The sequence below is a fragment of the Bacillus sp. cl96 genome (assembly GCF_900100505.1).
Classification (GTDB): Bacteria; Bacillota; Bacilli; order Bacillales; family Bacillaceae_G; genus Bacillus_A; species Bacillus_A cereus.
The window spans coordinates 115,344-156,491 of the sequence record NZ_FNDM01000001.1; the positions used below are offsets into that span (position 1 = coordinate 115,344).

Genomic DNA, 41,148 nt, shown 5'->3' on the forward strand with positions numbered 1-41,148 from the left:
TGGCGGTAAAATAGTTAACGCTAAATTAACAGTTGAGTCTACTCCGCCCATTCCTTTAGCAGTTTCAGAAAACGCACCTGCAAGCACAAAAATTAATACCATAATCATAATATCCGGATTTCCTGCACCTTTAGCGAACCGCTCTACTTTCACATTAAAACTTTCTTTACGATTCATCACTAAAGCGACTCCTACAGCAATTGAAATCGCTACAAGTATCGGCAATTTATAGAAATCACCTGTAATAATTCCAGAACCAATAAATAGCGCCAAAAATATTCCAAGTGGTAATAAAGCTAAACCATTTCCTCTCGTTTCTTTCAAAGTACCATCTCTCCCTAGTTTCAACCTTTTTCTAATGAATAACAAAAGACCTCTTCCGATGAGAAGAGGTCTTATACATCTATAAGAAACACTCTTCTCATCTTTCAAGCACACGCTTGCTGGATTTGGCACAGCACTCTGAAATCGAGTCCGCTGCCGAGGCATCGTAGGGCCAGTCCCTCCGCCTCTCTTTATAAGAAGGTTTCATATTTATTTTTTAATAATAATTTCTTCCCTAACTTTACTCGCTTACAAAACAAAAGTCAATTATTTTTTGTATAGATTTTTTTGGTAATTATACAAAAATTTGAATACAACAATCATTTTAACTTTTCGATTTCTTCTTCCAATATTGAAATCCAATAAAATTCACTATTTTTTATTGTTGCTAATATCCATTTCGTAGTGTGCCAAGCTAGCTCATACTCTTCCTTCGTGACATCACCACTTTTATAAGCATCCTCTAGCTCCTCTTCATCTAATACATACACCTTACCGCTAGATAATAATACTACATCTAAATATAAATCATCAAAATACGGTAAACCACGATCGTCTATTTTATATTCTTTCGCCACATCGATATAATATTGCACTAATTTTTTCTGATCATCTAACATAGCGGTAATCGCAAAGTTTTTCCCGTCTATGAAATATTGAATCCACGTATACTGATCTGCTGCAATACAAAGTTCTTCACCATCATATTCTTTACAACTAGGCTCTCTCACCTTTTTTATATCCAGTATTCCGAGCATTCCCTCTTCCACTTGCTTAACCGTATAACTCTTTTCTATTAGTCTCTTCCACGAAGAACCGTCACCATATTTTCGTTTCATTATGTCTGCTCCTCTTCTATATACAGAAAAGCTCCCACATATTATGTGAGAGCTTGTTCATATTATAATTAAGCCGCTTGACCCTTTTCAGAAATCTCTTTTAAATAAGCTTGTCCTTTTTCAGCGTCATATTGACCTTCCCACTTAGACATAACTACAGCTGCTAAAGAGTTTCCTACAACGTTAACTGCTGTACGAGCCATATCTAAAATACGGTCAATACCAGCAATGAACGCTAAGCCTTCAGGTGGAATACCTACTGTACCAAGTGTCGCTAATAATACAACGAATGATACGCCCGGTACACCTGCGATCCCTTTTGATGTAACCATTAATACAAGCAACAATGTAATTTGTTGTGTAATAGATAAATCAATACCGTACATTTGCGCTAAGAAAATAGCCGCAATTGCTTGATATAAAGTTGATCCATCTAAGTTAAATGAATAACCTGTCGGAATAACGAAAGATGTAATTGCTTTCGGACAACCGAATTTCTCCATTTTCTCCATGATTTTTGGTAAAACTGTTTCTGAGCTTGCTGTAGAATACGCTAAGATCAGCTCGTCTTTTAAAATCTTAAAGAATTGGAAAATGTTAATTCCAAATATTTTCGCTGTAAGTCCTAAGACAACTACGACGAAGAAGATCATTGCTCCATATACGACAATTAGTAATTTCCCTAATGGAATTAATGAAGCAAGACCAAATGTAGAAACTGTAACACCAATTAGTGCAAATACACCAAATGGTGCAAATTTCATAACTTGGTTTGTTACGTAAAACATTGCGTCAGCCACACCTTGGAAAAATTGAAGAACTGGTCTTCCTCTTTCACCAATTGCTGCTACACCTAAACCAAATAGTACAGAGAAGAAGATAATAGCTAGCATATCTCCGTCAGCTAACGACTTCATAATGTTCGTTGGAACAATATTTACAAATGTATCTGCAAATGAATGACTTTGTACTTGCTCTGTCGTATGTGTATATTTCGAAATATCTGTCTTTGTTAACTGCTCCATATTTACGCCTTTTCCTGGTTGGAAAATATTCGCTATTAATAGACCGACAATAATTGCAATTGTTGTAATGATTTCAAAGTAAATAATTGTTTTTCCGCCTAGTCGACCTAATTTTTTAACATCGCCAACACCAGCAACCCCAACAACAATACTTGCTACAACAATTGGCACAACGATCATTTTAATTAATCGGATGAAAATATCACCAATTGGTTGTAAATAACTCACCACTGCTGGATTGCCAAAGAAAATCGCCCCAACCGCAATACCAAGCGCAAGTCCTATTAATATTTGCCATGCTAGTCCTATTCTTTTCATATTTGTTGTAACCCCCTCTTCGATGTGTCACTCTATCTCTCATTCTATCTCTATAAAACTAAGAAATTAAGAGTATTACATATTATTCGACAATTCACTACATTTTGTCCCTGTTAAAAATCATAAATCAAAAATTTAAATCTGACAACAAAATAACTTTGCCCGAACGCAAATAATTTTCTTGACAAAAAGTAGACCCATGTCAGAAAACCTCACATGAGAACGATTCCTCACTAGTGTTTTATTAGCTTTCCAAGTAATATTTCACCTCATAAAAACGATTACTTTCCTCCTTCATTTTACAGGAAAATTCCAAAATATACCTTTGTTACACATATGAATAAAATGTAAGCACTATGACAAATACAGTTGAAAAATGATAAATTCCGACAAAACTTAGCAATTTTATAAAATTTTCTTTACATTATGATTACAACGATAGACACCCTTCTTCTTATGATATATAACATTCATAGGGAAAGGAGTCAGACAACAATGAAAAAGAAATTTGCAGCGTTTAGTGTTTTAGCAGCAGGAACGATTTTTGCTTCCCCGTTACTTTCACCCGTATACGCTGAAACGAATCAAGATAAATTATCTAACATTCAATCTGAATTAGAAGGCAAACAAAGTGACTTACAAAATAAATCAGTCGAGAAAGAACAAATAGAAAAAGAAATTCAAGAATTACAGAAGAAAATCGATGAATTAACTACTTCCATTAATAAAAATGAGACTGAATTAAACGATACAAAAAAAGAAATTAGCAAAACACAACAAGTAATTACTGACAAAAAGAAACATATAGAACAATTACAAACAAACATAGATACACGTCAGGAAGTTATTAAACAACGATTACAATCTATGCAAGAAAAACCGCGTACAAATATCATTACAGAAGTATTAACAAACTCTACAAACATTGCTGATCTTGTTGATAATATGTACTCCGTAAGTTTAATATTAAACAACGATACAGATATTGTAAAAAAACAAACATCTGATCAAAATGCTGTAACGACAGAAAAAGAGGCTGTTGAGAAAAAAGAACAACAACTGAAAGACTCTGAACAAAAACTAGAACAAAAACAACAAGAATTACAAAATAACCAACAGCAGCAACAAACTCTTATTAACGATCTACATACGAAAGTAGCAAAAGTAGATTCAGAGATTGAAGGATTAGAAGAATCCAAGGGCATTTTAGAAAATCAACGTCAAGCTGTTCAAAAAGCAATTGAAGAAGAAAAACGGGCGGAAGAAGCTCGTAAAGCGGAAGAAGCCCGCCAGGCAGAAGAGGCTCGCAAACAACAAGCTACTAAATCTGCTCAAGCGGCCCCAACACCACATGATACAAATATCGGTGGTTTTATCAAACCAGCAGCTGGATCAAAAACTTCCGGATTTGGTGTACGTTCTTTAGATAACCATAAAGGAATTGACATCGCTGCTTCGGGAACGGTTCCAATTATCGCTGCTGCAGATGGCGTTGTTATTCGCTCAGAATTATCATCTAGTTACGGAAACGTAGTGTATTTATCTCACCGTATAAACGGAAAAACATATACGACAGTATATGCTCATATGAATAGTCGTTCTGTATCGAATGGACAAACTGTAAAACAAGGCGATCAGCTTGGATTTATGGGGAATACGGGCCAATCATACGGACAACATTTACACTTCGAACTTCATCTTGGAGAATGGAATGTCGGCAAGACAAACGCAGTTGACCCATCTCCTTATATCGGATTATAAAAAACCTCGGTGCCTACCGAGGTTTTTCATTTACACTTCACACACTATAGGCATTCTACATAGACTATAACTAAATGCCTATAGTTTACGAGGTGATCCATATGAATACGCAATTACAACAAAAAATAGAAGAAGCTAGAGAAACGTATATTGGCCGGATATTTACATTTGGCGGCTCAGTTTTATTTTTAATCGGTTCATTCCTCGCAGTCACCACAGCCTATAAAGCGTATAATCGTCTATTACATTCATCAACATAAAAAAAGACGGGAGATCCCCGCCTTTTTTTATGCAAACATTTTAAATACACCTATCGCATTTAAAAATACAATTATTACAGTTACCGGAATAACATAACGAAGTAAGAAGAACCAAATGTTAAATAACGTTTTCCCTTTCGTTTCCGTCACTTCTAATTCTTTCATCAACAACTCTTTACTCATTTTATTTGGTACAAATAATGAAATAGCTAGTACTCCTAACGGCAGCAATACGTTACTTACCGAAAAGTCGACTAAATCAAAGAATGTTTTCCCAAATATTTTCACGTCACTCATAATCCCAAATGATAACGCTGATGGAATACCGACTGCAAAAATAAGAATACCAATTAATAATGATGCTGACGGACGCTTCTTCTCATTACCTTTCGCAACAGATGCTACTACAATTTCAAGCATTGAAATTGCTGATGTTAAAGTCGCAAAGAAGAATAAAATTAAAAACATAATAAAGAAAAATTGACCAAATGGTATTTTTGCAAATACTGCTGGAAGGACGATAAACAGTAATCCCGGTCCTTCAGTCGGTTTAACTCCTAATGCGAAAATCGCTGGGAAAATTGCTAATCCTGCAAGTACTGTAACAAAAACAGTTAAACTTACAATAGATGTTGCCGATTTCGCTAAATGTTCCTCTTTCTTTAAATACGAACTATACGTTACCATTACCGAGGCACCTACAGTTAGCGAGAAGAAAGATTGTCCCATCGCATATAAAATTGTATCTGCTGTAAGCTTTGAAAAATCTGGTTTTAAGAAGAACTCTACTCCAGCAAAAGCACCATCGAGTGTTAACGCACGAACAATAATCGCAATAAATAAAATAAATAATAGCGGCATCATGTACTTACTTGCCTTTTCTATACCTTTCTCTACACCTTTACTTACAACAAAAATCGTACAAAGCATAAAGATAAATTGTGCTCCAATCGCACTTAATGGATTTGAAATCGTTTCACCGAACAATTGTCCATAATCAGCTGCACCATTCCAGAAACTTCCTGTCACACTATAATATAAATAAAGTAAAATCCATCCACCTACAACACTATAAAAAGATAGTACACTAAAACAAGTAACAACTCCCATACGACCAATCCAAGGATATAATTTGCTATTTGGCACTAGTACTTTATAAGCTGTAACCGCCTCTTTTTGCGTGCTACGTCCAATAACAAACTCCGCTATTAGAAGAGGCATACCTATAAATAAAGTTAATAGTAAAAATACAAGGAAGAATGCGCCTCCCCCGCCATTACCTGCAACATATGGAAATTTCCATATCGCACCAAGACCTACTGCGGCTCCGGCTGCTGCGAGTACAAAGCCTATTTTCGACGTCCATTGCTGTGTTTCTTTCATCATAATTTCTCCTTTTCTGAATATTTAAACTTTTGTTAATTATACACTTTCATTTCATACTCGCACACCTCCTTTAGAAAATAAAAAAGTCCCCTACACGCAAATATGCATGTAGAGGACGATATATGTAATGTAAATACCGTGGTACCACCTCAATTGGATTGATAAATCCCACTTGTTCAAGTACAGGAATAATTCCGATACTCTATCCTTTTAACGGCGGAACCCGGGTTGCCTACTACAATGTTCAACATACCTCTCGCAAGCCCATTCTGTATATTTTATCGTACCGGGCTCCCACCTAACCCCAGCTCTCTGAACGCATCAAATATACGTACTCTTCTTGCTCATCGATTTCATCTATTGAAGTTACTTGTGATTATAAATTATATTTTTATATTTGTAAAGCGCACTTTATCTTTTATTATTTTAAAACCTTTTCCTCTAACTCACGTAAAAAACTTTCTCTTTTCCCCTCATTTTGCACATATACTGATTTCAACACTTCTTGGAGCAATATATTTCGTTCCCTCTTTTCTAACTGTAAATCTTTTAACTTCAACCTTACTTCATATAAAAAATCTAAATACGATTCATATGTCTCATCATATTTATTTGCAATATCATCTCGAATTTTTTTTGCGAGCTTCGGGCTCGCTCCCCCAGTAGAAACTGCTATATTAAGTAAACCACGATGAATCGCTGCCGGAAAATGAACATTACCACTTTCCGGATTTGTAATAACATTTACTAATTGATTCTCAGCGGCATCTTCAGCAACTTGTTCATTTAATATTGAATCACTACTCGCTGCAACAACTAAAAAAGCACTTTTAATATCACTTTTTTCATATTCTCTTTGATACCAACGAATTTTCTTTTCTTCCACAAGTTTTACTAAATTCGCATCTAATTCTGGACTTATCACAACTATATCCGCACCCTGTTTGAGTAAAGGAATAATTTTAAATCCTGCAACTTTTCCCCCGCCAATAACAACAACGCGTTTCTCATTAACTCGCACTGTAAGTGGATACATACTGATCTCCTTTCAATAACTCCGTCGTTTTCTGAATTAACATATCTTGAAACGCTTCATTCTTCCCTAAATATGGACTAATTTTTATCTCTTCCACTTCATATTGGCGCACTTCTTTCTCAATATGTTTCATAAGTAAACCTGTAAATAACAAGTAAGGCAGTACAACGATGTTCTTTTCTTTTCGTTCTACAACTTCCTTTAACTTCTCCTCAAATTTTGGCTCTGCAGCCGCTAAATAACAAACTTCTACTTTTTTAACCTTCTCTTTTGTTTGAAATAAAGAAGCAATCCAGTTTATATCTCTTAATACTTCAGGATCACTGCTCCCTCTTGCAACAAGAAGTAACGTCACTTCATTTTTATCTTCCTGTTCGATGCCACTTCCGCTATACACCGATTTAACAAGTGTTTCTGATACACCAAACGGATTACCATAGGTAACTTTAACATCCGAAAATTGATTAGTTAACTTTTCCAATTCAAAAGGGATATCTTTTTTTACATGACCTGCCGCTAATAAAAAAACAGGGATAGCAATAATCTCAGTGGCCCCACGCTTCACACATGTACGAAAACCATCTTCAATAGAAGGATTCGCTAACTCTAAAAAACAAACTTCTTGAATAGTCGCTTCTATACGGCTCATGCACGATGTAATAAATTGAATCGCCTCTTCTTTCGCTGTCTTCAAACGACTTCCATGACATATATATAAGACGGCTTTCATTTTACAACACTCCACTTACTTGATAAGCATTTTCTGTCTGCTTCTCAAACCAATGAATTTTTTCTCTAAAACGGACAACCTCTCCAATTACAATCATACTCGGATTTTGAATTTGCTCTTTTTTCGCAACATCTACAATTGTCCCTAACGTTCCAACAACTGTGCGTTGCATAGACGTCGTCCCCTGCTCAATAATAGCAGCTGGCGTACTTTTATCTTTTCCATGCTTCATAAGTTGCTCACATATGTAGGGCAAATTACTAACCCCCATATATACCGCTAAAGTCTCTACACCTTTCGCTAAACTTTCCCATTTCACTTCTTCTTCAGCACCTTCTTTCCTATGCCCAGTCACAATAGCAAAACTTGCACTTGCATCACGGTGCGTCACTGGAATGCCCGCATAAGCAGGAGCAGCTATTCCAGCTGAAATACCAGGAATGATTTCAAATGGTACACCTTGCTTTGCTAATGCTTCAGCTTCTTCTCCCCCTCTACCAAACACAAATGGATCGCCGCCCTTGAGCCTCGTTACAACTTTTCCTTTTTTCGCATACTTAATAAGAAACGTGTTAATTGTCTCTTGCTTCATCGTGTGATAATTCGGGAGTTTTCCACAATAAATTAAATCCGCGTCAGGCTTTGCGTATGAAAGCAGCTCTTTATTCACAAGTCGGTCGTATAAAATAACATCTGCCTTCTCAATACATTTCAACCCTTTAACAGTAATTAAATCTGGATCGCCAGGACCCGCTCCAACAATATAAACCTTCCCCATCATCTCTCCTCATTTCTACTATTAAAATGAAACTTCCATTCGTATATAAGAATGGAAGTTTTTATTTTTTCGTATTACTGATCTCTACTCATGGATAACAAATGCCCCACCTTTTCGAATCTTCTTTTTTTCAAACAAAGAAATCTCTTTTACCTCTGGCAACGGTAAAAAATGCTTTTCAAGCTCAATCTCCGCAAGCTTAAATGCCTGTTCTTCACTTTGAGCAACAACAACAATCGGAACAATACTATTTACTAACACAGCTTCAAATCGATATAAATCCATATCGTCCCTCCTAAGACGCTATTACTTCTTCTAGCACGTTATTTAACGCTATTTGTAATGTATCTACACCAACACGACCTACAAAATCATAAAATGTTTCGGCTGGTAATTTATTCTCTTTGAAATAACTTATAAATGATGCGAGTACATCAGGTAGATCCTCGCCATCTATTTTTCCTTTTAACTTTTGATTGTAGGCACCGCCATCTAACAACGTTCCACCTACATATATCTCAAATGCTTCAACAATTCCCTTTTCCTTCGTTTTCATTTTCACCCCTTGTAACCCAATGTCAGCAATTTGACGTTGACCACATGAATTTGGGCAGCCTACCATATGAATTCGAACTGGAACATCGAGTGCAATTTGTGTATCTAAGTATTCTGCAATTTTTCGTAATCTTTCTTTCGTTTCTACTAGTGCAAGATTACAATATTCAATACCGGTACATGAAACCGCATGACCAATAAATGATTTTGGGCTTGCAGATATCGCTTCAAACAACGGTTCACTAAGTAATCCTTTTACATTTTCCGGAGGAACGTTCGGAATAATGAAATTTTGTGAATTACATGTACGAATTTGTCCATTTCCATATTGCTTTGCGATTCTTGCAATCTCAAACATTTCTTCTGCATGTAAACGACCTACCGGTACATTAAAACCTACATATTTTAATCCCTTTTGTTTTTGGTCTTGAACACCATAAAAATAGCCTGCATTCCATCCTTTGAGTGCACTTTCCCCTTTACTTTGTAAAGGCCCTGTATACTCTATTAGTTTCTCTTTAAATTTCTCTGCTCCCCAGTCCGCAACAAGAAATTTCAACCGAGCTAAATGACGTTTTTCACGATATCCAAAATCACGGAATATAGTAGCAATCGCAATCGCCACCGCCTTCACTTCTTCTGGTAAAACGAATACATCTAATTCATCAGCTAAATACGGTCGAGCTGATAATCCTCCACCTACTTTTATATGAAAACCAACTTTTTTCTCACCATCTATTTCTTTCGTTGCAGGCGTAAATGCAACACAGTTAATTTCTGCGTTTGCTGAATTATAAATATTAGAACTAATAGACATTTTAAATTTACGTGGCAAGTTAGAAAACTCTTCATTATGTTGGAAGTAATCATATACTTCTTTTACAATATGCGTTGTATCGAATAGTTCATTTGCATCAATGCCAGCAAGCGGATTACCTGTAATATTCCGCGTTATATCACCACAAGCCCCCGCTGAAGATAACCCAACTCTTGCTAATCTTTTAAAAATATCTGGAATTTGCTGAATTTCTAACCAGTGAAACTGAATCGCCTGTCTCGTCGTAATATCTATTACATTACGTCCATAATCTTCAGCAATAGAAGCAAGTACTTCTGCCTGTGCATTTGTAATAATCCCTGACGGAATATTTACCCGCATCATAAAATAACCAGCTTCTTTCGGTCTTTGTAAATACAAGCCTGCCCATTTAAAGGCATCCCACTCTTCTTTCGGAATAGATTCGAAACCATTTTCCGCATAGTAAGGAATATCATTAAAAATTTCTAAGCCATCTTTTTCTAATTTATTTTTCTCGGTCTGATTTAATTTTTCATTGTTAGCCCATACTTTTTCATAACTCATTGTTTATCCCCCTATATAAAACTACGCTCTTGTAAGTACTTCACGATTTGTTCTGCACATTCTTCAATAGAATATTTGTGCGTTTCTACAATTAATTCCGCTTGCTCTGGCTCTTCATAAGGCGAATCAATACCTGTGAAATCCTTAATATCACCTTTTCTTGCCTTTTTATAAAGTCCTTTCGGATCACGTTTCTCACACTCTTCAATCGGACACTTCACAAAAATTTCAATAAATTCATCTGCCGCTAATAAATCTCTTACTTGTTTGCGGTCTACTCGAAATGGTGAAATAAATGCTGTAAGGACAACTGCTCCTTGGTCTACAAATAACTTTGCCACTTCGCCAATACGTCTTATATTTTCCATGCGATCACTTTCAGAAAATCCTAAGTCTTTATTTAAACCGTGGCGAATGTTATCCCCATCCAGCACATAATTTCCAATATTCTTTTCAAACAGTTTACGAGCGACCGCATTCGCTACTGTAGATTTACCCGAAGCTGATAGACCAGTAAACCAAATTACAAAACTATGATGTCCATTCTTCACTCTTCTCTCATCTTTTGAAACCGAAGCTGTATGCCAAGTAATATTCGTATCCATCTCGTTCTCTCCCTATTCTGTTACTACTTCTTTTTTCAAGCCTTTAATTAGCACTTCCACTACTTCTTTACGACTAAATGTACTTGGCGGAATCTCACCGTTTCTTAATAATTCTCTTACTTTCGTACCCGATAAAATAACATGATCTTCTTTTCCGTGCGGACATGTTTTCGTTGAAGCCATCGCTTCACATTTCGTGCAGTAAAAACTATGCTCAAAGAATAGTGGTGTAATTCCTAACTCTTCTATCGTAAAATTTGTGAAGATTTCTTGCGCTTCATACGTTCCGTAATAATCTCCTACTCCAGCATGATCACGCCCTACTATAAAGTGGGTACATCCAAAATTCTTTCTTACTAACGCATGAAATATCGCTTCCCTTGGTCCTGCGTAACGCATGGCAGCAGGAAATACACTTAAAAAGACACGATTTTTCGGATAATAGTTTTGAAGAAGTACTTCATAGCTTTCCATTCTTACATCAGCAGGAATATCATCCGATTTCGTTTCTCCAACGAGCGGATTTAAAAAGAGACCATCTACAATTTCAAGAGCAGATTTTTGAATATACTCATGGGCACGATGTACCGGATTTCTCGTTTGGAATCCAACTACTGTTTTCCAACCACGTTTTTTAAATGCTTCTCTCGTTTCAATTGGATCTAAATGATAAGAAGGAAACAGATTATTTTCAAAACGTTTCGTAAGAACAATAGCTCCTCCGATGTAAACGTTCGGTCTTTCGTATAATTTTTTCACTCCAGGATGAGCCTCATCCGTCGTTTTATACACTAGTAACGCTTCTTTTTCCTTATCAGGCACAAAAATATCTTCTATTTGAATAACACCATATACATTTCCACCGTTAACAAGTTTTACTTCCTCTCCAACTTTTAGCGTCTCTGCTACTTCTTCTGTTACTGGTAATGTAATTGGTATACTCCAAACGCTCCCATTAGCTAAACGAAGCGTTTCTACAACCGAATCATAATCTTTCTTTCCTAAAAAACCAGTAAGCGGGCTATATCCTCCTGTCGCTAATAGTTCTAAATCACTTAACGCAATGTTATCTAGCCCAATTTCTTTTTTAATTTGTGATACGTCGTATGTCTCGTCTATTCGATTTATTAATTCGTTTCTTGTACTCATTTTCTATACCCTCTCTTAGCTTTATTTTCAAATTCATCTTATTGGTAATGAAGACCACATTCAGTTTTCACTTTCCCAGCCCATCTACCATCTCTCGAATCGCCACCCTCTCCTACAGGCAACGTACATTTCTCACACCCAATACTTGGATAGCCAACATCATGCAACGGGTTATACGGCAAGCTATGTTTGTATACATATCGCCAAACTTCTTTCCACGTCCAATGAATGAGTGGACAAACTTTAATAGATTGAAAACGATGATCTTGATTTATAAACTTTGTATGCTTACGTGTTTCTGATTGTTCCCTTCTTAAGCCCGATATCCATGCTTTTTCCACGACTAATGATTTTTCTAAAGGTAAAATTTTTCTAATCTTACAACAAAGATTCGGATTGCTCTCCCACAGTTTTTCACCATGCAACTTCGCCTGTTCATCAAGTGTAAGTTCTGGCTGTTTTTCTATAATATTCAATGAAGGAAATCGTTCCCGCACTTTTTGAATTAATTCATACGTTTCTTGAAAATGAACATTTGTATCCAAAAATACAACTTTAGCAGATGGATTTACTTGGTTTATAATGTGCAGCAATACCATACCTTCCACCCCAAAGCTACATGCGTAGACAACCTCATCTTTATATTCTTTATAAGCCCAATTTAATACTGATAACGCACCTTTTGTTTCATCTTCTTCCGAAAACGAAACAACATTTTCTTCCCACGTTTCATACGTCAACATGTTTTTTCCCCCTGTAAAAGCAAAAAGACGGTTTTAACCTAATAAAAATAGGTTAAAACCGCCTCTAGTTTTTCTAGTCAGCGCTTTTCACTTTAAACGTACTTTTTCACTTTTCTCTAACTGAATTACTTTTCCATCTTGCACAACAATTGTAATTGAACCATATTTCATATCAGCAAGCATCGCTTCAATCTTCTCGGATACTTCATCAAAATGTTCCCGTACACTCACGCGAACAGCCCCCCCTTTTTATTCATAAAAAAAATCTTTCCCATTTCGAAAAGACTGTTCGGTAATATATTTTACCTTATCTTTCAAAATGGATCCCATTTTGCTGGATTTAGCACCTTGCTTTCTATAAGCAGGTTGCCGAGCTTCTTCGGGCCAGTTCCCTCCGCTTCTCTTGATAAGCTTTGTATTTGTATTTTATCACAATTCTGATTTTTTTCAATCCTAGTTTTCCGATATATTTTAATTATTTTATTTTATAAAAAAGGAATTGCCCATTCGAACAACTCCTTTTCTTATTTAGACAAGCTCTTTAATACGTATGCGATCGTTCCCAATAATATTTTCATATGTTTCGCGTTCCACAACTACTTGCGATGTTCCGCCTTTTGCAAAGACAACGGCTGGTCTTCGAATTCGATTGTAATTATTCGCCATCGAGTACCCGTATGCTCCTGTACAGGAAACTGCTAGTAAATCAGAAGCAGCAACTTTCGGTAAATGAATATCCCAAATCAACATGTCTCCACTCTCACAGCATTTCCCGGCAATCGAAACGAGTTCCTCATTCTCATCATTCGCTCGATTCGCTAACATCGCTTCATAACGCGCATTATATAAAGCAGGTCTTAAATTATCTGTCATTCCACCATCGACTGATACATATTTCCGAATACCAGGAATATCTTTCACAGATCCAACTGTATAAATTGTTGTCCCAGCATCACCTACAATGCTACGGCCTGGCTCGATCCATATTTCTGGCAATGGATATTCACATACAGTAAATTGTTCTCTCACTGCACTTGTTACAGCTCGCACATATGTCTCAAGAGTTAATGGTGTATCTGACTCTGTGTAACGTATTCCAAATCCCCCGCCTACATTTAACACTTTTACTACATAGTTTGTTTGCTCTCTCACTTCTTCTAAAAATTGGCGAAGAACTTCAATTGCTCGAACAAAACCAGCTGTTTCAAATATTTGCGACCCAATATGTGAATGGATCCCTAGCACATTATAATTGGATTTTTGTAAAGCCAATCCAATTGCCTGCATTGCTTGACCATTTGAAACACCAAATCCAAATTTCGAATCATCTTGACCTGTTGTAATATATTCATGTGTGTGCGCCTCTACTCCAGGCGTTACACGAATTAATATGTTCACAAATTTCCCATGTTGCATCGCTAAATCGTGTAAAACTTCTAATTCAAAGAAATTATCTACGACAAAACAACCGATATTCGCCTGAAGAGCCATCACTATTTCTTCTTCTGTTTTATTATTTCCATGAAAATGAATACGTGATGCCGGAAATCCTGCTTGGAGCGCAGTATATAATTCTCCCCCAGAAACAACGTCTAATGACATATTCTCTTCACGAGCTACTCGGCACATCTCCATGCACAAGAACGCCTTGCTTGCATATGCTACTTGATAAGAGAAACCACTTTCTTTAAAAGCACGATGAAATGCTCGGCATTTTCCTCGAATAGACTCTTCATCGTATACATAAAGTGGTGTTCCGTATTGCTTTGCTAGCTGCGTCGTATCGCACCCTCCAATTTCTAAGTGTCCTTGCCCATTAATTCGGCTTGTGCCGTGTAAATACATTTAAATTCCTCCCTTATTTCCTCTAAAACTCATAACCCCAATCTTCTATTCATTGCAGCACGCTTTTAGATAGACAAAAAACGCGCGGAACAATGTTCACACGCGTTTCTTATTAGGAAAAATATATATTGAAAAAATAAACGAGTTGTTATCTCCTCAAAATAAGAAACCGCATCAACATCTCCAAATAGCTCTCCATAAAATAAATCTTATGACAGTACTACATTTATTCAATGCAGTCCCAATATATGAATAAGATGGTTATTCTTATATTTCGGCAATAGTCCCTTTCAACCTATGATCACAGATTCCATTAAATCTCCCATAGCTTACTCTTTCCTATCGCGGCCTCTACCTTTGAGAGTAGATGAGGTAAGTCTATTTAATTTTCAAACATCTAATTGTTGCTATTAACAATACCAAAGGACCATTTTATTTGTCAAACAATTTTTTATATTGTTTTTTCACAGTTTAGTTTCGTATCATTTGGTAAGCGCTTTACTGAAATCTTTGTCACTTCCCATTCGCCTTCTTCGTTATTAAATGTAATCGTTACCTTCTCAAATGGTGGAGCAATTTTCCCAGCAACACGTTCATACTTTGTCACTTCAATACTTGCTTGAAATAAATATGTACCGCTATACACTTTTTTTAAACTAATAATTTTAGGACATTGATAAGGTTTCAAACTTCCATATTGTTTTTCAATTGCTTTATTTATTTTTGGAAATAAAACAGAATAAAGTGCATCTTCCATAAGAGGTGCATCATATTGGGCTACCGACACACTCGGTGAAGTAAAAAGTATAACACTACTGCATGCTATAAAATATAATAATTTTCGCATTATAACCTCCGTATTATCACGCGATTCTTTCTGCGTACGATAATTATCATACATAGAAATTCTGTTTTATTGTCTCCCACCACTCTTTTTCTACTCGATTATTATAAAAAAGCCCACAACCTTCTTTTATTTTCGTATAATGATACTCATAGTATAATAATCATAATAACAAAGGACTGTTCGTATATATAAAATGAGTCGTTAAGCAAACTGACTCACAAGAACTGTCATGCTTTTTAGGAGAGGAGTATATTATGCTACAACATCTGTTTCCAAAACTGCGATTTGCACTCGTTGCAGTCGTTTTACTATGGATTAAAACATATATTGTGTACAAGCTAGCATTTGATATTAAAATTGATAATTTCTTTGAAGAATTCATGCTTTTTATCAATCCACTAGCTGCGTTACTTTTATTTTTCGGCTTAGCTTTACTTGCATCTAAGCACCGAAACCGAATTATAATTGGAATCAGTTTTATACTGTCATTTATTTTATTTGGAAACGCAATGTTTTATGGGTTCTATAACGATTTCGTTACTTTCCCGGTTTTATTCCAAACAAACAATATGGCTGATTTAGGGACAAGTATAAAAGAACTCTTTACGTACAAAACATTACTTTTATTTGCAGATGCAATTATTTTAATGTTTATTTCACGTAAATTCCCATCATTTGGCGACAAAACACCACTTTCCCGCTCAGAGAAGCGAACTTTCTTTAGCGGTGTAACAGCTTTATTAGCACTACAAATTGTTGTATCAGTTATTTATAAACCACAAATGTTCTCGCGCTCATTTGACCGTCAAACTGTCGTGAAGAATTTAGGTTTATACACATACCATCTATTTGATATTACGCTTCAATCCAAGTCTTCAGCTGAGCGTGTATTTGCAAGTGGGGATGGGTTTTCTGAAATTAAAAACTATACAGACTCAAAAGACAAACAAGTTGATAAAAACTTATTTGGAGCTGCAAAAGGTAAAAATGTAATTTTAATTTCAATGGAATCTACACAAAACTTTGTTATTAATAAAAAAATAAATGGAAAAGAAATTACACCATTTTTAAATGAATTTATTAAGGATAGTTTCTATTTCGATAACTTCTATCATCAAACTGGACAAGGCAAAACTTCTGATGCTGAATTTATCGTTGAAAACTCACTTTATCCGCTAGATCGTGGTTCTGTATTCTTTACTCATGCAACAAATGAATACACAGCGACACCAGAACAATTAAAGAAATACGGATATTCTTCTGCCGTCTTCCATTCAAACGATAAAACGTTTTGGAATCGGGATGTAATGTATCCTGCGCTTGGATATGATCGTTATTTTAATTTAAATGATTACGCAGGAACGGAGCAAATGTCTGTCGGTTGGGGATTAAAAGATAAAGAGTTCTTTGAACAATCTATTCCAAAGTTAAAATCTTTACCGCAACCGTTCTATACAAAATTTATTACATTAACAAATCATTTTCCGTTTCTTCTAAATCCGGAAGATCAATATGTTGATGAATTCAACTCGGAAAGTGGTGTTGTAAACCGCTACTTCCCAACTGTTCGTTACACAGATGAAGCTCTTAAATTATTTATTCAACAATTAAAAGAAGAAGGATTATATGATAATTCCGTTATTGTCATTTATGGTGATCATTACGGTATTTCCGAAAACCATAACGCAGCTATGGCACAGTTCCTAGGAAAAGATACTATTACACCATTCGATTCTATGCAATTACAACGAGTCCCTCTTATTATTCATGTGCCTGGCCAAGAAGGAAAAGTTGTTTCTAAAGTATCCGGTCAAATTGATATTAAGCCAACGCTCCTTCATTTACTTGGTATTAAAACAAATAAATCCGTTGAATTTGGAACTGACTTATTTATTAAAGAGAAAGACCCGCTTATGGTAATGCGTGATGGTAGCTTTGTTTCTGAAGAGTATGTTTATACAAAAAATATGTGCTACAAAAGAAGTACGGGTGAAGAAGCTGACATGACGTTATGTCAGCCGTATATTGAAAAAGCAAAAACAGAATTAAAACTCTCCGATAAATTAATTTATGGAGATTTATTACGCTTCGATCCTAATAATCGATATAAAACCGGAACGATGACAACGAAATTTGAATAGTAAAGGAAGCAACTTTATACAAGTTGCTTCCTCTTTTTATTTCCACTTAATTTTCGAACCATCCTTCTATGAAATCTTTCACAAATTGGTAATTTCTTTCGTATGAGGAATAAATTTATGGTATGATAAAATAAGTAAACTTTCATACACTAATTAAGAATTTATTACAGAAAGCAAGGGATCAGATTTTGTATAGAGCAGCTATTCCAAACTTATTTACGCTCGGAAATTTATATAGCGGATTTTTATCAATCGGCTATGCATCTTTAGGATATTATAAATCAGCTGCTATTTTAGTACTTATCGGGATGATGTTAGATAGTCTTGATGGTCGTGTTGCTCGTTTATTACGTGTTGATTCACAAATGGGAAAAGAGCTCGACTCGCTTGCAGATGTCGTAACATTTGGTGCAGCACCAGCTGTTTTAATGTATTACACATCTTTCTCAAACTACGGAATCATCGGATTATACATAGCGGGATTATTCCCTCTTTTCGGAGCATATCGTTTAGCACGATTTAATGTAACACCATCTTCTACTTCAATGAAATATTTTACTGGAGTACCGATTACAGCAGCGGGAGGGCTTGTTGCTTTCTTAACATTATTTTCACATACCATTCCAAAAATCGTTCTTATTACCGTATTTGTAACGTTCGCATTTTTAATGGTGAGCCGCATTCGTATCCCAAGTTTAAAAGATGTACCAATTCCACGATATAGCATCATTATTACACTATTTTTAGTTGGAATCATTATTACAATGTATCAAACAGGATTTGGAAATTTTTCTGTTTTCTTATTCATTGCCATTCCACTATATATTTTGTACATGTTATCTCAATTCATTAGACAAAGACCGTCTAAAAAAGCGAATAAAGAAAAATAAGAAAACCTTCCGAGTCCGGAAGGTTTCTTTTTATTTTGTAACTAATACCTTTTGATTTACAGGTGTTACTGGCTCTTCGCCGTTTAATACAGCTAAAATATTTCTGACAGCCATTTCAGCCATCGCATCACGAGTTTCAAATGTTGCATTCCCTACGTGTGGAGCAAGTACTACATTCTTTAATTCTTTTAGCTCTTCTGTAATTTTCGGTTCAAATTCAAACACGTCAAGAGCTGCTCCTTCAATTTCATTCGTTTTTAATGCATGAGCAAGTGCTGCTTCATTCATAATTGGTCCACGTGAAGCATTTACAATATACGCTGTTTTCTTCATCATTTTAAACTGCTCTTCATCAATCATATGATGTAATTTTGGATTATAAGCACAGTTAATTGTAATAAAGTCTGCTGTTTGTAATAATTCTTCCAACGTCACATACGTTGCTCCCAGTTCACTTTCAGCTTCAAGCTTACGATTTGGCCCTGTATATAAAACATCCATTCCAAATGCTTTCGCACGTTTTGCAACAGCCTTCCCGATTTCCCCAAGACCTATAATTCCGATTGTCTTACCATGGACTTCTCGTCCTAAGAAAAATAACGGTGCCCATCCGTTAAATCCAGTCGTACGACATAACGTATCCCCTTCAGGAATTCTACGCGCCGCTGCTAAAAGAAGTGCAAATGTTAATTCTGCAGTCGCTTCCGTTGATACTTTCGGTGTATTCGTAACTGCAATTCCTTTTTCGCCCGCATACGTGTAATCAATATTGTCGTAACCAGCACCATAGTTTGCAACAATCTTTAAATGAGGCGCTGCATCAATAACTTCTTTTGGCACCTTTGTCGAAAGTAAACTTAACAATGCATCTTTATCTTTTACACGCTCTGTTAATTCATCTATAGAAATTAACTCCTCTTTATTGTACATTTCTACATTATGATCTTTTAATAGTTCTAATCCAATTTCCGGAATTTTTCCCGCTACTAATATTTTTGCCACTACTAACACCTCTTCTATAGAAAATAAGACATCTCTTATATTTCATTGTAAGAAATCCACATATAAAAACCAAGGAATTTGATTATAGTTTTGAAAATCGACACTTTTCCATGAAAAAAGAGGAGATGCAACTCTCCCCTCTTCTTACGCTTTTTCCTGCGATTCTTTTCCAAGCTTCACATCAATAGTTCCTTCTGCAACCGTATCGCTAATTTGCTCCTCAATAACCGATTGAGATGCAGCATTCGTTTCAGAAGTATAAGCTTGTTGCTGTGCACCTTGTACATTTTGTTTGTTTTGTTGTTTCGCCATTTCTTACCCTCCTTTTCATTCTTTCTTATTTTGAACAAAAAGGACAGTTTTCATCAATAAATTGCGTTTCATTTTGAATTTGTTACTTCTTCTTCAAGCGACCTCATTACTCTTGCTCGCTTCGTAAATGTTGCAACCTGAGTAACACCGTGAGCTCGTAATGTTTGTATATTTTCTTGTACATAATTCCCTAAATCATTTGGGTAATGGGCATCCGAAGAAATCGTAATTGGAACACCATACTTAGCTAATACTTGTAAATATAGTGGACTTGGGCACATTTCACGAACAGGATAACGATAGTATAATCCTGCATTTATTTCTGTTGCCGTATTCGTTTCTACTAATGCACAAGCAATTTCCTCATAATAAGAAAGCTGTTCATTCTCATCCAATCGATAATTAAATACCTTTATATTATCAAGATGAGCGATAATATCAAATAACTCGGTACGAATCGCACTCTCAACTGTTTTAAAAAACATATCATATAATGCGCGTAGGTCATGCACCTCAAAATATTCTTTCGTATCTGGATTATCAAATCCCCAGCCATTTAGAAAATGAACGGAACCAATTACATAATCAAAGTCTCCTAGCGCTAATAATTCTTTTAACTCTCCTTCACAACCAATAAAATAATCCGCTTCAATTCCAAGTTTAAGTGTGACACCTCTTTTCCCCCATCGTTCTTTCGCCTCTTCAATTACCTTTGTAAAATCATACAGTGAAACTACCCTTACTTGATCTAACCATTCTTTCTGTATACGACCGAGCTTAGAATCACTAATATCTACATATTTTTCATAATATCCTTTTGCTTCATGAAAACGATATAGATGATCAACAATTCCCACTTCTTTTATTCCTTTTCGCACAGCTTCTTCTAAATATAGATCTATCCATTCTGTTGTAAATGGCCCTTCCTTCACACGCTTTTGCAAACGCTCTTGTGTTTTCATAAGCCAATCAATAGAATGTCTTTCTTGAAGCGGTTCATAACATTCCAACGCTTCATTTATTTTAGCAAGCCATCCTATTGAATACGGTCCTTCTTCTAAGTGAAGATGATAATCTACTTTCATATACATTCCCCCTTATAATGTATCTATTTCCCTTCTATCCCCAACTCTCGAAAGCTTTCCATTTCGTTCTTTCACCTCTCGCATCACATCTTCCAATGCAATATTTTTTTCAGCTAATAAAACGAAACAGTGATAAAATACATCAACCATTTCTTTCACTACTTCTTCTTTATCATTATTTTTACATGCGATAATTACTTCAGCACACTCTTCACCAATCTTCTTTAAAATTTTATCTTCTCCTTTTGAAAATAAATAATTTGTATACGATTCAGGAAGTGGGCTTCCCTTTCGTTCTTCAATTGTTTTATACAGCAACTTAAAGGCATTTTCCATATGTATCCCCCTATATAATTTGATAGTGAAAACATGTCTTCTCTCCCGTATGACAAGCAGGTCCTACTTGTTTCACATTCACAACAATTGAATCTTGATCACAATCTAAATATAAAGATTGCACATATTGAACATTCCCTGATGTTTCCCCCTTATTCCATAACGACTGCCTCGAACGAGAATAAAACCATGTTCTTTTCGTCTCTAACGTTTTTTTATATGCTTCTTCATTCATATAAGCTAGCATTAAAACGTCTTTCGTACCTTCTTCGATGACAATTGCCGGTATTAATCCTTTTGAAAAATTAGGTTTCATAACCGCACCTCAATATTTGCATCTCTTAATTTTCGCTTTACACTCTGCACTGTCGCCTCACCATAATGAAAGATGGATGCCGCTAACGCTGCATCAACCGTTGTCTTTTGAAAAACTTCTATAATATGATCCGTATGACCACAGCCCCCTGATGCGATGACTGGAATAGAAACACTTTTTGAAATTTCTTCTGTTAAACGAAGGTCATATCCGCTTTTCGTTCCATCTGCATCCATACTCGTTAACAAAATTTCACCTGCCCCAAGTTTAACAACACGCTTCGCCCATTCTATGGCATCCATTCCTGTGTCAACTCTTCCGCCGTTGACATATACGTTCCATTTACCTTCTGCTACTTTTCTAGCATCAATTGCCACGACAATACATTGTGATCCAAAGTGTTCTGCCCCTTCTTCTATTAACTTCGGGTTTCGCACTGCCGCTGAGTTTATTGAAACTTTGTCTGCCCCAGCTCTTAGTAAATTGTACATATCTTTCACACTTGATATCCCCCCGCCAACCGTAAGAGGAATAAATACTTTTGCTGCTGTTTTTTCTACAACATCTATAATCGTTTTTCTTCCTTCATGAGTCGCCGTAATATCTAAAAATACGATTTCATCTGCCCCTGCCTCGTTATATGCTTCAGCTATTTCAACCGGATCACCGACATCTTGTAATCCTATAAAATTTACACCCTTTACGACTCGCCCTTCTTTCACATCTAGACATGGAATAATTCGTTTCGCTAACATAACTTCGTTACCTGTAATACTTCTTCTAAATCAATCGTTTTCTCGTAAAGCGCCTTTCCAATTATGACACCATATATATTCATATCATTTAACTTTTTCACATCTTGAATAGATGCCACTCCTCCAGAAGCAATGAGACGAATGCCCACACTTTTTTGAAGTATCGCTAATTGTTCAAAATTTGGACCTGCAAGCGTCCCGTCTTTCGAAATGTCTGTAAACACAATCGTTTGAACACCTAAACTTTCCATTTGTTTCGCTAAACTAACGTAAGAAATTTCAGATAGATCAAGCCAACCTCTCGTTGCTACGAAACCATTTTTCGCATCAATTCCAACAATGATTTTCTCTTTATATAGACGAACTGCTTCCTCTAAAAATGACTTATCATAAAGAGCTGCTGTTCCTAAAATCACTTTTTCTACACCTGCTGACAATAACTTCTCCACCGTTACAAGTGAACGAATTCCTCCTCCCACTTGCACAGGAATACGTACCGCCTTGCAGATTTTTTCAATGACGGGCAAATTTAAAGACTCGCCAGCAATTGCACCGTCTAAATCAACAATGTGTAGTATTTCCGCTCCAAGCTTTTCAAATATGATCGCCTGCGCTACTGGATCTTCATTCATCACCGTTTCTTTACTAAACTCTCCTTGATAAAGTCTAACGCATCGTCCTTCTTTTAAATCGATAGCTGGGAAGATTTCCATGCTTCTACCACCCCTTGAAAATTTTTTAATATTTGCATGCCAATTTCGCCACTTTTTTCTGGATGAAACTGTGCACCAAATACATTTCCTTTCGCGACAAACCCTGGTACTTGCATTCCATAATCACTTACTCCGCATACAATTTCATCTGGACAATCCGCGTAATATGAGTGAACATAATACACGAAAGAACCATCCACTAATCCATTCCAAAGCGGAAATTCTCTTTCCTTCCTTAATTCATTCCATCCCATATGAGGAATTTTATACGAAACTTTTAACTTACGAATTTCCCCTGGTAGTAAACCTAACCCGCTACAATCTTTTAGTTCCTCACTTCGTTCAAATAAAAGCTGCATGCCCAAACATATACCGAGGAGTGGTTTTCCTATATCACAAACCTCTTTTAGTACACACACTAAATCTCTTTCTTCTAATACGTCCATCGCTTTCGGAAATGCACCTACTCCCGGTAAAATCACGCCATCGCTTCTCAATATCTCTTTTTTATCACTCGTTACAATGTACTCTGCGCCAATATATTTTAATGCTTGCTCTACACTGCGAATATTCCCCATTCCATAATCTATAATGGCAATCAATTACAACATTCCTTTCGTTGAATTTACACCAGTAATGTTGGCATTTTTTTCGACCGCTTCTCTAAGCGCTCTACCAAAAGCTTTAAATAATGCTTCAATTTTGTGATGTGTATTACTTCCGTATAGAACGCGCGCATGTAATGTAATATTGGCAGCATGTGCAACTGCTCTAAAAAATTCTTCCGTCAATTCTGTATCAAAATCCCCGAGCTTCGGATTTGTTAATTCCCCTTGAAATACACAATATGAGCGTCCACTTATATCAATTGCGACAAATCCTAAAGATTCATCCATCGGTACATACGCAGAACCGTAACGATTAATTCCCTCTTTGTTTTGCAATGCTTCTTTCAAGCAATTTCCGAGTACAATTCCAACATCTTCAACGGTGTGATGTGCATCGACAAATACATCACCTTCTGCTTCAACCTGCAATCCAAATCTTCCATGTCTAGCAAATAAAGTAAGCATATGATCGAAAAAACCAACTCCTGTTTGAATAGATACATTTGTACTTTCATCAAGCTGCAAATTTAATTTAATTTTTGTTTCTGTCGTCTCACGTGCTTGACTGGACTGACGCATTATTTTTCCTCCTCAAACCTTATTTGGATTGCTCTCGCATGTGCATGTAACCCTTCTTTATTTGCAAGCTCTACAATATGATGCTGTACATTTTTTAATGCTTCCTCCGTATAAGAAATAAAACTTGATTTTTTCACGAAATCATCGACTGATAACGGAGAAAAAAATCTTGCCGTTCCGCTCGTTGGTAATACATGATTCGGTCCCGCTAAATAATCCCCGAGCGGTTCAGGTGAATATGGCCCAAGGAAAATAGAGCCTGCATGTTTCACATAATCTAGAGCATTCATTGGTTCTTTTATATGTAACTCTAAATGTTCTGGAGCAATTTCATTTGATAACTTTAGCGCCTCCTCTAAAGAAGGAACGATAAAGATGGCTCCATTTCTATTTATTGATTCACGTGCAATTTCACTTCTTGGTAACGTTTCTAACTGTCTTTCTACCTCTTTTTCTACTTCTTTAGCTAGTTCCATATTCGTTGTAATACAAATCGCCGTTGCTCTCTCATCATGCTCTGCTTGCGATAATAAATCCGCTGCGATATATTTTGCATTACCTGTTTCATCCGCGACAACTACAATTTCTGATGGACCAGCAATCATATCGATATTTACTATTCCGTATACTTCTCGTTTCGCTAGAGCGACGTACAAATTTCCCGGTCCAACTATTTTATCCACTTTCGGAATCGATTCCGTCCCGTATGCTAAAGCAGCAATTGCTTGTGCGCCACCTATCGTATAAATTTCATCTACTCCCGCAAGATCTGCAGCAGCTAATATATGTGGATCAATTCCTCCTTTCCTCGGCGGTGTTACCATTACAATCTTTTTCACACCTGCGAGTTTCGCCGGCAATACATTCATTAATACTGAAGAAGGATATGAGGCTGTCCCACCCGGTACATATACACCTACATTTTCTAACGGCCGAATGAGTTGCCCTCTAATTATCCCTTTACTTTCACAATCGAATATTGAGTGCTTCTTTTGCTTTTCGTGATACGAAACAACGTTTTTCTTCGCCTCTTTTAAAGCTTCTAAAAATGAATTCTCTACAAACATACTCGCTTGCTGTATTTCTTCTTCACTTACACGAAAATTTTTCATCTCTACACCATCAAACTTTTTTGTATAGAAAGATAAAGCCTCATCTTTCCCTTCCCTTACATGTCTAATGATTTCTCTTACACTTCTTTGAACAGTTTCTTCTATTATATTAGCGTTTTCTCTTAGCACTTTTATTTTAGATAATGCCTCCTTAAATTCTTCATAAATGATTTCCATTTTAAATCCTCCTATTTCCCTGATAAGATTTCTTGCTCCATCATATTTATAATGCTGAATATTTCGTCTTTTTTAGTTTTTAAGGCTGCCTTATTTACAATCATCCGAGCCGATATAAAGTACATTTCCTCAAATACAATGAGTCCATTCTCTTGTAATGTTTTTCCTGTTTCAACAATATCTACAATCGCATCTGCCAATCCAAGAAGAGGAGCGATTTCTACAGAACCTTCTATCTTAATAATTTCTACATCCTCTCCCTTATCATGAAAATAAGTAGAAGTAATATGGGGGTATTTCGTAGCGATTCTTTTCTTCCGGTAACTCTTCGGATTATACGTAGGAATAGAAGCAACACAAAACTTACAAATCCCCACTCCTAAATCCAGCATTTCATAAATATCTTTCTCGTTTTCCATTAAAATATCTTTTCCAACGATGCCAATATCAGCTACCCCATGTTCTACATAAGTAGCAACATCAACCGCTTTTACTAAAATAAATGAAACATTTGTATTTTTACTTTGAAATACAAGCTTCCGACCTTTATTTTTGAGCTCGGAACAATCAATTCCAATCTGCTCAAAAAGTGGAATGACATGTTTTTCTAATCTTCCTTTCGTTAACGCAATTTGAATGTTACGCATGAAGCCTCTCCTTCTTTCTGGACTACCCATTTCTCATTCCATACATATTCCACTAAGTATTCATTCTTTGCCTCAACGACCGTTCCTATTTTATTTTTTCTTGCAAATTGAAAGGTATCGCTTAAATTAGAGAATAGAGATAACCAAGCATTTTTCCCATCCTTTCGAAGTAAATTTCGTAACCTTTCTGCTTCCGCTAATCTATTTAACTCATAATGAATCACAATATCAATTTGATTTCGTTCATATGGTTCTTGCTGCTCTTGCAGCGCCTTCACAATTTGATTTACTTGTACCGCGAGTCCAACAGCTGGCAGCATTTCTCCAAAATTCCCAATTAGCTCATCGTATCTTCCGCCACTAACGATTTCTTCTCCAATTTCATATATATATCCTTTGAAAATAACACCCGTATAGTAATCTAAGTGTTGAATCATGCCCAAATCAATTGATATGTAAGAACCATATCCTAACGTTTCAATTGTTTCATACATTTCTTTTACTCTTGCAATTGCCATTTTCATTTCATTACTTGAAGCAAGCTTTTCTGCCTCCTCAATAACTTCTAAATTTCCAAATAGCCTTGGTAATTTCTCAAGTAATCTTACTGTCTCATCGCATCGATCTAATTTCTTTTCTCCGATAAAATTTGAGAGGGCAGCATAATTTTTACTTTCTATATACGTTCTAAGTACTCTTTCTTCTTCATCATGGATGGAGAGCTTTTTTACAATACATTTATATAACTGTACTTGCCCAATCTCAATTGTAAAAGATTGCACATTCAACTTTTGAAGTGCTTGAATGACACTTATTACACATTCAATTTCAGCTCTTACATTATCAATCCCGATAACTTCAATACCACTTTGTACGATTTCATTATATTTTCCAGAATGGGATTCATTCGCTCGAAATACATTCCCGCTATACGTCACTTTAAGTGGCGTATCCCATCTCTGTGTTCCAATCACTCTTGCTAAAGGAATTGTCATATCTGGACGTAAAACGATAATCCTTCCCTTTTCATCAAAAAATTTATACATCTTCTCTTCATCTATCGGTCTATTTTGAAATGCAAAAACATCATAAAATTCAATTGTAGGTGTTCTTATTTCCTCATAACCTCTCTCTAAAAAAGTAAGCCTTAATTTTTGCTCCACTTCTTCAATTAACGTACATTCTTCGAATAAATAATCTCTCGTTCCATTCGGGTTTGCTCGTTTCCATTTTGTCATCTAAATTTTCACACCTTTCCCCTTCTAATGTATGCCTATTTCATTCCCCTAAGCCGAAAATAAAAAGAGCCTTGTAGACAAAATACCTACAAGGCTCTTCAGTAGAGTGTAGGTACAACGGGAATAACCCTTGTACCTACACGTTTTCACGCTAGGTTCAAGGGTTTCATGTATGATGATGTAGTTGTGTAAGCATTGTAATAGATTTTATTGTATTCATAATACTTACTCCCTTTCTCCTCTGATTTTCACATAGTATATAACAGTTAATTTTGAATGTAAATACATTTTTAATATTCCGTCACTTTTTTTAATGTAAAGCCACTTTTCTTTCATACTCTTTTATTTCTTGTTCATATTGCATTGTAATACTAATTTCATCTAAACCATTCAATAACTTCTCTTTCCACATTTTCTCGATTGTAAAATGGAATCTATGCATATTCGTTATAATTATTTCATTTTCTAAATCAACTGTAATTTGTTCCCTCGCATCTGTTTTTGCAAGTTGTTCACGCATATCTTTATCCATTACAATCGGTAACATGCCATTCTTCATACAATTCATATAAAAGATATCGGCAAATCCTCCAGCGATAATAACGCGGAAACCATAATCAGCAAGTGCCCATGGAGCATGTTCTCTAGACGAGCCACATCCAAAATTATCACCTGTGATTAATATGCTGGCTCCTTTTCTTTCTTGTGCATTAAGCGGGAAATTAGGGTTTTCTTGGCGATTATTATCATATCGCCACTCATCAAATAAAAACTTCCCAAACCCAGTTCTTTCAATTCTCTTTAAATATTGCTTCGGAATAATTTGATCTGTATCAATGTTATCATTCATCAGTACTGCGGCAGTACCTTTATGAATACGAAATGGCTCCATCATAACTCTCCTTTCTAATATCAACAAAATGACCATATAACGCAGCCGCTGCCGCCATTGCCGGGCTAACTAAATGCGTTCGTGCTCCCTTTCCTTGTCTTCCTTCAAAATTGCGATTGGACGTAGAGGCACAATGTTCTCCTTCAGGCACTTGATCTGGATTCATACCTAGACACATTGAGCATCCGGGCTCTCTCCATTCAAATCCAGCTTCTTCAAATATGCGATGTAATCCTTTATGCATCGCTGCTTCTCTTACCCTTTGAGATCCAGGTACAACAAGTGCTCGCACACCTTCTTTTACTTTTTTACCTTTCACGACAGATGCAGCAATTTCTAAGTCAGAAAGCCTGGAATTTGTACAAGATCCAATGAAAACATGTTGAACTGGAATGTCATACGTACTTTGTCCGGGACTCAATCCCATATAAGAAAACGCTCTTTCATCATTTGCATCATGCTTTTCTGGCAATTTCTCATCGATCCGAACACCCATACTAGGATTTGTTCCCCACGTAACGTACGGCGCTAAATCCGTAACATCTACTAGAATATGTAAATCATAAACTGCATCTAAATCTGTATAAAGTTCTGACCATTTTTCCTTAATAGATTCATAGTCTTTCGGTGCATATTTACGCCCTTTTACGTAAGCAAACGTTTTTTCATCTGGTGCAATAATGCCAGCCTTTGCTCCCCCTTCAATTGCCATATTGCAAAGCGTCATCCTCTCTTCCATATCCATAGCATGAATGGCCTCTCCATAAAATTCCATTACGTAACCTGTTCCAACTGCTACTCCGTACTTTGAAAGAAGGTGTAAAATAATATCTTTCGCATAGACACCTTGCGGTAACTTCCCTTTTAACTCAATGCCCATCGCTTTCGGCTTTCGTTGCCATAACGTTTGCGTTGCCAATACATGTTCCACTTCACTCGTACCAATACCAAACGCTAGTGCGCCAAAAGCACCGTGTGTTGCTGTATGACTATCACCACAAACAATCGTTTTTCCTGGCTGTGTGAGTCCAAGTTCTGGTCCTATTACATGAACGATCCCTTGCTCTTCATCTCCGATATCCGCTAATGGCACCTGAAATTGTTTACAGTTTTGCCGAAGTGTATCTAGTTGCTGCTTCGCAATGCGGTCGGTAATATTCCAAACATCTTTCGTTGGAATATTATGATCCATCGTTGCAAATGTTAAATCTGGTCTGCGGACTGTTCGATTTGTAAGCCGCAAGCCTTCAAAGGCTTGCGGTGACGTTACTTCATGAACAAGATGTAGATCGATATATAATAAATCCAATCCATTTTCATTAGTCGCAACTACATGTCTTTCCCAAAGCTTATCTAGTAACCTTTTTCCCATTATCTTCCTCTCCCTACTAACGCTTGCTCTTCCATTTCTTGAATAACTGCCTTTGTAAATGAAGTTGTCGTTTCAGTCCCCCCGATATCTGCTGTACATTTCCCTGATTTAAGGACTGCAGAAACTGCTTCTTCAATTGCATCTCCTTCTCTCGTTAATCCGAACGATTGCCCAAGCATCATTGCAACAGAACGCATCATCGCAATTGGATTCGCCTTATTTTTCCCCGCAATATCCGGTGCTGATCCGTGAATAGGCTCATATAATGAAGGTCCCTTTTCAGCGTGACTTGCTGATGGAAGCATTCCTAATGATCCAGCTAATACTGAAGCCTCATCACTTAAAATATCACCAAATAAATTTTCCGTTACAATAACGTCAAATCTTCCTGGATTCCGAATTAATTCCATAGCTGCTGCATCTACTAAAATGTGTTCTACTTCCACATTTGGGTAGCGAAGTGCTACTTCTTCTGTCACAGTTCTCCATAATTTACTAGACTCTAAAACATTCGCTTTATCAATAGATGTTACTTTTTTCTTCCGCTTATTTGCTAATTGAAAAGCATACGAAACGATACGTTCAATTTCATGGCGATGATACGTAAGTGTATCTGTCGCCACTTCTTCCGTTCGCTCTTTCGGATAAGAAAAATAAATTCCGCCTGTTAATTCACGAACGACAACGAAATCAATTTCATCAGCGTTTTTTAATGGTGATAAATGTGCAGTTGCACTTTCTACCGTTACAGGGCGAACATTCGCAAATACACCGAGTCCTTTTCTTAATGCTAATAATCCTTTCTCAGGCCTTTCTTTCGTACTATCCCACCTTGGTCCACCTACTGCGCCAAGTAAAACCGCATCACTCGCTAAACAGGCGGCAAGTGTTCGCTGTGGTAATGGTTGCCCAGTTAAATCGATAGCAATACCACCAAAGTACTCATCTTGCAAATGAAAATGATGTCCATATAGCCTTTCTACCATATGCAATACTTCCTTCGCACTCTCCATTACTTCTGGACCGACACCATCACCAGCTAAACAAACGATACGTTTTTCCATTTTTAACACTCCTTTTAACTGAATTTTCAGAACTTTAATTTGATAGGTGAGGAAAGCTTCTCTCACCTATCAATTATTTATTTCACAAGCGCTATAAGAGATTTTAATTTCCCTGCTGCATGGACATAAGCCCTCGCCGACGCTTCCAATACGTCTTGCGCAACTCCGAAACCTGATATTTGGTGACTACCTTCTTTTAATTCAACATGAACGTGAGCAAGTGCATCTTGACCTTGTGTAATAGATTGTATGCGATAATCTGCCAATTCACATTCTAATCCTAAAATTCTTTGAATCGCATTGTATATCGCTTCAATACTACCAGAACCAGTGGCTGCATCTTCATATACATTTCCTTCCTCATCCTTCAGCACAACTGTTGCGCATTGTGTACTATTTGATACGAAATGCACTTGTAATTGCGTAATGTTATATTGCTGGGCTGCAAATGCTGCTTCACCAAGCATAATTGCGCGTAAATCTTCCTCAGTAATTTCCTTTTTACGATCCGCCAATTTTTTAAATGCTTCGAATGCCGCATCTCGCTCTTCATTTGTAAATTCATAACCAAGCTCTTTCATTTTTTCCGTAAACGCATGACGGCCAGAATGTTTCCCAAGTACAAAGAGATTTTGAGATTCTCCTATAAGCGCTGGTTCGATAATTTCATAAGTTGTTACTTCTTTTAAAACCCCATCTTGGTGGATGCCTGATTCATGAGCAAATGCATTCGCTCCAACGATTGCTTTATTTTTCGGTACAACCATACCCGTTAACCTGCTTACTAATGTACTCGTCGCCTTAATTTCTTTTAAAGTCATCGAAGGTTCTGCTTTATAAAAATCTTTTCTAATATGAAGAGCTACTGCAACTTCTTCTAACGCTGCATTCCCTGCTCTTTCTCCAATGCCATTAATCGTTCCTTCTACTTGCACTGCTCCCCCTTCAACCGCAGCTAACGAATTTGCTACTGCCATACCAAGATCATCGTGACAATGACAAGAAAAAATCGCTTTTTCATATGATGGAACGGATTCTTGTAAGTATTTAAAAAGAGAATAATACTCTTCCGGATTTGTATATCCAACTGTATCCGGAATATTAATTACATTCGCTCCTGCTCGAATCGCAATTTCTACTGCTTCAGCTAAAAATGCTCTCGATGTTCTTGTCGCATCTTCTGCAGAAAATTGTACTGTCGGAAATAATGATTTTCCGAGCGTAACCGAGCGATGAATACTATTTAACACATCTTCTTTTGACATACAAAGTTTATATTTCATATGAATATCACTCGTAGCTAGAAATACGTGTAGACGAGGAGATACAGCGCCTCTCACAGCTTCATATGCTCTTCGAATGTCACTTTCTTTCGCTCTAGCTAAACTCATAACCGTAGCGTTTTGAATTGTATTCGCGATGCGTTTTACCGATTGGAAGTCACCTTCGGAAGCTGCCGCGAATCCAGCTTCCATTACATGAATACCAAGCCTCTCTAATTGCCTAGCAATTTGTAACTTCTCTTGTTCATTTAAATTTACTCCTGGTGATTGTTCGCCATCACGAAGCGTTGTATCCATGAACAAAATCTGCTTCATATTATTTAATCCCTACCTTTACTCGCGGCTGTACGAAAGGCATCATTTCACGTAATTTACGTCCTACTACTTCGATTTCATGTTCATTCTCTTTCTCATTTGTCGCGTGGAAATTTGGTCTTCCTGCTTTATGCTCTGCAATCCAGCCTCTTGCAAATGTACCATCTTGAATTTCTGCTAATACTGCCCCCATCGCTTTCTTCGTATCTTCAGTAACAACGCGTGGTCCTGATACGAAGTCTCCCCACTGCGCTGTATCTGAAACTGAATATCTCATATTTTCAAGTCCACCTTCATACATAAGGTCAACGATTAGCTTCAGTTCATGTAAACATTCAAAATATGCAAGTTCAGGCTGGTATCCCGCATCAACTAACGTTTCAAATCCTGCTTTTACAAGTGCAGTTACTCCGCCGCAGAGTACAGCTTGCTCTCCAAATAAATCTGTTTCTGTTTCTTCTTTAAACGTCGTTTCTAATACACCAGCTCTCGTTGCTCCAATTCCGTCAGCATAAGAAAGTGCTTTTTCAGTCGCAACTCCTGTTGCATCTTGATATACTGCAAATAATGCAGGAACAGCCCCTCCCTCGGCGAACGTACGGCGTACGAGATGCCCCGGTCCTTTTGGCGCTACTAGAAATACATCTACATTCGCTGGTGGTTTTACTTGATCAAAGTGAACATTAAATCCATGTGCGAACACGAGAGAGTTTCCAGCCTGTAAATTTGGTGCAATTTCAGCTTCATATACTTCTGGTTGTAATTCATCAGGTAATAGAATCATTACTACATCAGCTTTTTCCGCTGCTTCTGCTACTGTATATACAGAAAACCCATCTTCATTCGCTTTATCCCAAGACTTACCTTTTCTTAAACCTACTACTACATCAAATCCGTTATCACGTAAATTTTGCGCATGCGCATGACCTTGCGAGCCATATCCGATGATTGCTACTTTCTTTTCCTTTAATACATTTACTGTTACATCTTTCTCATAATAAACTTTTGCCATTTTCATTTCCCCCTATATTTAAATGATTATTGAATTAACATAACTTGCTTATCTTGTTTTTTCATACTACGTGTAAATGCTGTTACACCTGTTCTAGCAATTTCTTTTAAACCGTATGGACGAAGTAATTCAATTAACGCTTCTACTTTATCTTGCGTACCTGTTACTTGCACAACTATGGAATCCTTCCCAACATCTATTACAGCGGCTCGAAATGGTTCAATTAAACTATATAATTCTGCCCTCGCTACAGAAGTTGCTACTTTAATAAGAGCAAGCTCTCTAGCAATCATTGCTTCTTCTGTAATATCTGATACTTTCAGAACATCGATTTGCTTATGAAGTTGTTTAATTAACTGCTCAACTTGCTGTTCACTTTCAACGTGTACAGCAATCGTCATTCGCGATATATCTGATGATTCTGTATGACCTACTGAAATACTTTCAATATTAAAATGTCTTCGTGTCATAACCCCTGTAATTCGGTTTAACACACCACTTTGATTTCGAACTGTCGCTGTAACAATTCTCTTCACCCTTTTTCCACTCCCTCCATTTGGTGAACACCTTTTCCTGGTGCAACCATCGGCATAACCTTCTCTGATTGAAGTACACGACAATCGATTACGACTGGCTCTTGTAATTCGATCGCATGCTGGATTTGCTTCTTTGCAAGAAGTGGATCGTCAATACGAACACCTTTTATACCATACGCATTCGCAAGAGCGACGAAATCTGGTTGGCATGGCAATAAAGAATGTGAATATCTTTGATTGTAAAATTCATCTTGCCATTGTCTTACCATTCCTAAAGCTTCATTATTTAAAATAAATACTTTAACGGGTAAAGCGTGTTCTTTTAATACACTTAATTCTTGCAGAGTCATTTGAAACCCAGCATCACCAACAATTGCAATAACTAGTTCATCTCTCTTTGCAATTTGCGCACCGATTGCTGCTGGAAATCCGAACCCCATCGTTCCTAATCCGCCAGAAGTTACCCATTTATCTGGATTTTTCAACGGATAGTATTGTGCTGCCCACATTTGATGTTGCCCAACGTCTGTTGTTACAATCGCTTCTCCTTTCGTGATTTCATATAGCATATCAATCGCGTATTGAGGTTTAATACTTTCAGAATTTCGTTTATAAGAGAATGGATACTTTTCTTTTCTACTCTTTAATAAAGAGAGCCATTCATGATGATTTTCTTTCTTTCCTTCTGATTGAAGCAATACTTCTAACGCCCGCTTAGCACTTGCAACAATAGGAATCTCTGTTGGCACATTTTTCCCAATTTCTGCTGGATCAATATCGATATGTGCAACAGTCGCCCCTTTAGCAAAAAAAGCTAAATTCCCAGTAAGACGATCGTCAAATCTCGCACCTATATTAATGAGTAAGTCGCATTCATATAACGCCATATTGGCTGTGTAAGAACCGTGCATTCCCCCCATCCCTAGAAATAGCCCATCATCTGGCGGAAAACCACCAAGTCCAAGTAACGTATGCACAACAGGGATTTCATATTTACGGGCAAAACTTGTCAATTCTTTCGAAGCTTTCGCATGCAGTATACCTGCTCCAGCTAAAATTAACGGTTTTTTTGCGGTTTCAATTGCTTGTAGTAATTTGTTTATTTGAAGTAGATTCGGTTCATAATTAGGGTTATATCCTGGTAAATCCATTTGTACATTGCTACATCGCTCACCTTTCTCGACTACCATATCTTTCGGAAGGTCAATAACGACTGGTCCTGGTCTTCCTGTTTTAGCAATATGAAATGCTTCTTTAATAATTCGAGGTAAATCTGAGGCCTTTCGCACTTGATAGTTATGTTTTGTCACTGGCATCGTAAGTCCCATAATATCCGCCTCTTGAAAAGCATCGCTCCCAATTAACGTTGTTGCTACTTGGCCTGTAAATACAACAAGTGGCAATGAATCAATCATCGCATCCGCTAGACCCGTAATTACATTTGTAGCACCTGGTCCACTCGTTGCAATTACAACCCCTGGGTTCCCTGTAATTCTGGCATACCCTTCAGCAGCGTGAATTGCCCCTTGCTCATGCCTTGTTAAAATATGCGGAATTTCACAATCATACAGTGCATCATAGAGAGGTAAAACGGCACCACCCGGATAACCGAAAATCACTTTTACGCCTTCCTTTTCTAGCGCTTCTAACAATAGCTGTGCACCAGTTGCCAGTTTCTCTTCCGTTTTTGAAGACATTGTTCTTATAAGCCCCCTTTTTCAAACTTTTATACAATAAAAAAATCCTACGTCCACACTCCAGCTATGTGCTGAAGGGACGAAAGATTTCGCGGTACCACCCTTCTTTGCAAGAATACTCTTGCCTCAGTGATCCATAAATGGATCTAGCTAATAACGGAGCTACCGTCTAAGCCTAGACAAATGCTTTAGCTTAGCACTCAAGGGCGATGTTCGTCGACGTGAACCATCGGTTTTCAGCAACCACCGACTCTCTGTGAGGCTTCACAATCAACTACTCCTCCCTATCAACGCTTTCTTATGTTAAAAAAGTTTTTATCCAACTTTATTTTCTTCGTAAATTTTCTCTCCATCTTCTACAACTAACTTACGAAACTCTTCTAATAAACGGTTCGTATGTGGACCTGTTTGCCCTAAGCCAATCGTTCTACCATCTACTGTCGTAACAGCAATAACTTCAGCAGCTGTTCCTGTTAAAAACACTTCATCAGCTACATATACATCATGTCTTGTAAATAACTCTTCTCTTACGTCATATCCAAGTTTTTCGCCGATTTCTAAAATGGCGTTTCGTGTAATACCTTCTAACGCTCCAGCAGAACTTGGTGGTGTAATTAATTTATTTCCTTTAACAATAAACACGTTATCTCCTGAGCCTTCAGCTACATATCCTTGATCATTTAACATAAGTGCTTCTTGTACTCCAGCTAATTTCGCTTCAATACGAACTAAAATATTGTTTAAGTAATTTAAAGATTTTACTTGAGGGGATAAAACATCGGGACGATTTCGGCGCGTTGCAACTGTTACAACTGGAATCCCTTTCTCATAATATTCTTGTGGGAATAAAGATAATTGTTCTGCAATTACTACTACATTCGGCTTCTTACATGAATCGGGATCCAATCCAAGATTTCCTGCTCCTCTTGATACAACAAGGCGAATGTATCCATTAGATAATTTATTTTGTCGAATCGTCTCAACAACAATATTTGTTACTTCATCTAATGAATATGGAATTTCTAAAAGGATTGATTTTGCTGATTCATACAACCGGACAAGGTGCTCTCTCAAACGGAAAACATTACCGCTATAAACTCTAATTCCTTCAAACACTCCATCGCCATATAAATAGCCATGATCATATACTGAAACTTTTGCCTCATCTTTTGGAACAAATTCTCCATTTAAGAAAATCCATTGCTCATTCACTAGAAGCGCCTCCTATGTTCTATGAATTTTTTATTGTTTCCTAGTTTACTCTCCTTTCTAAATAAATCAAGTGAATTTTTAGAAAATTTATAATTTTTAATCGTACGTACTTCTTTACTTATATTGATTTAACAACATTGTTAACGTTTACAAAAAGTCAAAAAATTTTTTTCGCCAATTTCCACTAAAAAAATATTTGTTTAAAAGAAGGATTTTCATCAATTGATGCGAATCTATTGTATTCAATAAACGGACGTCCGATTTTATAAATCCGGGAATATATAACGACTTTTGCTGAAAAAGGGGGAAAATAACAAAAATAGCGCTGTCTAAAAATAACATTCATATTTTTCATTTCGTAATCATAATCCTATTTTTAAAAAACAATTTGTCAAAATGAAGGAGGAAATAAATATGGCGTGTGTACAAATTAAAGGAACTAGACAAGAGGTAGTAGAAATGCTGCAATTATTTGATCTAATGGATACGAAAGGTTTTTGTAAATTCGATAATTACGTAGAGGTAGAACCAAATACGCAAGAACATAATCATTTTATTGCTTCAATCGACATCCATTCAAATACTTCTTCTGCCCAAGATACATTAAACGATCAATTCGTTAGTCAAATGCTTACTGGCGTATATAACGACTAAACAAAGATTTACTTCCTACCGTCTTTTCATAAATGCAGTGAACTTGAGCATACTAGCAATTAGATGGTAGGAGGTGAGAATTATGGCTAGAATTGGCGTTGAAAACTCATTAACAGACGTTCAACAAGCTCTTCAGCAACAAGGTCATGAAGTTGTTACACTTAACTCAGAACAGGATGCACAAGGTTGTGATTGTTGCGTTGTAACTGGGCAAGATTCTAATGTGATGGGCATTGCAGATACATCAATTAAAGGATCAGTCATTACAGCTCACGGTTTAACAACGGATGAAATTTGTCAACAAGTTGAAAGTCGCACTTAAAAAATGAAAGAGGACTCCTTTTAAAAGGAGTCCTCTTTTTTATATTCACCTAACGGGAAAGTAACATATACTGGATGAAAGCCCTACCTCTCTCTCATCATTACGGTTCCACTGACCGCTCCTTGATTCACTAGTATACATATATAGCTTACAAATACAATTTATAGGGTTTGTTCACAAAAGTTGTTGATAAAATTACCCGATCTTTCGCAAACTTTTCGTATTGCATTCATAAGAGATATTTACTTTACACTAGCTGTAACCGAGACACGAATTAAAATTCTAACACCAATACAATAACTTGTCAATATTTTTCCGCAAATTAAAAACAGACATTAACGGTTTGTCTGTTTTAGAATGGAGCTTTTTCTTTTATTACATATACAACAAAGCCGCTTACTAACATAAATAAGCCAACTACTAAGTTTTTGATATTAATCATAAATTCCTCTCCCTTATTCCACACATCATATATATTTACATTTCAATTATTCCGATCATCCTAAAGCGCACTTTTTCTAATATATCATAATTCCTAAAAAATGCAAGTTCACTTTTGACGACCATTCACAAATTTATCTACAGTGCTTGGTACAGTATTTAAAGCCTTTTCAATTAAATGTGTACTGCTGTTGAGATGTAATACTTGCACCCCATTAGAACCAACTACTAAAAAAGCTACTGGACTAATGGAAACCCCAGCCCCGCTTCCTCCTCCAAATGGATGCCCTTGTTTGTTCTCTTTATGCTGATTTTGCCCACCGTTATGTTTTTCAGTAATGAAATCCCCTTTAAAATCACTTCCACCAGCTCCAAAACCAAAAGCCACTTGAGATACTGTTAATACTACATTTCCGTCAGCTGTTGAAACCGGGCTCCCAACAATTGTATTTACATCTACCATTTCTTTTAAATTTGTCATTGCCGTTTTCATTAAATTTTCAATTGGATGTTCCATTATGTATTGCACCCTTTCCTCATTATTCCTTTTTATATTTTCCAAAATAGAGGAAGTCATACTAACTTTTCCTATTTCAAGAAAACATTTTCCTCCTTTTAAAAGATACTACTCCCTGTACATGCTCCGGTATAGTGAAACTTTAATCAGTGGGATGTGTACGTAGCTCGACTCTCACAAATAGCGGGATAAAAAAGAAAAAGAGATACATACTACTATTGAACCTTGTTATGAAAGGAGTCATGACTTTGACTGAGAAATTTGATGATTATAAAAGAAAAGATAGAATAGATAGTGATTATAGTGACTATAAAGAAGAGTACGCCGCTGAGGTTGCACCACAACGCATTGATTATGATTACAATGATAAAGACGATAAAGATGTTGTAAAATCGTCCGCTGCTGGATCAACTGCTGGTTTTATCGCTCTTGCGCTATCTATCTTATCGCTATTTACATTTCCAACACTATTTGGTCTTGTTTCTGTTTTACTCGGTATTTACGCTTATAATCGCGGAGCTACTGTAACTGGTGGTATCGCTGCAGTTGTCGGTGGAATTGCTGCACTTATCGCAATTTTATTCCGAGTAGCACTTATTGGTCTATTGTTCTCCCTGTTCTAAAAAAGAAAAAGGTATCTCGCTTAACGCGGGATACCTTATCCTGTAAACACATCTTCCGATGGATATTTTATTTTTTGTTTTGCTGGTCGCGCTAAAGAGAACACAAGTGTTAATGGTCCAATTAATCCGCAGAACATAACAAACATAATAATACATTTTCCGAATGCCGATAGCTTTGCAGTAATTCCCATCGTTAATCCGACTGTGCCAAACGCTGATATTGTCTCAAATAATAATTGAATAAAGCTGAAGTTTTCTGTAAGCATTAATATGAATACCGCTGCTAAAATAAGTATTTGACTGGCAACAGCAATCGCTAAGGCCCTCGTTACTGTTGACATTTTAATTGTACGCTGAAATAAAACAATTTCCTCCTTTTTTCTAAAGAAAGAAAGGACAGATGTAATTAAGATAACAAACGTCGTTAATTTAATTCCTCCACCTGTCGATACACTTCCTGCACCAATAAACATCAAAATCATCGTAAATAATATAGATGATTCTTCCATACCTCCATAGTCAACCGTATTAAATCCAGCTGTCCGCGGAGTAATACCTTGAAAGAAGGAAGCCCATAGTTTTTCATTTAAAGATAAATTCCCTAACGTCTTCACATTATTATATTCCAATACAAAAATCACGATCATTGCTATAATATTTAGCACTACTGTTCCAATAATCATTATTTTTGAGTGAAGTGATAATTTTCGAAAACTGCGGCTATACCATATATCAATTAATACGGTAAAACCGAGTCCCCCAATTACAATTAAAGAGCAAATCCCAATATTAATAATGGGATCCCCTACATATCTTGTTAAATTATCTGGCCATAAAGCAAATCCTGCATTATTATAAGATGCAATTACATGAAAAATACTATAGTATAAACCTTTTCCAAAACCAAACTCTGGAATAAAGCGAAACGATAAAAAGATGACCCCAATAAGTTCAATACAAATCGAAAATATAAAGACACGCTTTACTAATTTTACAAGACCACCTATATTTGTTTGATTAAATGCTTCTCCAATTAATAAACGATGGCGTAATCCGATTTTTTTACCTAGTACCCAAACAATTAAAATGGCAATTGTCATAAGGCCTAGACCACCTGTTTGAATTAAAAACATAATAACAATTTCGCCAAACATCGTAAATGTACTTGCTGTATCCACTACTCCCAAACCAGTTACGGTCGCTGCTGACGTTGCTGTAAAGAAAGCATCTACCCAACTAATATGTACTTTCGTTGCGAATGGTAATTTTAATAACAAACCGCCAACCACAATTAAGCAGAAAAAGCCTAATGCTAATATTTGTGGTGGGTTTAATCGTATAAGACGATTATACAGCCCTTGTTTTTTTGTTACGTCCATATCACTAACTCCCTTATTAAAGTGAAGCTTTCCCCTCATACAATAAAAAGCTTTTTAAAAGCCCTTAAATAATTGGGACAAACCTTATATTCTCATAATATAGTTGAGCATAATCCTTTTTTTCATAGATTACAACTTTTATTTATATTCAGATTCCTTTTCGTTTTATGCCGGAAAACTCTATATCCTAACTCAATATTGCTAGCAATAACAATTTCATATGTACTATTTTTCAAATCCCCATATCTTTCACTCTATGTTCACATAGAGGTCACATCCACCTTTTATAGTATATGTATCGAAGCTGTTCCTCCCTAATTTATAAGACATTCCCCAGTGTCTTTGAATAGCTTC

Annotated in this window: 45 protein-coding genes, 3 riboswitches and 2 other annotated features (1 of these 50 cut by a window edge); of the genes, 7 read left to right on the forward strand and 38 right to left on the reverse strand. The window is 36.5% G+C overall.

What is annotated here, in order from left to right; translation table 11 throughout:
* From BLT20_RS00670 to gltP, 3 genes are all read right to left on the reverse strand, one after another.
* Nucleotides 1–324: the start of a Na+/H+ antiporter NhaC family protein gene (locus tag BLT20_RS00670; protein ID WP_000665496.1), read on the reverse strand. 993 nt of this gene lie to the left of the window's left edge; only the first 324 of its 1,317 coding nucleotides appear in the window; the start codon lies at nt 322–324; its stop codon lies beyond the left edge, outside the window.
* A gap of 94 nt (nt 325–418) precedes the next feature.
* Nucleotides 419–524: riboswitch (SAM riboswitch) on the reverse strand.
* 120 nt (nt 525–644) lie between these two features.
* Nucleotides 645–1,163: a ribonuclease FAU-1 family protein gene (locus tag BLT20_RS00675; RefSeq protein WP_000824664.1), complete on the reverse strand. Its 519-nt coding sequence runs from the start codon at nt 1,161–1,163 to the stop codon at nt 645–647.
* Nucleotides 1,164–1,231: 68 nt separating this feature from the next.
* Entirely contained in the window at nt 1,232–2,506 is a 1,275-nt protein-coding gene (gene gltP, locus BLT20_RS00680) for a glutamate/aspartate:proton symporter GltP (protein WP_000821134.1), read from the reverse strand.
* Between the two features lie 495 nt (nt 2,507–3,001).
* On the opposite strand from gltP, the gene BLT20_RS00685 reads away from it, so the two are divergent.
* Together BLT20_RS00685 and BLT20_RS30380 are read left to right on the forward strand one after the other, a co-directional pair.
* On the forward strand, nt 3,002–4,267 hold the full coding sequence (locus tag BLT20_RS00685) for a murein hydrolase activator EnvC family protein (RefSeq protein WP_000726086.1): 1,266 nt from the start codon (nt 3,002–3,004) through the stop codon (nt 4,265–4,267).
* 101 nt (nt 4,268–4,368) lie between these two features.
* On the forward strand, nt 4,369–4,527 hold the full coding sequence (locus tag BLT20_RS30380; RefSeq protein ID WP_001096001.1) for a hypothetical protein: 159 nt from the start codon (nt 4,369–4,371) through the stop codon (nt 4,525–4,527).
* Nucleotides 4,528–4,554: 27 nt separating this feature from the next.
* On the opposite strand, the gene BLT20_RS00690 is transcribed toward BLT20_RS30380, so the two are convergent.
* From BLT20_RS00690 to BLT20_RS00750, 12 genes are all read right to left on the reverse strand, one after another.
* Nucleotides 4,555–5,910: a sodium-dependent transporter gene (locus BLT20_RS00690; RefSeq protein ID WP_000665430.1), complete on the reverse strand. Its 1,356-nt coding sequence runs from the start codon at nt 5,908–5,910 to the stop codon at nt 4,555–4,557.
* Between the two features lie 111 nt (nt 5,911–6,021).
* Nucleotides 6,022–6,270, reverse strand: a binding site (T-box leader).
* Nucleotides 6,271–6,334: 64 nt separating this feature from the next.
* Complete coding sequence (locus BLT20_RS00700; protein ID WP_000283356.1) at nt 6,335–6,949, reverse strand: NAD(P)-binding protein; 615 nt, start codon at nt 6,947–6,949, stop codon at nt 6,335–6,337.
* Nucleotides 6,924–7,679 (reverse strand): sirohydrochlorin chelatase, encoded by a 756-nt coding sequence (locus BLT20_RS00705; protein ID WP_000648887.1) that lies wholly within the window; start codon nt 7,677–7,679, stop codon nt 6,924–6,926. The genes BLT20_RS00700 and BLT20_RS00705 overlap by 26 nt, the downstream gene beginning before the upstream one ends.
* 1 nt (nt 7,680) lies before the next feature.
* Nucleotides 7,681–8,457, reverse strand: a complete 777-nt coding sequence (gene cobA, locus BLT20_RS00710) for a uroporphyrinogen-III C-methyltransferase (RefSeq protein ID WP_000521262.1) — start codon at nt 8,455–8,457, stop codon at nt 7,681–7,683.
* Nucleotides 8,458–8,541: 84 nt separating this feature from the next.
* Nucleotides 8,542–8,742, reverse strand: coding sequence for a DUF3906 family protein (locus BLT20_RS00715; RefSeq protein ID WP_000366914.1), 201 nt, complete (start codon nt 8,740–8,742; stop codon nt 8,542–8,544).
* A 10-nt stretch (nt 8,743–8,752) separates the two neighbouring features.
* On the reverse strand, nt 8,753–10,375 hold the full coding sequence (locus tag BLT20_RS00720) for a nitrite/sulfite reductase (protein ID WP_000119621.1): 1,623 nt from the start codon (nt 10,373–10,375) through the stop codon (nt 8,753–8,755).
* Between the two features lie 11 nt (nt 10,376–10,386).
* Nucleotides 10,387–10,980, reverse strand: a complete 594-nt coding sequence (gene cysC / locus BLT20_RS00725; protein WP_000380499.1) for an adenylyl-sulfate kinase — start codon at nt 10,978–10,980, stop codon at nt 10,387–10,389.
* 12 nt (nt 10,981–10,992) lie between these two features.
* Nucleotides 10,993–12,129, reverse strand: a complete 1,137-nt coding sequence (gene sat, locus BLT20_RS00730) for a sulfate adenylyltransferase (protein WP_000107514.1) — start codon at nt 12,127–12,129, stop codon at nt 10,993–10,995.
* A 38-nt stretch (nt 12,130–12,167) separates the two neighbouring features.
* Nucleotides 12,168–12,872 carry a phosphoadenylyl-sulfate reductase gene (locus BLT20_RS00735; protein ID WP_000959021.1) on the reverse strand — a complete coding sequence of 235 codons (705 nt, stop codon included), beginning with the start codon at nt 12,870–12,872 and terminating at the stop codon, nt 12,168–12,170.
* 87 nt (nt 12,873–12,959) lie between these two features.
* Nucleotides 12,960–13,103 (reverse strand): YezD family protein, encoded by a 144-nt coding sequence (locus tag BLT20_RS00740; RefSeq protein WP_000116158.1) that lies wholly within the window; start codon nt 13,101–13,103, stop codon nt 12,960–12,962.
* A gap of 73 nt (nt 13,104–13,176) precedes the next feature.
* Nucleotides 13,177–13,285: riboswitch (SAM riboswitch) on the reverse strand.
* A gap of 115 nt (nt 13,286–13,400) precedes the next feature.
* Nucleotides 13,401–14,717: a diaminopimelate decarboxylase gene (lysA, locus tag BLT20_RS00745; RefSeq protein WP_000280648.1), complete on the reverse strand. Its 1,317-nt coding sequence runs from the start codon at nt 14,715–14,717 to the stop codon at nt 13,401–13,403.
* Nucleotides 14,718–14,897: 180 nt separating this feature from the next.
* Nucleotides 14,898–15,079: riboswitch (Lysine riboswitch) on the reverse strand.
* An 89-nt stretch (nt 15,080–15,168) separates the two neighbouring features.
* Nucleotides 15,169–15,564 (reverse strand): DUF3888 domain-containing protein, encoded by a 396-nt coding sequence (locus tag BLT20_RS00750; RefSeq protein ID WP_001228822.1) that lies wholly within the window; start codon nt 15,562–15,564, stop codon nt 15,169–15,171.
* A 254-nt stretch (nt 15,565–15,818) separates the two neighbouring features.
* On the opposite strand from BLT20_RS00750, the gene BLT20_RS00755 reads away from it, so the two are divergent.
* Entirely contained in the window at nt 15,819–17,705 is a 1,887-nt protein-coding gene (locus BLT20_RS00755; protein WP_000939078.1) for an LTA synthase family protein, read from the forward strand.
* Nucleotides 17,706–17,893: 188 nt separating this feature from the next.
* Nucleotides 17,894–18,595: a CDP-diacylglycerol--serine O-phosphatidyltransferase gene (gene pssA / locus BLT20_RS00760; RefSeq protein ID WP_000285417.1), complete on the forward strand. Its 702-nt coding sequence runs from the start codon at nt 17,894–17,896 to the stop codon at nt 18,593–18,595.
* A 30-nt stretch (nt 18,596–18,625) separates the two neighbouring features.
* On the opposite strand, the gene BLT20_RS00765 is transcribed toward pssA, so the two are convergent.
* The 20 genes from BLT20_RS00765 to ilvE form a co-directional block, all read right to left on the reverse strand.
* Entirely contained in the window at nt 18,626–19,597 is a 972-nt protein-coding gene (locus tag BLT20_RS00765) for an NAD(P)-dependent oxidoreductase (protein ID WP_001062858.1), read from the reverse strand.
* Nucleotides 19,598–19,741: 144 nt separating this feature from the next.
* Nucleotides 19,742–19,909, reverse strand: coding sequence for a YozQ family protein (locus BLT20_RS00770; protein WP_001118878.1), 168 nt, complete (start codon nt 19,907–19,909; stop codon nt 19,742–19,744).
* A 68-nt stretch (nt 19,910–19,977) separates the two neighbouring features.
* Nucleotides 19,978–20,994 (reverse strand): histidinol phosphate phosphatase domain-containing protein, encoded by a 1,017-nt coding sequence (locus BLT20_RS00775; protein ID WP_000861841.1) that lies wholly within the window; start codon nt 20,992–20,994, stop codon nt 19,978–19,980.
* A gap of 12 nt (nt 20,995–21,006) precedes the next feature.
* Complete coding sequence (gene hisE, locus BLT20_RS00780) at nt 21,007–21,330, reverse strand: phosphoribosyl-ATP diphosphatase (RefSeq protein WP_000426358.1); 324 nt, start codon at nt 21,328–21,330, stop codon at nt 21,007–21,009.
* A gap of 10 nt (nt 21,331–21,340) precedes the next feature.
* Nucleotides 21,341–21,646: a phosphoribosyl-AMP cyclohydrolase gene (gene hisI / locus BLT20_RS00785; protein ID WP_000803956.1), complete on the reverse strand. Its 306-nt coding sequence runs from the start codon at nt 21,644–21,646 to the stop codon at nt 21,341–21,343.
* The gene (gene hisF, locus BLT20_RS00790; protein ID WP_000880108.1) at nt 21,643–22,401 is read right to left on the reverse strand and encodes an imidazoleglycerol phosphate synthase cyclase subunit; all 759 of its coding nucleotides are present in this window, start codon (nt 22,399–22,401) and stop codon (nt 21,643–21,645) included. The genes hisI and hisF overlap by 4 nt, the downstream gene beginning before the upstream one ends.
* Entirely contained in the window at nt 22,395–23,114 is a 720-nt protein-coding gene (gene hisA / locus BLT20_RS00795; RefSeq protein ID WP_000402298.1) for a 1-(5-phosphoribosyl)-5-[(5-phosphoribosylamino)methylideneamino]imidazole-4-carboxamide isomerase, read from the reverse strand. The genes hisF and hisA overlap by 7 nt, the downstream gene beginning before the upstream one ends.
* Nucleotides 23,087–23,716 carry an imidazole glycerol phosphate synthase subunit HisH gene (gene hisH, locus BLT20_RS00800; RefSeq protein WP_000560360.1) on the reverse strand — a complete coding sequence of 210 codons (630 nt, stop codon included), beginning with the start codon at nt 23,714–23,716 and terminating at the stop codon, nt 23,087–23,089. The genes hisA and hisH overlap by 28 nt, the downstream gene beginning before the upstream one ends.
* Nucleotides 23,717–24,301, reverse strand: a complete 585-nt coding sequence (gene hisB / locus BLT20_RS00805; protein ID WP_001249949.1) for an imidazoleglycerol-phosphate dehydratase HisB — start codon at nt 24,299–24,301, stop codon at nt 23,717–23,719.
* Nucleotides 24,301–25,590: a histidinol dehydrogenase gene (hisD, locus tag BLT20_RS00810; RefSeq protein ID WP_000402933.1), complete on the reverse strand. Its 1,290-nt coding sequence runs from the start codon at nt 25,588–25,590 to the stop codon at nt 24,301–24,303. The genes hisB and hisD overlap by 1 nt, the downstream gene beginning before the upstream one ends.
* Nucleotides 25,591–25,601: 11 nt before the next feature.
* Entirely contained in the window at nt 25,602–26,237 is a 636-nt protein-coding gene (hisG, locus tag BLT20_RS00815; protein ID WP_001244493.1) for an ATP phosphoribosyltransferase, read from the reverse strand.
* The gene (locus tag BLT20_RS00820) at nt 26,213–27,475 is read right to left on the reverse strand and encodes an ATP phosphoribosyltransferase regulatory subunit (RefSeq protein ID WP_000170300.1); all 1,263 of its coding nucleotides are present in this window, start codon (nt 27,473–27,475) and stop codon (nt 26,213–26,215) included. The genes hisG and BLT20_RS00820 overlap by 25 nt, the downstream gene beginning before the upstream one ends.
* Before the next feature lie 310 nt (nt 27,476–27,785).
* On the reverse strand, nt 27,786–28,367 hold the full coding sequence (gene leuD / locus BLT20_RS00825) for a 3-isopropylmalate dehydratase small subunit (RefSeq protein ID WP_000433187.1): 582 nt from the start codon (nt 28,365–28,367) through the stop codon (nt 27,786–27,788).
* Nucleotides 28,345–29,739 (reverse strand): 3-isopropylmalate dehydratase large subunit, encoded by a 1,395-nt coding sequence (gene leuC, locus BLT20_RS00830; protein ID WP_000518109.1) that lies wholly within the window; start codon nt 29,737–29,739, stop codon nt 28,345–28,347. The genes leuD and leuC overlap by 23 nt, the downstream gene beginning before the upstream one ends.
* On the reverse strand, nt 29,739–30,803 hold the full coding sequence (gene leuB / locus BLT20_RS00835) for a 3-isopropylmalate dehydrogenase (protein ID WP_000415366.1): 1,065 nt from the start codon (nt 30,801–30,803) through the stop codon (nt 29,739–29,741). The genes leuC and leuB overlap by 1 nt, the downstream gene beginning before the upstream one ends.
* Nucleotides 30,804–30,880: 77 nt before the next feature.
* Nucleotides 30,881–32,401 carry a 2-isopropylmalate synthase gene (gene leuA, locus BLT20_RS00840; RefSeq protein WP_000809600.1) on the reverse strand — a complete coding sequence of 507 codons (1,521 nt, stop codon included), beginning with the start codon at nt 32,399–32,401 and terminating at the stop codon, nt 30,881–30,883.
* Between the two features lies 1 nt (nt 32,402).
* Nucleotides 32,403–33,413, reverse strand: a complete 1,011-nt coding sequence (gene ilvC / locus BLT20_RS00845) for a ketol-acid reductoisomerase (protein ID WP_001151740.1) — start codon at nt 33,411–33,413, stop codon at nt 32,403–32,405.
* 26 nt (nt 33,414–33,439) lie between these two features.
* Nucleotides 33,440–33,949, reverse strand: coding sequence for an acetolactate synthase small subunit (ilvN, locus tag BLT20_RS00850; RefSeq protein ID WP_073339336.1), 510 nt, complete (start codon nt 33,947–33,949; stop codon nt 33,440–33,442).
* Nucleotides 33,946–35,646, reverse strand: a complete 1,701-nt coding sequence (gene ilvB, locus BLT20_RS00855; RefSeq protein WP_000095868.1) for an acetolactate synthase large subunit — start codon at nt 35,644–35,646, stop codon at nt 33,946–33,948. Before ilvB ends, ilvN begins: the two co-directional genes overlap by 4 nt.
* 72 nt (nt 35,647–35,718) lie before the next feature.
* Nucleotides 35,719–35,946, reverse strand: a binding site (T-box leader).
* Between the two features lie 15 nt (nt 35,947–35,961).
* On the reverse strand, nt 35,962–36,858 hold the full coding sequence (gene ilvE, locus BLT20_RS00860; RefSeq protein WP_001005486.1) for a branched-chain-amino-acid transaminase: 897 nt from the start codon (nt 36,856–36,858) through the stop codon (nt 35,962–35,964).
* Nucleotides 36,859–37,272: 414 nt separating this feature from the next.
* Here ilvE and BLT20_RS00870 point away from each other — a divergent pair, with 414 nt between their 5' ends.
* Nucleotides 37,273–37,512: a DUF3911 family protein gene (locus tag BLT20_RS00870; protein ID WP_000752514.1), complete on the forward strand. Its 240-nt coding sequence runs from the start codon at nt 37,273–37,275 to the stop codon at nt 37,510–37,512.
* An 82-nt stretch (nt 37,513–37,594) separates the two neighbouring features.
* Nucleotides 37,595–37,834, forward strand: coding sequence for a YkuS family protein (locus BLT20_RS00875; protein WP_000101022.1), 240 nt, complete (start codon nt 37,595–37,597; stop codon nt 37,832–37,834).
* A 352-nt stretch (nt 37,835–38,186) separates the two neighbouring features.
* On the opposite strand, the gene BLT20_RS00885 is transcribed toward BLT20_RS00875, so the two are convergent.
* Both BLT20_RS00885 and ytfJ read right to left on the reverse strand, forming a co-directional pair.
* Nucleotides 38,187–38,276, reverse strand: coding sequence for a hypothetical protein (locus tag BLT20_RS00885; RefSeq protein WP_000608227.1), 90 nt, complete (start codon nt 38,274–38,276; stop codon nt 38,187–38,189).
* A gap of 108 nt (nt 38,277–38,384) precedes the next feature.
* Nucleotides 38,385–38,852, reverse strand: coding sequence for a GerW family sporulation protein (gene ytfJ, locus BLT20_RS00890; RefSeq protein WP_000204234.1), 468 nt, complete (start codon nt 38,850–38,852; stop codon nt 38,385–38,387).
* Between the two features lie 188 nt (nt 38,853–39,040).
* On the opposite strand from ytfJ, the gene BLT20_RS00895 reads away from it, so the two are divergent.
* The gene (locus BLT20_RS00895; RefSeq protein ID WP_000136542.1) at nt 39,041–39,415 is read left to right on the forward strand and encodes a hypothetical protein; all 375 of its coding nucleotides are present in this window, start codon (nt 39,041–39,043) and stop codon (nt 39,413–39,415) included.
* A 35-nt stretch (nt 39,416–39,450) separates the two neighbouring features.
* On the opposite strand, the gene BLT20_RS00900 is transcribed toward BLT20_RS00895, so the two are convergent.
* Nucleotides 39,451–40,794, reverse strand: coding sequence for a TrkH family potassium uptake protein (locus tag BLT20_RS00900; RefSeq protein WP_000383524.1), 1,344 nt, complete (start codon nt 40,792–40,794; stop codon nt 39,451–39,453).
* Nucleotides 40,795–41,148 lie beyond the last annotated feature (354 nt).

Coding starts and splice junctions, on each gene's coding strand:
- BLT20_RS00900 (WP_000383524.1), bottom strand. CDS start 40,794: ATGGACGTAACAAAAAAACAAGGGCTGTATAATCGTCTTATACGATTA.
- BLT20_RS00700 (WP_000283356.1), bottom strand. CDS start 6,949: ATGTATCCACTTACAGTGCGAGTTAATGAGAAACGCGTTGTTGTTATT.
- BLT20_RS00770 (WP_001118878.1), bottom strand. CDS start 19,909: ATGGCGAAACAACAAAACAAACAAAATGTACAAGGTGCACAGCAACAA.
- BLT20_RS00755 (WP_000939078.1), top strand. CDS start 15,819: ATGCTACAACATCTGTTTCCAAAACTGCGATTTGCACTCGTTGCAGTC.
- hisB (WP_001249949.1), bottom strand. CDS start 24,301: ATGCGTCAGTCCAGTCAAGCACGTGAGACGACAGAAACAAAAATTAAA.
- leuA (WP_000809600.1), bottom strand. CDS start 32,401: ATGAAGCAGATTTTGTTCATGGATACAACGCTTCGTGATGGCGAACAA.
- gltP (WP_000821134.1), bottom strand. CDS start 2,506: ATGAAAAGAATAGGACTAGCATGGCAAATATTAATAGGACTTGCGCTT.
- ilvC (WP_001151740.1), bottom strand. CDS start 33,413: ATGGCAAAAGTTTATTATGAGAAAGATGTAACAGTAAATGTATTAAAG.
- BLT20_RS00720 (WP_000119621.1), bottom strand. CDS start 10,375: ATGAGTTATGAAAAAGTATGGGCTAACAATGAAAAATTAAATCAGACC.
- cysC (WP_000380499.1), bottom strand. CDS start 10,980: ATGGATACGAATATTACTTGGCATACAGCTTCGGTTTCAAAAGATGAG.
- BLT20_RS00705 (WP_000648887.1), bottom strand. CDS start 7,679: ATGAAAGCCGTCTTATATATATGTCATGGAAGTCGTTTGAAGACAGCG.
- BLT20_RS00875 (WP_000101022.1), top strand. CDS start 37,595: ATGGCTAGAATTGGCGTTGAAAACTCATTAACAGACGTTCAACAAGCT.
- leuD (WP_000433187.1), bottom strand. CDS start 28,367: ATGGAGCCATTTCGTATTCATAAAGGTACTGCCGCAGTACTGATGAAT.
- hisG (WP_001244493.1), bottom strand. CDS start 26,237: ATGCGTAACATTCAAATTGCGTTAACGAAAGGAAGATTAGAAAAACAT.
- sat (WP_000107514.1), bottom strand. CDS start 12,129: ATGAGTACAAGAAACGAATTAATAAATCGAATAGACGAGACATACGAC.
- hisA (WP_000402298.1), bottom strand. CDS start 23,114: ATGGAAATCTTCCCAGCTATCGATTTAAAAGAAGGACGATGCGTTAGA.
- BLT20_RS00820 (WP_000170300.1), bottom strand. CDS start 27,475: ATGACAAAATGGAAACGAGCAAACCCGAATGGAACGAGAGATTATTTA.
- lysA (WP_000280648.1), bottom strand. CDS start 14,717: ATGTATTTACACGGCACAAGCCGAATTAATGGGCAAGGACACTTAGAA.
- BLT20_RS00675 (WP_000824664.1), bottom strand. CDS start 1,163: ATGAAACGAAAATATGGTGACGGTTCTTCGTGGAAGAGACTAATAGAA.
- BLT20_RS00715 (WP_000366914.1), bottom strand. CDS start 8,742: ATGGATTTATATCGATTTGAAGCTGTGTTAGTAAATAGTATTGTTCCG.
- leuC (WP_000518109.1), bottom strand. CDS start 29,739: ATGGGAAAAAGGTTACTAGATAAGCTTTGGGAAAGACATGTAGTTGCG.
- hisD (WP_000402933.1), bottom strand. CDS start 25,590: ATGGAAATCATTTATGAAGAATTTAAGGAGGCATTATCTAAAATAAAA.
- hisE (WP_000426358.1), bottom strand. CDS start 21,330: ATGGAAAATGCCTTTAAGTTGCTGTATAAAACAATTGAAGAACGAAAG.
- BLT20_RS00685 (WP_000726086.1), top strand. CDS start 3,002: ATGAAAAAGAAATTTGCAGCGTTTAGTGTTTTAGCAGCAGGAACGATT.
- BLT20_RS00870 (WP_000752514.1), top strand. CDS start 37,273: ATGGCGTGTGTACAAATTAAAGGAACTAGACAAGAGGTAGTAGAAATG.
- hisF (WP_000880108.1), bottom strand. CDS start 22,401: ATGTTAGCGAAACGAATTATTCCATGTCTAGATGTGAAAGAAGGGCGA.
- BLT20_RS00735 (WP_000959021.1), bottom strand. CDS start 12,872: ATGTTGACGTATGAAACGTGGGAAGAAAATGTTGTTTCGTTTTCGGAA.
- cobA (WP_000521262.1), bottom strand. CDS start 8,457: ATGGGGAAGGTTTATATTGTTGGAGCGGGTCCTGGCGATCCAGATTTA.
- hisI (WP_000803956.1), bottom strand. CDS start 21,646: ATGAAACCTAATTTTTCAAAAGGATTAATACCGGCAATTGTCATCGAA.
- leuB (WP_000415366.1), bottom strand. CDS start 30,803: ATGGAAAAACGTATCGTTTGTTTAGCTGGTGATGGTGTCGGTCCAGAA.
- BLT20_RS00885 (WP_000608227.1), bottom strand. CDS start 38,276: ATGATTAATATCAAAAACTTAGTAGTTGGCTTATTTATGTTAGTAAGC.
- BLT20_RS00775 (WP_000861841.1), bottom strand. CDS start 20,994: ATGAAAGTAGATTATCATCTTCACTTAGAAGAAGGACCGTATTCAATA.
- BLT20_RS00690 (WP_000665430.1), bottom strand. CDS start 5,910: ATGAAAGAAACACAGCAATGGACGTCGAAAATAGGCTTTGTACTCGCA.
- BLT20_RS00750 (WP_001228822.1), bottom strand. CDS start 15,564: ATGCGAAAATTATTATATTTTATAGCATGCAGTAGTGTTATACTTTTT.
- ytfJ (WP_000204234.1), bottom strand. CDS start 38,852: ATGACTTCCTCTATTTTGGAAAATATAAAAAGGAATAATGAGGAAAGG.
- ilvB (WP_000095868.1), bottom strand. CDS start 35,646: ATGTCTTCAAAAACGGAAGAGAAACTGGCAACTGGTGCACAGCTATTG.
- BLT20_RS30380 (WP_001096001.1), top strand. CDS start 4,369: ATGAATACGCAATTACAACAAAAAATAGAAGAAGCTAGAGAAACGTAT.